Origin of the sequence: Sulfitobacter indolifex (genome assembly GCF_022788655.1) — a bacterium.
GTDB lineage: Bacteria > Pseudomonadota > Alphaproteobacteria > Rhodobacterales > Rhodobacteraceae > Sulfitobacter > Sulfitobacter indolifex.
The window spans coordinates 1,068,855-1,126,047 of record NZ_CP084951.1 but is presented as its reverse complement, the minus strand read 5'-3'; the positions used below and the strand labels follow the sequence as shown (position 1 = coordinate 1,126,047).

At 60.8% G+C, this 57,193-nt stretch carries 51 protein-coding genes (1 of these 51 running past the window's edge); 14 read left to right on the top strand and 37 right to left on the bottom strand.

What is annotated here, in order from left to right:
* Positions 1-78: 78 nt before the first annotated feature.
* The 12 genes from ftsZ to DSM14862_RS05440 form a co-directional block, all read right to left on the bottom strand.
* Positions 79-1,689, bottom strand: coding sequence for a cell division protein FtsZ (ftsZ, locus tag DSM14862_RS05495; protein ID WP_007119433.1), 1,611 nt, complete (start codon positions 1,687-1,689; stop codon positions 79-81).
* Positions 1,690-1,862: 173 nt separating this feature from the next.
* Positions 1,863-3,197 carry a cell division protein FtsA gene (gene ftsA, locus DSM14862_RS05490; RefSeq protein WP_040700995.1) on the bottom strand — a complete coding sequence of 445 codons (1,335 nt, stop codon included), beginning with the start codon at positions 3,195-3,197 and terminating at the stop codon, positions 1,863-1,865.
* A 30-nt stretch (positions 3,198-3,227) separates the two neighbouring features.
* Entirely contained in the window at positions 3,228-4,109 is an 882-nt protein-coding gene (locus DSM14862_RS05485; RefSeq protein WP_007119431.1) for a cell division protein FtsQ/DivIB, read from the bottom strand.
* A complete protein-coding gene (locus DSM14862_RS05480; protein ID WP_083804559.1) occupies positions 4,097-5,020 on the bottom strand; it encodes a D-alanine--D-alanine ligase in 924 nt (307 codons plus the stop codon). Before DSM14862_RS05480 ends, DSM14862_RS05485 begins: the two co-directional genes overlap by 13 nt.
* Before the next feature lie 83 nt (positions 5,021-5,103).
* Positions 5,104-6,051 (bottom strand): UDP-N-acetylmuramate dehydrogenase, encoded by a 948-nt coding sequence (murB, locus tag DSM14862_RS05475; RefSeq protein ID WP_007119429.1) that lies wholly within the window; start codon positions 6,049-6,051, stop codon positions 5,104-5,106.
* A 39-nt stretch (positions 6,052-6,090) separates the two neighbouring features.
* Positions 6,091-6,390 (bottom strand): hypothetical protein, encoded by a 300-nt coding sequence (locus tag DSM14862_RS05470; protein ID WP_007119428.1) that lies wholly within the window; start codon positions 6,388-6,390, stop codon positions 6,091-6,093.
* Positions 6,387-6,653, bottom strand: a complete 267-nt coding sequence (locus tag DSM14862_RS05465; RefSeq protein WP_007119427.1) for a DUF2484 family protein — start codon at positions 6,651-6,653, stop codon at positions 6,387-6,389. Before DSM14862_RS05465 ends, DSM14862_RS05470 begins: the two co-directional genes overlap by 4 nt.
* On the bottom strand, positions 6,650-6,901 hold the full coding sequence (locus DSM14862_RS05460) for a DUF2484 family protein (RefSeq protein WP_007119426.1): 252 nt from the start codon (positions 6,899-6,901) through the stop codon (positions 6,650-6,652). The genes DSM14862_RS05465 and DSM14862_RS05460 overlap by 4 nt, the downstream gene beginning before the upstream one ends.
* Positions 6,898-8,316: a UDP-N-acetylmuramate--L-alanine ligase gene (gene murC, locus DSM14862_RS05455; protein WP_007119425.1), complete on the bottom strand. Its 1,419-nt coding sequence runs from the start codon at positions 8,314-8,316 to the stop codon at positions 6,898-6,900. The genes DSM14862_RS05460 and murC overlap by 4 nt, the downstream gene beginning before the upstream one ends.
* A complete protein-coding gene (locus DSM14862_RS05450) occupies positions 8,313-9,437 on the bottom strand; it encodes a UDP-N-acetylglucosamine--N-acetylmuramyl-(pentapeptide) pyrophosphoryl-undecaprenol N-acetylglucosamine transferase (protein ID WP_007119424.1) in 1,125 nt (374 codons plus the stop codon). Before DSM14862_RS05450 ends, murC begins: the two co-directional genes overlap by 4 nt.
* The gene (ftsW, locus tag DSM14862_RS05445) at positions 9,437-10,603 is read right to left on the bottom strand and encodes a putative lipid II flippase FtsW (protein ID WP_007119423.1); all 1,167 of its coding nucleotides are present in this window, start codon (positions 10,601-10,603) and stop codon (positions 9,437-9,439) included. The genes DSM14862_RS05450 and ftsW overlap by 1 nt, the downstream gene beginning before the upstream one ends.
* Positions 10,604-10,749: 146 nt before the next feature.
* A complete protein-coding gene (locus DSM14862_RS05440; protein ID WP_007119422.1) occupies positions 10,750-11,277 on the bottom strand; it encodes a peroxiredoxin-like family protein in 528 nt (175 codons plus the stop codon).
* Between the two features lie 111 nt (positions 11,278-11,388).
* Between DSM14862_RS05440 and DSM14862_RS05435 the strand changes: the two genes are divergently transcribed.
* A complete protein-coding gene (locus DSM14862_RS05435; RefSeq protein WP_007119421.1) occupies positions 11,389-12,564 on the top strand; it encodes a BaiN/RdsA family NAD(P)/FAD-dependent oxidoreductase in 1,176 nt (391 codons plus the stop codon).
* A gap of 9 nt (positions 12,565-12,573) precedes the next feature.
* Here DSM14862_RS05435 and murD read toward each other — a convergent pair whose 3' ends face one another.
* Positions 12,574-13,974: a UDP-N-acetylmuramoyl-L-alanine--D-glutamate ligase gene (murD, locus tag DSM14862_RS05430; RefSeq protein WP_007119420.1), complete on the bottom strand. Its 1,401-nt coding sequence runs from the start codon at positions 13,972-13,974 to the stop codon at positions 12,574-12,576.
* A gap of 74 nt (positions 13,975-14,048) precedes the next feature.
* Here murD and DSM14862_RS05425 point away from each other — a divergent pair, with 74 nt between their 5' ends.
* Positions 14,049-14,975: a glutaminase gene (locus tag DSM14862_RS05425; protein WP_007119419.1), complete on the top strand. Its 927-nt coding sequence runs from the start codon at positions 14,049-14,051 to the stop codon at positions 14,973-14,975.
* A gap of 1 nt (position 14,976) precedes the next feature.
* On the opposite strand, the gene DSM14862_RS05420 is transcribed toward DSM14862_RS05425, so the two are convergent.
* From DSM14862_RS05420 to mraZ, 8 genes are read right to left on the bottom strand one after another with little or no spacing between them, the layout of a single operon-like run.
* Positions 14,977-15,342 (bottom strand): hypothetical protein, encoded by a 366-nt coding sequence (locus DSM14862_RS05420; protein WP_131541674.1) that lies wholly within the window; start codon positions 15,340-15,342, stop codon positions 14,977-14,979.
* A 1-nt stretch (position 15,343) separates the two neighbouring features.
* Positions 15,344-16,426, bottom strand: coding sequence for a phospho-N-acetylmuramoyl-pentapeptide-transferase (gene mraY, locus DSM14862_RS05415; protein WP_007119418.1), 1,083 nt, complete (start codon positions 16,424-16,426; stop codon positions 15,344-15,346).
* 40 nt (positions 16,427-16,466) lie between these two features.
* Positions 16,467-17,900, bottom strand: a complete 1,434-nt coding sequence (locus DSM14862_RS05410; RefSeq protein ID WP_007119417.1) for a UDP-N-acetylmuramoyl-tripeptide--D-alanyl-D-alanine ligase — start codon at positions 17,898-17,900, stop codon at positions 16,467-16,469.
* Positions 17,897-19,378, bottom strand: a complete 1,482-nt coding sequence (locus DSM14862_RS05405; protein ID WP_007119416.1) for a UDP-N-acetylmuramoyl-L-alanyl-D-glutamate--2,6-diaminopimelate ligase — start codon at positions 19,376-19,378, stop codon at positions 17,897-17,899. Before DSM14862_RS05405 ends, DSM14862_RS05410 begins: the two co-directional genes overlap by 4 nt.
* A 12-nt stretch (positions 19,379-19,390) precedes the next feature.
* Positions 19,391-21,178, bottom strand: a complete 1,788-nt coding sequence (locus tag DSM14862_RS05400; RefSeq protein ID WP_007119415.1) for a peptidoglycan D,D-transpeptidase FtsI family protein — start codon at positions 21,176-21,178, stop codon at positions 19,391-19,393.
* On the bottom strand, positions 21,175-21,555 hold the full coding sequence (gene ftsL, locus DSM14862_RS05395) for a cell division protein FtsL (protein ID WP_007119414.1): 381 nt from the start codon (positions 21,553-21,555) through the stop codon (positions 21,175-21,177). The genes DSM14862_RS05400 and ftsL overlap by 4 nt, the downstream gene beginning before the upstream one ends.
* A 3-nt stretch (positions 21,556-21,558) precedes the next feature.
* Positions 21,559-22,542, bottom strand: a complete 984-nt coding sequence (rsmH, locus tag DSM14862_RS05390; protein WP_007119413.1) for a 16S rRNA (cytosine(1402)-N(4))-methyltransferase RsmH — start codon at positions 22,540-22,542, stop codon at positions 21,559-21,561.
* Positions 22,543-22,546: 4 nt separating this feature from the next.
* On the bottom strand, positions 22,547-23,038 hold the full coding sequence (gene mraZ / locus DSM14862_RS05385; protein ID WP_083804556.1) for a division/cell wall cluster transcriptional repressor MraZ: 492 nt from the start codon (positions 23,036-23,038) through the stop codon (positions 22,547-22,549).
* A gap of 802 nt (positions 23,039-23,840) precedes the next feature.
* On the opposite strand from mraZ, the gene DSM14862_RS05380 reads away from it, so the two are divergent.
* Complete coding sequence (locus tag DSM14862_RS05380) at positions 23,841-24,614, top strand: hypothetical protein (RefSeq protein ID WP_007119411.1); 774 nt, start codon at positions 23,841-23,843, stop codon at positions 24,612-24,614.
* Positions 24,615-24,633: 19 nt separating this feature from the next.
* On the opposite strand, the gene DSM14862_RS05375 is transcribed toward DSM14862_RS05380, so the two are convergent.
* Positions 24,634-25,698 (bottom strand): Mrp/NBP35 family ATP-binding protein, encoded by a 1,065-nt coding sequence (locus DSM14862_RS05375; RefSeq protein WP_007119410.1) that lies wholly within the window; start codon positions 25,696-25,698, stop codon positions 24,634-24,636.
* Between the two features lie 597 nt (positions 25,699-26,295).
* On the opposite strand from DSM14862_RS05375, the gene DSM14862_RS05370 reads away from it, so the two are divergent.
* Positions 26,296-26,508, top strand: coding sequence for a DUF1127 domain-containing protein (locus tag DSM14862_RS05370; RefSeq protein WP_007119409.1), 213 nt, complete (start codon positions 26,296-26,298; stop codon positions 26,506-26,508).
* A gap of 289 nt (positions 26,509-26,797) precedes the next feature.
* Here the strand turns inward: DSM14862_RS05370 and DSM14862_RS05365 are convergent, their stop codons facing one another.
* Entirely contained in the window at positions 26,798-29,215 is a 2,418-nt protein-coding gene (locus DSM14862_RS05365; RefSeq protein WP_007119408.1) for an ATP-dependent helicase, read from the bottom strand.
* A gap of 207 nt (positions 29,216-29,422) precedes the next feature.
* On the opposite strand from DSM14862_RS05365, the gene DSM14862_RS05360 reads away from it, so the two are divergent.
* The 4 genes from DSM14862_RS05360 (at position 29,423) to DSM14862_RS05345 (ending at position 35,690) form a co-directional block, all read left to right on the top strand.
* Positions 29,423-30,196, top strand: a complete 774-nt coding sequence (locus DSM14862_RS05360; RefSeq protein ID WP_131541673.1) for a hypothetical protein — start codon at positions 29,423-29,425, stop codon at positions 30,194-30,196.
* A gap of 151 nt (positions 30,197-30,347) precedes the next feature.
* Complete coding sequence (locus DSM14862_RS05355; protein WP_040701093.1) at positions 30,348-31,496, top strand: alpha-hydroxy acid oxidase; 1,149 nt, start codon at positions 30,348-30,350, stop codon at positions 31,494-31,496.
* A gap of 101 nt (positions 31,497-31,597) precedes the next feature.
* The gene (locus tag DSM14862_RS05350; RefSeq protein WP_007119405.1) at positions 31,598-35,038 is read left to right on the top strand and encodes a pyruvate carboxylase; all 3,441 of its coding nucleotides are present in this window, start codon (positions 31,598-31,600) and stop codon (positions 35,036-35,038) included.
* 169 nt (positions 35,039-35,207) lie between these two features.
* The gene (locus tag DSM14862_RS05345; protein WP_007119404.1) at positions 35,208-35,690 is read left to right on the top strand and encodes a DUF2244 domain-containing protein; all 483 of its coding nucleotides are present in this window, start codon (positions 35,208-35,210) and stop codon (positions 35,688-35,690) included.
* Positions 35,691-35,744: 54 nt separating this feature from the next.
* Here the strand turns inward: DSM14862_RS05345 and DSM14862_RS05340 are convergent, their stop codons facing one another.
* Entirely contained in the window at positions 35,745-36,203 is a 459-nt protein-coding gene (locus DSM14862_RS05340) for a GatB/YqeY domain-containing protein (RefSeq protein WP_007119403.1), read from the bottom strand.
* Between the two features lie 195 nt (positions 36,204-36,398).
* Here DSM14862_RS05340 and carA point away from each other — a divergent pair, with 195 nt between their 5' ends.
* Positions 36,399-37,559, top strand: coding sequence for a glutamine-hydrolyzing carbamoyl-phosphate synthase small subunit (gene carA / locus DSM14862_RS05335; RefSeq protein WP_040700990.1), 1,161 nt, complete (start codon positions 36,399-36,401; stop codon positions 37,557-37,559).
* 93 nt (positions 37,560-37,652) lie between these two features.
* A complete protein-coding gene (locus tag DSM14862_RS05330) occupies positions 37,653-39,599 on the top strand; it encodes a glycosyltransferase (RefSeq protein ID WP_007119401.1) in 1,947 nt (648 codons plus the stop codon).
* On the opposite strand, the gene DSM14862_RS05325 is transcribed toward DSM14862_RS05330, so the two are convergent.
* Positions 39,550-40,203 (bottom strand): GntR family transcriptional regulator, encoded by a 654-nt coding sequence (locus DSM14862_RS05325; RefSeq protein ID WP_007119400.1) that lies wholly within the window; start codon positions 40,201-40,203, stop codon positions 39,550-39,552. The genes DSM14862_RS05330 and DSM14862_RS05325 overlap by 50 nt on opposite strands.
* A 100-nt stretch (positions 40,204-40,303) precedes the next feature.
* On the opposite strand from DSM14862_RS05325, the gene DSM14862_RS05320 reads away from it, so the two are divergent.
* Together DSM14862_RS05320 and DSM14862_RS05315 are read left to right on the top strand one after the other, a co-directional pair.
* The gene (locus DSM14862_RS05320; protein ID WP_040701092.1) at positions 40,304-40,951 is read left to right on the top strand and encodes a pyrimidine 5'-nucleotidase; all 648 of its coding nucleotides are present in this window, start codon (positions 40,304-40,306) and stop codon (positions 40,949-40,951) included.
* Positions 40,951-42,150, top strand: a complete 1,200-nt coding sequence (locus DSM14862_RS05315; RefSeq protein WP_007119398.1) for a UbiH/UbiF family hydroxylase — start codon at positions 40,951-40,953, stop codon at positions 42,148-42,150. The genes DSM14862_RS05320 and DSM14862_RS05315 overlap by 1 nt, the downstream gene beginning before the upstream one ends.
* 18 nt (positions 42,151-42,168) lie before the next feature.
* Here DSM14862_RS05315 and DSM14862_RS05310 read toward each other — a convergent pair whose 3' ends face one another.
* From DSM14862_RS05310 to DSM14862_RS05300, 3 genes are all read right to left on the bottom strand, one after another.
* A complete protein-coding gene (locus tag DSM14862_RS05310; protein ID WP_007119397.1) occupies positions 42,169-43,293 on the bottom strand; it encodes an aminotransferase class V-fold PLP-dependent enzyme in 1,125 nt (374 codons plus the stop codon).
* A gap of 62 nt (positions 43,294-43,355) precedes the next feature.
* Entirely contained in the window at positions 43,356-43,811 is a 456-nt protein-coding gene (locus DSM14862_RS05305; protein WP_007119396.1) for an Lrp/AsnC family transcriptional regulator, read from the bottom strand.
* Entirely contained in the window at positions 43,808-44,263 is a 456-nt protein-coding gene (locus tag DSM14862_RS05300) for an Lrp/AsnC family transcriptional regulator (protein WP_007119395.1), read from the bottom strand. Before DSM14862_RS05300 ends, DSM14862_RS05305 begins: the two co-directional genes overlap by 4 nt.
* A gap of 134 nt (positions 44,264-44,397) precedes the next feature.
* Between DSM14862_RS05300 and ilvC the strand changes: the two genes are divergently transcribed.
* On the top strand, positions 44,398-45,420 hold the full coding sequence (gene ilvC, locus DSM14862_RS05295; RefSeq protein WP_007119394.1) for a ketol-acid reductoisomerase: 1,023 nt from the start codon (positions 44,398-44,400) through the stop codon (positions 45,418-45,420).
* Between the two features lie 76 nt (positions 45,421-45,496).
* The gene (locus DSM14862_RS05290; protein ID WP_007119393.1) at positions 45,497-46,423 is read left to right on the top strand and encodes a DMT family transporter; all 927 of its coding nucleotides are present in this window, start codon (positions 45,497-45,499) and stop codon (positions 46,421-46,423) included.
* Here DSM14862_RS05290 and glmM read toward each other — a convergent pair.
* The 9 genes from glmM to DSM14862_RS05245 all read right to left on the bottom strand — a co-directional run.
* On the bottom strand, positions 46,420-47,766 hold the full coding sequence (gene glmM / locus DSM14862_RS05285) for a phosphoglucosamine mutase (protein ID WP_007119392.1): 1,347 nt from the start codon (positions 47,764-47,766) through the stop codon (positions 46,420-46,422). The genes DSM14862_RS05290 and glmM overlap by 4 nt on opposite strands.
* Positions 47,763-48,776 (bottom strand): dihydropteroate synthase, encoded by a 1,014-nt coding sequence (folP, locus tag DSM14862_RS05280; RefSeq protein WP_007119391.1) that lies wholly within the window; start codon positions 48,774-48,776, stop codon positions 47,763-47,765. Before folP ends, glmM begins: the two co-directional genes overlap by 4 nt.
* Entirely contained in the window at positions 48,776-49,702 is a 927-nt protein-coding gene (locus DSM14862_RS05275) for a dihydroneopterin aldolase (protein WP_007119390.1), read from the bottom strand. Before DSM14862_RS05275 ends, folP begins: the two co-directional genes overlap by 1 nt.
* Before the next feature lie 114 nt (positions 49,703-49,816).
* Positions 49,817-50,461 carry a cell wall hydrolase gene (locus DSM14862_RS05270; protein WP_007119389.1) on the bottom strand — a complete coding sequence of 215 codons (645 nt, stop codon included), beginning with the start codon at positions 50,459-50,461 and terminating at the stop codon, positions 49,817-49,819.
* 126 nt (positions 50,462-50,587) lie between these two features.
* Positions 50,588-53,155, bottom strand: coding sequence for a pyruvate, phosphate dikinase (ppdK, locus tag DSM14862_RS05265; RefSeq protein WP_007119388.1), 2,568 nt, complete (start codon positions 53,153-53,155; stop codon positions 50,588-50,590).
* Between the two features lie 44 nt (positions 53,156-53,199).
* Positions 53,200-55,467 carry a glycine--tRNA ligase subunit beta gene (glyS, locus tag DSM14862_RS05260; RefSeq protein WP_040700987.1) on the bottom strand — a complete coding sequence of 756 codons (2,268 nt, stop codon included), beginning with the start codon at positions 55,465-55,467 and terminating at the stop codon, positions 53,200-53,202.
* 92 nt (positions 55,468-55,559) lie between these two features.
* Complete coding sequence (locus DSM14862_RS05255; protein ID WP_243254329.1) at positions 55,560-56,375, bottom strand: DUF1206 domain-containing protein; 816 nt, start codon at positions 56,373-56,375, stop codon at positions 55,560-55,562.
* Positions 56,376-56,458: 83 nt separating this feature from the next.
* Positions 56,459-56,974 (bottom strand): DUF6446 family protein, encoded by a 516-nt coding sequence (locus DSM14862_RS05250; RefSeq protein WP_007119385.1) that lies wholly within the window; start codon positions 56,972-56,974, stop codon positions 56,459-56,461.
* Positions 56,971-57,193: the end of a glycine--tRNA ligase subunit alpha gene (locus DSM14862_RS05245; RefSeq protein WP_007119384.1), read on the bottom strand. The gene runs 725 nt beyond the window's last position; only the last 223 of its 948 coding nucleotides appear in the window; its start codon lies off the right edge, out of view; the stop codon is at positions 56,971-56,973. The genes DSM14862_RS05250 and DSM14862_RS05245 overlap by 4 nt, the downstream gene beginning before the upstream one ends.

Here is a 57,193-nt window from a genome sequence, read left to right as displayed (position 1 = left end):
ACCCCAATTGTAATAGGCTGATCTATAACGAAAAAGGGCCGCCCTAAGGCGACCCTGTCGTTCACTATCGTGATCGGATCAATTGGCCTGACGGCGCAGGAACGCGGGGATTTCGATGCGCTCTTGATCGGGATCGTTGTTTTCTTGCGGCTGCGGTGCAGCTGCAGAAGCGCGAGTCTGCACCGGAGGCTGCTGACGCGCAGGGCGCGGCTGTGCTTCGCCTTCGGCGTGGCCGGTCATCCGGTTGATCAAAGAGTTGATGCCAAAGCGACCTTTGTCGCCCTGCTCACCCTGCTGCTGCTGGGCCTGACGGTGCTGCTCAGGGGCGGCCTTTTGGGCAGCGGCGCGCAGACGGGCCAGTGCTTCGGGGGATGGCGTGCCGGGTGTCGGCGCGCGCGGTGCAACGAAGGCTTCAGGCTGGGCTTCGATCGTTTCTTCCTGACGCGGCTCGAATGCGGCAACTTCGGGCTGGTAGGCCGGAGCAGGCAGACCGTCATCATCTTCGACAACGCTCTCTTCTTCGTAGCGGTCTTGCTCACGCTGTGTCGGCTGAAGGTCTTGGAACAGAGCGGCTTGCTCAACTTCCTGCTTCATTTCCGCAGCAACCGGAGCGGCGACAGGTGCCTGCGCGGCGGAAACCTGTGCAACATCGTCAACCGACACGTTCTGGCGCAGCGGCTGGCTCATGGAGCGGCGCGGAACTGGCATTTCGGTGTTCACGTCGGTGGCGTCGATGCCGGTGGCGACAACGCTGACGCGCATCAGGCCACCAAGGCTTTCGTCCAGCGTGGAGCCAACGATGATGTTTGCTTCGGGGTCGACTTCTTCACGGATGCGGTTGGCCGCTTCGTCCAGTTCAAACAGCGTGAGGTCGTGGCCACCGGTGATGTTGATGAGAACACCCTTGGCGCCGCGCAGGCTGATTTCGTCCAGCAGCGGGTTGGCGATGGCCTTCTCGGCGGCTTGGATCGCGCGATCTTCGCCCTCAGCCTCGCCTGTGCCCATCATCGCCTTGCCCATCTCGTCCATCACGGCGCGAACGTCAGCAAAGTCGAGGTTGATTAGGCCCGGACGGACCATCAGGTCGGTCACGCCCTTCACACCTTGATACAGCACGTCATCGGCAAGCGAGAAGGCTTCGGTGAAGGTGGTCTTTTCGTTGGCCAGACGGAAGAGGTTCTGGTTGGGGATGATGATCAGCGTGTCGACGACCTTTTGCAGCGTCTCAACGCCTTCTTCGGCCTGACGCATGCGCTTGGCGCCCTCAAACTGGAAAGGCTTGGTCACGACACCAACGGTCAGCACACCAAGCTCACGCGCGGCTTGGGCGATGATCGGAGCCGCACCAGTACCGGTGCCGCCGCCCATGCCAGCAGTGATGAAGCACATATGTGCGCCAGCAAGGTGGTCAACGATTTGCTCAATGCTCTCTTCGGCAGCGGCAGCGCCGACGCTGGCACGGGCGCCCGCGCCCAGACCTTCGGTCACTTTGATGCCCAGCTGGACGCGGTTTTCGGCCTGTGCCTGCTGCAGCGCCTGAGCGTCAGTGTTGGCCACAACAAAATCAACGCCGTCCAGCTGCTTTTCGATCATGTTGTTGACCGCGTTGCCGCCTGCCCCGCCAACACCGAAGACGGTGATACGGGGTTTCAGATCATCTTGTCCTGGCATTGAAAGGTTGAGTGTCATGTGCTGTCCGCCTGTCCAGTTATCCGCGTTCTGCGGGAGTTTTTCGACCAAATTTACCCGACCCTATCGGGCTAGGGCCGGATCGTCACCTAAAAAACATCGTTTTGACGCTAAATATGGGCAAAATCTTGCCAGTTTCCGCCTTATCTCGGGTCAGCCACCCGATATTGCGGTCACCAGTTGTCTCTGAACCATTTGACGGCGCGTTTGAGCGACCGGGACGGGTAGCGGTCGGCGGGGATGTCGAAATCCCACCACTCGTCCTGTGGGTGCGCCGCAAAGAGCGCGAGGCCCACCGAGCTGGCAAAGCCCGGCCCCGTCGCCGCCTGTGGCAGCCCATGCACGCGCAGCGGACGGCCCAGACGGACCTGCTGGCCAAGGATCTTGCTGGCAAGCCCATCAAGCCCCGGTATCTGGCTGCCTGCGCCAGTAAGTACAATCTGTTGGCTTGGCAGGTGGTCGAAACCGGCAGCATCCAGCCGAACGCGGACTTCTTCTAGGATCTCTTCAACGCGCGGGCGCATAATGCCGATCAATTCAGCCCGGCTGGCGGTACGGCGGTCGTGCTCATAGTCGCCCGTCTCGCCGCCAATCTCGATCATGTCGCGGTCGTCCATGCCCGTCGCATGCACGCCGCCGTAGAAGGTCTTGATCCGCTCGGCATTGGCCATCGGCACTTGCAGACCCATGGAGATGTCCGAGGTAACGTGATCGCCGCCCATACGGACGGTATCGGCATAGATCATGTGTTTCTTGATGAAGATCGACACGCCGGTGGTGCCACCGCCAAAGTCGATACAGGCCGCGCCGAGTTCCTGCTCGTCCTCAACCAGTGCCGAGATACCCGAGGCATAGGAGGAAGACGCAATGCCTGCCAATTCAAGATCGCAGCGTTTGATGCAATGCGCCAGATGCTGCACCGTATCAGCATCGACGGTCAGCATATGCATGTCCACCGACAGGCTGTTGCCCAACTGGCCACGCGGATCGGCCAGACCGCTGCGGTGATCCAGCGCAAAGTTCACCGGTTGTGCGTGCAGCACCTCGCGGCCCTCGCCGTACTCAGGCACATCGCAATCCGCAAGGACGCGCGCCACGTCCTGTTCGGAAACCGACTGCCCTTCAAGTTCGACTTGCGCATCCAAGCCATAGCTGCGCGGCTCCCCGCCCGAGAAACAGGCGATGACGTGATCGACGCGGATACCGGCCATTTTCTGTGCGGCCTGAAGCGCGGTACGGATCGCACGCTCGGTCTCGCCCATGGCGCAAATCTCGCCAAATCGAACCCCACGCGAGCGGGTGGTCGCAGCCCCGATGACCCGGAAGCCCGACTGCCCGGCCAGTGAGCCGATGTCACCGTTCTCTCCGTCATGGGTAATGCCGTCAAAACGCAACACCAGACAGGCAATTTTGGAGCTGCCAACATCCAGAATGGCAACCACCCCACGTTGGATCGCCATTTTGCGCATGTGCCGCATCGAACGCTGACTGTCGTATAGGTCCATCATTTCGTTACTGTCCCGATTCCAATGGCCATCTTACTGGCCGGAAAGCTGCCTGATGTGCCACCATTCGCGGGTGGCATCTTCGTTCATTCTTACGGTCGGTCTTGCCGCCAACCTCATGTCCACACGCGCCACATCCCGCGTAAGGACTTCTTGTGCGCCTTCCAGCGCGATCACCCGTTCCAGCGCTTGCAGCGCGTTTTCTTCGGGCAACATGATCGTCTGATCGCGGTCCAGCACCACATCCCAACGGCGGCCACCAACACGGACCAAGCCGCGCAAACGGTCGCCCAGTACATTGGCTGCGGCGATCAGCTTGAGCGCTTCGGGCACCTCTTTGGCGGCCCCCGCCCCGGCGATCAAGGGCAGATCGGCATGGTCGCGGCGCGCGTTAATCCGTGCCACATGCGCGCCGGTATTGTCCACCAGCGCCAGCCCCGTCTCATCGCGCCAGACGGCCACGGGCACACGCGGCGTGACGTCGATTTGCAACACGCCACCAGGGCGGATGCGGACATTGGCCTGTTTGACCCCGTCGAGATCGGTGATTTTTTCGCGGATTTGCGGCAGATCAAGGTCAAAGGACGAGAGCGGGAACTCCAGCGGCACAGCCGTGCGAATTTCCGTCGACAGCATATCGCTGCCGCCATCGATGGCCATCAGCTTGACCATGAACTCGGGCCGCTCTTGGATGCTTGAGCGCACGTCGGCGATGGCCTGCACCACGGTGCCGCGCCGCTCTTCATCCGCCATATAGATCGTGCCGACCAGCAGGCTTAGCGTGAAGGGCAGCCCCACGCGCAAAGCAAAGCGAAAGCCCGGCGTCAGCATCAGCCGCTGCATGCGCCACGACCACCGCGATGGGGCGGGATCGGCCTTGCCTGTTTCAGGGCGGCGGCGGATCAGCGATCGCATGATGCATCCTCCACCATCCAAGCGCATAGCTCAGGGAATGAAATGCCGCAGGCGACGGCCTGTTCAGGCGAAAGCGAGGTGGCCGTCATGCCGGGCTGGGTGTTGGTCTCAAGCAGGATCAACCCCTCGGCACCCCGCGCCGCGTCCCAGCGGAAATCGGTCCGGCTGACGCCCTTGCAGCCAAGCGCCTCATGGGCGCGGCGGGCATAGTCGAAACACAGGTCGGTAATCTCTTGCGGCAAATCGGCGGGCACCACATGGCGCGAGCCGCCGGGCTTATACTTTGCGTCGTAGTCGTACCAACCGGTGGTGATGATATCCGTTACCCCCAGCGCGCGGTCGCCCATAACGGTGGTGGTCAGCTCGCGCCCCGGCGCGAAGGTTTCAACCATCACCTCGGCAGGCATATCTTCCGAGAGTTGCGGCGGGCCGTTGTTTTCCTCGGCCACCAAATAAACGCCGACCGAGGAGCCTTCGTTATTGGGTTTGACCACATAGGGCGGCGCCATCACATGGCTTGCCATGACATCGGCTTTGGGCGCGATGATGCTTTCCAGCACCGGCAGCCCCGCGTGGCGGAACACATCCTTGGAGCGTTGCTTGTCCATTGCCAGCGCCGAAGCCAGCACACCAGAATGCGTGTAAGGGATATGGAGCCACTCAAGCAGCCCCTGCACACTGCCATCTTCGCCCCAACGACCATGCAGACAATTCAAAACGGCATAGGGCTTGAGGTCGGTCAAAACAGCAGCGAGGTCGCGGTCGGCTTCGACCTCGATCACGTTATATCCGCCATGTTCCCGCAAGGCAGCGGCGCATGCACGCCCACTGGACAAGGACACCTCACGCTCAGCCGAGGGGCCGCCCATTAATACCGCCACTGTCGGGGTCTGTCCGCTCGACTTACCCACCAAAGTGCCTCTTCGCCTCGGGCCGTTTGCGGCCCCTATCATTGTTATCTTTGTTTGCCGTCACTTAGCTGCCAGCCAAAGCCTCAGCCCTGCGACACCGGATCACCCAATTTTTCACCGATGCGCATAATTTCCCATTCTAGCCCTATACCGCTTAAAGCGTAAACCTTTTTTCGCACCTCTTCGCCTAAGGTTTCGAGATCATTGGCGGTGGCGTCTCCGGTGTTGATGAGGAAGTTGGAGTGTTTCGGGCTCATCTGTGCGCCGCCAACGGTGGCCCCGCGCATTCCGGCGTCGTCGATCACCTTCCACGCCTTTAGGTCGTGCACATCATCTGCCTTCCCGGTCGAGGAGAACCCCGCCGGATTACGGAAGGTCGATCCGGCGCTACGGTCCTTAGTGGGTTGGGTCTCATCGCGTTTGGCGAGCTGCTCTTCCATCCGCGCATGCAGCGCCTCGGGCTCCCCCTTGGGCGGTGCAAAAGTCGCGCCGATCAGCACCGCGCCGGGCGACAGATCAGACTGCCGATAGCGGAAATTGAGGTCATCGGCGGTGAGGGTTACCACCTCGCCCGCGCGGGTCACGGCCTGAGCCGAGACGAAATGATCCGCCGTGTAGGTGCCATAACAGCCTGCATTCATGCGCAATGCTCCGCCGATGCTGCCGGGGATGGTGCGTAAAAAAGTGAGGTCCAGCCCCGCGTCAGCTGCTTTGCGCGCCACATGGGCATCCAGCGCTGCCGCCCCTGCGGTCACCCGATCATCCTCAATCTCGATCCCGTTGAAGCCACGGCCCAACCGGATCACCACAGCCCGAAGCCCGCCGTCGCGCACGATCAAATTGCTGCCCACCCCCATCGGGAAAACCGACACCGCTTGCGGCAAACGGCGCATGAAGAGGCACAGATCCTCAATATCGGCAGGTTGGAACAGATAATCCGCAGGGCCGCCAACGCGCAGCCATGTCAGGTCGCTCAGATCGCGGTTCGGGGTCAGCCTGCCGCGCAGGTCGGGGATATTCAGCGTATTCATGGCGCGGGACTTAGCTCATTTCCACGACAGAGCAAACCATCAAGAGCGCGGATCATCAACACGGCTTTCGCGCCAGCGTTTGGTCACGCGGCCCGCCAGCCAGCCCAGCCCAAATCCGCCCACGGCGTAGAGCAGGACCGAGACCTGCGCCAAAAGCGCATGCGGCTCAAACACCCGCGCATTCAGCCCAAACACCATCCAAATGGCGTTGAGTGACAGACCAACGGCCAACACGACAAAGAACCACAGCACACGCGCGCGAAAGCCGGTCCAGATACATGCGATCAGCCAAAGTGCGAAAACAGCCAACAGCGCGACAAGCGTGGGCGTGAGGGTCATTCTGCCGGCCCTTTGACCCGCCCTGCGCCACGGCGCAACCAGCGCGCGAAATAGATCACGGGCCAACGCAGCACCGAACAGCCCCCCGCCAGCACCAACAGGCCCAGCCACGGACCATGCTGCGCGGTGACAAAGCCAACGATTGGAATGCCGGCTGCGATCAGCATATAGGCGCTGCGCCAGTGAAAATCCTTGCTCGGCGTCATGGCCAGAACATTCGCAATCACGAACCAAAAACAGGCGAGGATGAGAGAAAGGCTCATTTCGGCAGCTCCGGCTTCCGGCCCCGCAACCGCGCCCAAAGATAGCGCAGCGGATTACGAAACATTGACAGGAACGCCAAAAGCGCCAGCATCGCCAAGGCCCATGAATAGGTCATTCCGATGGCGATGATCAAAGCCGGGGCTGCGATCAGCAACATCACCCCCGGCAGATACTGGGAACGCAGAGGCAGCATGGCCACGGTCACGGCGGCGAAGACCCAGAGGATCGACAGCCAGACCAACGTCACGCGGCGGCCTCTTTGGCGGCGCGCAGCGCCTCCGGCAGATCGTTGGCCCATGCGCTGATCGTACCAGCCCCAAGGCAGACGACCATATCACCCGGTCGCGCCTCGCGTAGGACCAGTTGGGTTAACGCCTCCGCATCCTCGACCGCATAGGCGTGGCGGTGTCCGTGTTGGATGAGGCCCGCAACCAGACCATCGCGGTCGGCACCGGGGATCGGCTCTTCTCCCGCGGCGTAGACATCGGTGATGCCCACGACATCGGCATCGTTAAAACAGGCGCAGAACTCATCAAAGTGATGGCTCAGACGCGAATAGCGGTGCGGCTGGTGAACTGCGATAACACGCCCCTTGCTGGCCTGCCGCGCAGCTTTAAGCACGGCAGAGATTTCGACCGGGTGGTGGCCATAGTCATCAATGACCGTCACCCCATCAACTTCGCCCACGCGGGTAAAGCGACGGTTAACGCCGCCAAAACTGCCCAAGGCGGCACGGATCTGCTCAAGCTTCATGCCGAGGTGCCGCGCCACGGTCACTGCCGCCAGCGCGTTCGAGACGTTGTGATCGCCCGGCATCGGCAGGGCGCAGTTTTCAATGACCATGTCCTCGGACTGCAGATGCACATCGAAATGCGCCACGCCGTCCTTGTAATGTAGCCCCACCGCGCGGACATCGGCCTGCGCATTAAAGCCATAGGTCATGACGCGGCGGTCTGTCAGCTTGCCCACCAAAGACTGCACCTCGGGGTGATCGGTGCAACAGACGGCCAGACCGTAGAAAGGAATGTTCGACACGAAGTTCAGAAAGCCTTGCCGTAGCGTGTCGAAATCACCCCAATGCTCCATATGCTCGGGGTCGATGTTGGTGACGATCGCAATGGTTGCGGGCAGTCGATTAAAGGTGCCGTCGCTCTCATCGGCCTCAACCACCATCCATTCGCCCTGCCCCATCCGCGCGTTGGACCCATAGGCGTGGATGATGCCGCCGTTTACCACAGTGGGGTCAATGCCCCCCGCAACGAGCAGTTCGGCCACCAGCGTGGTGGTCGTCGTTTTGCCATGGGTGCCCGCCACGGCGATGTTGGATTTCAGGCGCATCAACTCGGCCAACATCTCGGCGCGGCGCACCACCGGCAAGCCACGACGGCGGGCCTCGTCCAACTCAGCATTGCCCGGCTTGATCGCCGAAGAGATCACGATCACCGCCGCCCCTTCGATGTTCTCAGCCGCTTGGCCTTCAAAGATGCGCCCGCCCAACTCAGCCAGCCGCACGGTGATTTTGGTGGTTTTCAGGTCTGACCCCTGCACATTGTAGCCGTGGTTCAACAACACCTCGGCGATGCCGGACATGCCGATGCCGCCGATACCGACGAAGTGGATCGGGCCGACATCGGTCGGCAGCTTGGTGGCGGCGGCGTTCATTGGGGGTATTCCTCTTCTGCGGGGGTCAGCGTGCCGTGGGATGCAAGCTGTTCAACCATATCAGCCAGTGTCTCAGCCGCATCCGGTTTGCCGACCGAAAGCGCGGCCCGCGACATCTGCAACGCCCCTTGGGGCATCTCCAACACCGCGAGGATTTGCTCGGTCATGATTTCGGGGTTCGCCTTACGCTCAGGCACCATGATCGCGGCTCCGGCCTCGACCAAGCCACGGGCATTGGCGGTTTGATGGTCCCCTGCTGCGGCGGCAAAGGGGATCAAGATCGAAGGCCGTCCAATGATTGACAGGTCTGCCACACTCGACGCGCCCGAGCGGCTGATCACCAGCTGCGCTTCGGACATGCGGCGCGGCACGTCGTCAAAGAAGGGGCGCACATCGGCGCTGATGCCAGAGTCGGCATAGTAATCTGCCACCCGCTGACCGTCTTCGTCGCGGGCCTGATGGCTGACGCGGATGTTGCGGATCATGTTCATCGGCAAAGCGGCCAGTGCCGGGGGCACCACGTCACTGAGGATGCGCGCGCCTTGGCTGCCGCCCATCACCAGCACCTCCATTGGATAGTCACCGGGCGGGATATAGGCGGCCCCTGCACGGTCCAAGACACTCGCGCGCACTGGGTTGCCAACATGCCAGCCCTGCACGCCCTCGGGCAGCTTGGTGGGCCAGATGCCGCAGGCCACCGCATGCACACGTTTGGCAAAAATCTCGTTCACGCGGCCCAGAACACCGTTCTGTTCATGAATCATCCGCGGCATCCGCAGCGCCCAAGCGGCGCCAAGGGCCGGGATCGACGGATAGCCACCAAAGCCCACAACGACTGAAGGCCGGTCGCGCAGCATGTTCAGCCCTGCGCGCACCACGCCAGAGGCGATACGAAAGGGCACCAGCGCCTTGGCAGCGACCCCGCCACGGGCAAAGGTGGCGCTGCTGATCTGGGTAATTTCGACCGCTTCTGGAAAGCCCCCCGTATAGCGCGCCCCACGCGCGTCGGTGCTGAGTTTCACCCGCCAACCACGCTGCAACATCACCTCAGCCAGCGCCTGTGCCGGAAACATATGCCCACCGGTCCCCCCGGCGGCGATGATCAGCAGTGGCGCGGCCATCAGCGGCGGCCCCGGCCTAGAATGTCGCTGATCTCACCCTGAGGGCGTGAGCGGGTAAAGGCCAAGAGCATGCCCACGGCGATGCCGCTGGCAATCACTGAAGAGCCGCCGTAGCTGACGAAGGGCAAGGTCATGCCTTTTGCCGGCAAAAGCCGCACTGCCACACCCATGTTAATCATCGCCTGTACTCCGAATGTGCAGGCCAGCCCGGTTCCGGCCAGCCGGATGAAAGGGTCACGCTCGCGCACCAACCGCAGCAGCGAACGGACAACCACAACAGTATATAGAGCAATGATACAGACGACCAGAATAAGGCCATATTCCTCGGCGGCGACAGCAATGATAAAATCGGTATGCGCGTCGGGCAGCGACCATTTCACTTCGCCTTCGCCGACGCCGACGCCAAACAGCCCACCCTCGCGGATGGCATTGGTGGCATAGCCAAGCTGGGTGGTCGGGTCGACATCGACGCTGAGAAAGCCGTCAATACGCCGCGCGAAGTGTTCGGAGTTGGAGTAGGCGAATGTGCCTGCCAGAACCACCAGCCCTGCCATGCCGACCAGCAGCACCATCGGCGCGCCAGCAACGAAATACATCACGCCCCAGCCAAAGAGCACAAGGCAAGCTTGGCCAAAGTCAGGCTGCATCGCCAGCATCAGCACGATGGAGATACACAGCGCAAAGGACCAAGTTTTGCCCGGAGGGCCGTTTATCTCGGTCGCGGCGGCCATCATCCATGCGGCGGCGACCATAAAACCGGGCTTGAGAAACTCGGACGGCTGAAGCGAGGCAAAGCCCAGCGAGTACCAGCGCGTCGCGCCTTTGCCAAAGTCGGTGCCAAAGAAGGGCAGCAGGGCCAGCGCCACGAAGGAAAGGACAAACCCCAGCACTGCTAGACGCCGGACCAGTGTCGGCGACATCATCGAGGTCAATAGCATCGCAATCAACGCCAATCCGCCGAAGAACGCTTGCCGTTGCACATAGTGGAAGGGATCAAAGCCGTTTTTCGACGCCAAAGGCGGCGACGCAGCCAGCCCCAGCAAGATGCCAACGGCAAACAAAATCAACACGCCGGACAACGCCCAACGGTCGACTGTACGCCACCATTTTGGAAGAATCGGTTCACCATCCCGTACCGGGACCGCGCCATAGACCATCTCTGTCATGGGTATCTGCCTTAGCTGCCTCAACGGCCCCTTTGCGGGGTCTCATCCGGGCAGAGTAGCCCGAATTGTTATATGAAGCTAGTGCATTTCACCCGTAGGCGGCGCGTAGAGTCGGCGGGGCCATGCAAGGCCCCGCCATTGGGCGATCAAGCCGCCTTGTGGGTACCGCGCACTGGGTAGCCTTTGTCGCGGATGAACTTGAGGCCGTTCAGCAGACCTTCCAAGTCGGGGCGCGCAAAGGGCGCGTTGGAGATGTCGATGATCTGCAGCTTGCCTTCCTCGTTAATTACAAAGGTCGCAGGCTCGGCGAAGGGCCGGTCGGTTTCCTGCGGGCTACGCGGGTCAGAGATATAAAGGCCCAGGTCTGCCATCTGCGCGAGGCTCAGATCATAGCCGATGGGCAGTGTCAGATTGTCTTCCTCGGCCATGGATTTGGCCTTTTCATCTGGATCGCCCGAGACCGCGATCACATCAACGCCGATCTCGTGAAACTGGCTTTGCAGTTTCTCAAGCTGCGCAAGGTATTTTTTGCAGATCGGGCAGTGTAGGCCACGGTAGACCACCACCAGCTGCCAGTCGCGCCCCTCTTGCGGTTGGCCCAAGGTCAGCGTGCCGCCGCCAAGTTTGGCCACGTCCATCTTCGGGAAATCTTGTTCTGCGGTCAATTTGGTCATTCTCTGCTCCTGTCTGAATTGCGTCTGTTTCCCAGCTATGACGCATTAGTGATCCGACAACCGCTGTCACGTCTTCTTGACCGGGCCTGCGCATTCGGGCAGAGCGCGCCCATGCAAGTCGATACAGCCATTATCGGAGCCGGTGCCGCCGGCATGATGTGCGCCGCCCACGCGGGCGGGCGTGTGTTGATCATCGACCATGCGAAAGCGCCGGGCGAAAAGATCCGCATCTCGGGCGGCGGGCGCTGCAACTTCACCAATATGTATTGCGAGCCGCAGGCATTCCTGAGCCAGAACCCGCATTTCGCCAAATCTGCGCTGGCGCGCTATACCCAGTGGGATTTTATCGAGCTTGTCGATCGCCACGGCATCGCGTGGCATGAAAAAACCTTGGGTCAGCTTTTCTGCGATACCAGCGCGAAGGAGATCATCGCCATGCTGCGCGGGCTGATGCAGCAGGCCGGGGTTGATCTGCAGTTGCAAAGCAGCGCCAGCAATTTTGCCGGTGTCGACGGGCACTTCACCTTCGACCTGCAAATGCCTGATAAGAAAGTGGAAGTCACCGCGCGCAACCTCGTGATTGCCACGGGCGGCAAATCGATCCCCAAGATGGGCGCGACCGGGGTCGCCTATGACATCGCGCGCCAGTTCGGCCTGAAAGTAACGGACACGCGCGCGGGGCTGGTGCCCTTCACCTTTGCCGAAGGCCGCTTTGCGCCGCTGGCCGGGGTGGCCACCCCTGCCCGTATCACAGCCGGGACCACGGGATTTGACGAGGCGCTGTTGTTCACCCACCGGGGTCTCTCTGGCCCTGCGGTTTTGCAGGCATCATCTTACTGGCACGAGGGCGAGGCGATCACGGTGAACCTCGCCCCTGAGGGCACCCTTCTGGGCGCATTGCGCGACCAGCGGCAGCAGTCCGGCCGGCGCAACTTTACCACCATCCTCGCGCAGCACTTGCCGTCGCGGTTGGTTGAGTATTTGGGGCAAGAGTTCGATCTATCGGGCAACCTCGCTGATTGGTCGGACGCACGGCTGACCAACTTCGTCGACGCGCTACAGAATTGGCAATTGCACCCCGGCGGAACCGAAGGCTACCGCACGGCGGAGGTGACCCTTGGCGGCGTGGATACCGATGAGCTTTCATCGAAAACCATGGCAGCTAAAGACGTGCCCGGCCTCTATTTCATCGGCGAAGCCGTGGACGTGACCGGCTGGCTGGGCGGGTATAACTTCCAGTGGGCCTGGTCCTCGGGCATGGCTGCAGCGCGGGCGATTGGCGGATAAGGGCGCGCCCTACTCCGCCAGCGCCTTTTGCACCTGCGCAACGAAATCCTCACCGCGCCGTTCGAAATTATCATATTGATCGAAACTCGCCGCTGCCGGGGCAAGCAGGACAACATCGCCCTCTTCCGCCTCTGCCGCCGCGCGCGCCACGGCTTTTTCCATCGTGCCGCAGACTTCGGCTTCGGTCGTCAACTGCATGGCAAAATGCGCGGCCTCGCGGCCAATGACATAGGCCTTGCGTACTGACCCTTGGGCCTCCGCCAGACCTTTCAGCCCGCCTTCCTTCTCCAACCCACCGCAGATCCAGCGGATATTGCGGAAGGCCGCCAGCGCCTTGGCCGCGCTGTCGACATTGGTGGCCTTGCTGTCGTTGACATAGCGCACGCCATTTGCCTCGGCCACGGTCTGGCTGCGGTGGGGCAAGCCGCCGAAACTGTGAAACGCCGCCTCGATCACGCGCGGGGCAAGGCCAAGGGCACGGCAGGCGGCATAGGCCGCGCAGGCGTTCTGGTGGTTATGTGCACCCGGCAGCCCTTGAATGCTGCGCAGATCGATCGAGCCGACCTGCTTGCCACGGCGGTATTCGCTCAAAAACCCTTTGCGGGCAAAGACCTGCCAGCCGGGGCCGGAGAGTTTGGTCTCCGCACTGATGCGGATCACCCGGTCATCGCTTGGCCCCTCGCTCAACTGGCCCGCCAGAAAGCGGCCCTCGGCCTCATCCACACCGATGACGGCGCGGTCTGGCCCGCCTTCGGCAAACAGCCGGCGCTTCGCGGCATAGTAGCCGCCCATGCCTGCGTGACGGTCCAGATGGTCGGGGCTGAGATTGGTGAACACTGCCACATCGGGCGTTAGCGCGCGGGCAAGTTCGGTCTGATAGCTGCTGAGTTCCAGCACAACGACTTCGCCATCCACGGCCGGATCAAGGTCCAGCACGCCGCGCCCGATGTTGCCCGCCAATTGGCAGGGCCGCCCGACATGTTCCAGAATGTGATGGATCAGCGCCGATGTGGTGGATTTGCCGTTCGAGCCGGTCACGGCCACGACGCGCGGTGCCACGTCGTAGTGATCCCACGCCAGTGTCGCAAAACTTTGAAAAAAGAGGCCAATGTCATTATCAACCGGCACCCCCGCGACGAGGGCCGCCGCAACCACAGGGTTCGGCGCAGGATAGAGGTGTGGAATGCCGGGGCTGACGATCAGCCGGGTGATTTTGTCGAGCGCGCCGGGGCTGTTGAGATCAACACAGGCAAACCCCTCCCCCTCGGCCCGCGCCCGTGCGGCTGGGTCATCGTCCCAACAGCTTACCTTAGCCCCGCCCGCCTGCAACGCGCGTGCCGCGCTCAGGCCAGAGCGGCCCAACCCCAGCACCGCCACGCGTGCGCCTTCCAAGCCCTGTACTGGAATCATCTGTAATCCCCTGCTACCCGTTGGCCCCAGAATGGGGGCATGATGCGCTCATCACAAGCCAGAGGCCGTCCAAGATGTCCAGCCCCGCCAAACCTGACCTTAACGATGTGTTGCCGCGCCTCAATGACATGATGCGCGAAGATGACCATTGGGGCGATGTGGCGGCCTATATTCCGCAATTGGCCACGGTTGATCCGGCGCAGTTCGGCATCGCGGTGGTGACGGCAGACGGCCAATGCCATGTGGCGGGCGACACACAGGTGCCGTTTTCAGTGCAGTCGATCACCAAGGTCTTTACGCTGGCCATCGCCTTGGGCCGCTCAGGCGATCAACTATGGCACCGCGTGGGGCGCGAACCTTCCGGGCGGGCGTTCAACTCCATCGTGCAGTTGGAGCAGGAACAGGGCCGCCCGCGCAATCCGTTCATCAATGCAGGCGCGATTGTTACCACCGACGAGGTTCTGGGCAACCGTGAGCCGCGCGAGGCACTGGCCGAGATCATGCGCTTCGTGCGCGAGGCCGCGGGGACCGACGACATCCATATCAACGACACAGTCGCCGCGTCAGAGACCGATTTCGGCCACCGCAACTTTGCTTTGGCCCATTTCCTAAAATCCTATGGCAACCTCATCAACGCGCCTGAGCGAACGCTTGGCACCTATTTCCACCATTGCGCGATGGAGATGACGGTAGAGCAGCTTGCTATGGCGGGCCGTTTCCTCATCGAAGCGCCCGAGGTGCCGCGCTTGGTCGCGCCCAGTCGCATCCGGCGTTTGAACGCGCTGATGCTGACCTGCGGGCATTACGATGGGTCGGGGGATTTCGCCTACCGGGTCGGCCTGCCGGGAAAATCTGGCGTAGGGGGCGGCATTCTGGCGATCGTCCCGGGCCGCGCCAGCATCGCGGTCTGGTCGCCGGGGTTGAACCGCTATGGCAACAGCCAAAAGGGCACCGAAGCATTGGCCCTTTTGGCGCGTCACATGGATTGGTCGATCTTCTGAATTACTTTGCGACCAAACCGTTCAGCACGTTAATTACAGTAAAAGTACTTGCAAGAGATGCGACAATAACTGCGCCCTCCATGGCATATGTAACTATCGCGTTTCTCTGGGTATCTTTTGCGATCCGATGAATGTGATTAAGTGTTGAAGAAACCGTTCCCAAAAAATGCCAGATACTAAAAAAACCAAGTGCGCTGATACCGCACCAGCCCAATGCATAGGAGGTTGGGTCAATCTCCCAACCATTCGTTGTTGTGTGTGCGTGTGCGGCCAAACCTGTAGTTGCAGCGAGCGCGTTCGACTTCAGAATGGAACCAGCAAAAAAATCGATAACTTCAGTCAGACTAGTTTTGTCAGGAACTTCCAATTTAACGCACCTTGAGCGTGGCCAGCCCCAGCAGGGCGAGGATCAGCGAGATGATCCAGAATCGGATCACGATCTGCGGCTCTGCCCAGCCCTTTTTCTCATAGTGGTGGTGGATCGGCGCCATCAGGAAGACGCGCTTGCCGGTGCGCTTGAAATAGAGCACCTGAATGATGACCGAAAGCGCCTCGACCACAAAGAGCCCGCCGACAATCGCCAACACCAGCTCGTGTTTCGTCGCCACAGCAATGGCACCCAAAGCGCCGCCAAGCGCCAGCGAACCTGTGTCGCCCATGAAGACGGCAGCGGGAGGCGCGTTGTACCACAGAAAGCCCAAGCCACCGCCGAAAATCCCAGCGGTAAAGATCAGGATTTCGCCCGTGCCCGGCACATAGTGCACATCAAGGTAGTCGGTGAAATCGACACGTCCCACGGCATAAGCGATAACGCCAAGCGCCCCGGCCGCGATCATCACTGGCATAATCGCCAGACCATCCAGCCCGTCGGTAAGGTTCACCGCATTAGCCGATCCGACAATCACGATAATCGCGAAAGGCACGAACAGAATACCAAGGTTCACCAGCGTATCTTTGAACACCGGCAACGCCAGTTGGTACTGCAGCTCGGCAGGGTGATATTGCGCGGCCCAGTAGCCCGCGATGCCTGCGATCAGAAAACCCAACAAAAGCCGCACTTTGCCCGGCACCCCGTCAGAATTTTGCTTGCTCACTTTGGCATGATCGTCCGCATAGCCGATGGCCGCGAAACTCATGGTTACGAACAGCACCAACCAGATAAAAGGATTGTCCAGCCGCGCCCAAAGCAAGGTCGATGTCAGCAACGCGCCAACGATCAACAGCCCGCCCATCGTTGGCGTGCCGGCCTTGGCGAAATGCCCTTCGGGGCCATCGTCGCGAATGGGCTGACCTTTGCCCTGCCGTTTGCGCAGCACCTCGATCAGCGGCTTGCCGAACAGGAACCCGAAAACAAGCGCCGTGAAAAACGCCCCGCCCGCGCGGAAGGTGATATAGCGAAACAGGTTAAAGAAATCGCCGCCATCAGACAGCAGCGTCAACCAATAGAGCATATATCGCGTCCTAACTCATCATGTTGGGGTTAATCGCCAATCAGGCGGTCGGGACCGGATGACCCATTTTGCGGATGGCGTCAACAATACTGCCCAGCTTCATCGAAAGCGACCCTTTGATCAGCACGACATCGCCGGAATCGAGACGTGCGCGGAGTCCTTGCAACATCTCTTCGGCGGTCTCGGTCCAGTCGCCGCGCTGGTGTTCGGGCAGATTGTCGTAAAAGGCCTTCATCAGCGGGCCGACGCAATGCACCACGTCCAGCGCGCGGGTGGCCTCCAGATCGGCCAGCCCTGCATGCAGGGCCAACGCCTCGGGGCCGAGTTCTTTCATATCACCGACAAAGGCGATCCGCCGCCCCTTGCTGACACGACCGATATCATGGGTCACTTCCGAGGCCGCCAGCACTTCAAGGGCTGCGGCCATGGAGGTCGGGTTGGCGTTGTAGCTATCGTCGATCAGTTCAAGCGTCAGATGGTTGTCTACCGGGTCGAGCAGGATTTGCTCACGCACGCCGCGCCCTACATAGGGCGACCAGCGGCCCAGCGATTGCACCGCCAGCGCCCGGTCTGCGCCAAGCGCCTCGGCCACCGCCAGCGCGCCAAGTGCGTTCATGGCAAAATGCCGCCCCGGCGTGGCGATTTTGTAAAGCAACGGTGCGCCTGAAACCTCAGCTTGGGCCACGGTCGCCTCGCCCTGCACCTTCACGTCGGTCAGCGTATAGTGGTGGCCCTTGCGCCCGAATGTCGTCTCGCGCAGCCCGCGTTCCAGCGCTTTGTCGAGCACGATATCGCTGTGATCGTGGTCGGCATTGATCACCGCCACACCGCCCGGCTCCATGCCGTCAAAGATGCTGGCCTTTTCCACCGCGATGGCGGCGACATCCTTGAAGGCTTCAAGGTGGACGGCGGCGACATTGGTGACCATCGCCGCATGGGGCTGCGCCTGTTTGGCAAGGGGCGCAATCTCTCCGGGGTGGTTCATGCCGATCTCGATCACCGCATAATCCGTGTCACGCGGCATCCGCGCCAGCGTCAGCGGCACGCCCCAATGGTTGTTGTAGCTGTCGACGCTGGCATGGGCTTTGCCCTGATCGCCAAAGATCGCCAGCAGCATTTCTTTCGTCGAGGTCTTGCCGACGCTGCCCGTCACCGCCGCGACCTTGGCCTGCGGCCCAAGACGCGCACGCCCTGCCCGGCCAAGCGCTTCGAGTGCGGTCTGCACATCCTCTACGATCAAGAGCGGCGCATCTTCGCCCACACCCTCTGGGACATGGGTCACCAGCGCCGCGCCGGCGCCGCTATCAAGCGCTTGCGCCACGAACTCATGCCCGTCCCGCGCCGCTTTCAGCGCAACAAACAGATCGCCCGGCTGCAACGTTCGCGTGTCGATAGAGACGCCGTTGCAGGCCCAATCGCCCTGCACACGGCCACCCGTGGCCTCTGCCGCTTCTGTCGCTGTCCAAAGGCTCATGCCAATCTCCCGTCCAGTGCCGCCACGGCCACGCTGGCCTGTTCCACATCATCAAAGGGCAGCACGTCATCACCCACAGTCTGCCCGGTTTCATGACCCTTGCCCGCAATCAGCAGCGCGTCGCCCGGCTCCAGCGCGTCAACGCCGCGCAGGATCGCTTCGGCACGGTCACCGACCTCCCAAGCGTCGGGTGCGCCGCTCAGCACGGCAGCACGGATGCTGGCCGGGTCTTCGCTGCGCGGGTTGTCGTCGGTGACGATCACCATATCCGCATTCTCCGCCGCGGCCTGCCCCATCAGGGGGCGCTTAACGCGGTCACGGTCCCCGCCCGCACCGACAATCGCCACGAGCCGTCCCATCACATGCGGGCGCATCGCGGAAAGTGCCGTGGCGACGGCATCGGGCGTATGGGCGTAATCGACAAAAACCGCCGCGCCGTTGTCGCGGGTGGCGGCAAGCTGCATTCGGCCCCGAACGGTGGTGAGATGCGGCAGCGTGTCGAAAACCTCTTGCGCATCGGCACCACAGGCGATGACCAGCCCCGCCGCCAGCAGCACGTTATCGCCTTGAAAGCCGCCAATTAGGTTGAGCCGTTTCTGATAGGTCTTGCCGCGCCAAGTGAAGCGCAGGTCTTGCCCCGTCGCGTCAAAACGCTGGCCTTGCAGATGCAGGTCGCCCCCGTCGCGGCCCACGGTAATCACCTCACAGCCGCGCGCCCGGGCGATGGCGGCGATGTCGATACCCTTTTCGTCGTCAATATTGACCACCGCCGTTCCGTCCTCGGGCAGGACGCGGGCAAAAAGCGCGGCCTTGGCGGCAAAATAGGCTTCGAATGTCTCGTGATAGTCCAGATGGTCTTGGGTGAAGTTGGTGAACCCTGCCGCCTTGAGCGTTACCCCGTCCAGCCGCCGCTGGTCGAGGCCGTGGCTCGACGCCTCCATCGCCGCATGGGTAATGCCATTTCGGGCAGCCTCAGCCAAAGTGCGGTGGAGGGTGATCGGCTCGGGCGTGGTATGCGCCAAGGGGGCGGCCCAAGCGCCTTCAACCCCGGTGGTGCCAAGGTTCACGGCAGGCAATCCCATCTCTACCCAAATCTGGCGCACGAAGGTCGAGACCGAGGTTTTGCCGTTGGTGCCCGTGACCGCGATCATCGTCGCGGGCTGGCCGCCGAACCACAGCGCCGCCGTGCGTGCCAGTGCTTCGCGCGGGGAGTCGGAGACCACCAGCGCGGCGTTGGAGCCTGCCAACGCCTCGGCGGCGATCTTGGCACCTTCGGCATCGGTCAGCACCGCTGCTGCGCCCATCCGCAGAGCATATTGAATGAATTCCGCCCCATGCACACGGCTGCCGGGCATGGCCGCGAACAACGTGCCTTCACGCACCTCGCGGCTGTCCACGGCGATCCCGGTGATCATAGGATTGGCCCCCGCCCGCGCGGTCAGCCCGAGAGAGGAAAGGGATACGGCCCGATCGGTCATAGCGATGTCTTTTCAGTTGCTGCTGGTCAGCGTTAGCACAGCGTCGTTCATCGGTTCAACAGCCGGGCGCAGGCCCAGCAGAGGTGCGATGCGGCGGACCATCTCGGCGGCGACGGGCACGGCTGTCCAGCCCGCCGTGCGGCGTGGTTTCGGGCCAGAGGTTTCGACCGGTTCGTCCAGCGTGACGATCAGCACATATTTGGGACTATCGATCGGGAAGATGCTGGCGAATGTGTTGATCACCTTGTCCTCGTAATAGCCCCCGGTCGGCTTGGGTTTGTCCGCCGTGCCGGTCTTGCCCGCGATCTGATAGCCCGGCACCTCGGCAAAGCTTGCCGTGCCGTCGGTCACCACCTTGCGCAGCATATTGCGCGCCTGTGCAGCGGTCTCTTCTGACATGACGCGGGGGCCGAGTTGGGGGGCGGTCTGTTTTAGCAACGTCGGCTTCACAACGCGCCCGCCATTGGCGATGGCCGCATAGCCTGCGGCAAGGTGCATCGGCGTGCTCGACAACCCGTGACCATAGGAGATCGTCACGCTCGACAATTCGGTCCATCGGCTTGGGAGCAGTGGCTTCCCGCCCGAGGCTTCGACGATCTCAAAGGGGGTCGGCTCAAAGAAACCAAGGCTTTTTAGGAACTCCTGCTGCCGCTCAATGCCGATCTCGAGCGCCATCCGGCCTGTGCCCCGGTTGGAGGAGTGTACGATAATATCAGCGACGCTCAGCTTGCCGTAGTTCTTGTTGCGGAATTCACCGATGCGGAACCCGCCGACTTTCATCGGGCCGGAGGTGTCGATGATCGTGTCTGCGTTAAACAGCCCCAACTCAATCGCCTGCGCGGCTGCAAAAATCTTGAAGGTTGAGCCCAGCTCATAGACCCCCTGCACCGAGCGGTTGAACAGCGGGCTGTCAGACGCATCCCCTTGGGTCAGCGGACGGGGGCGGTTGTTGGGGTCAAAGTCGGGCAGCGAGGCGACCGAGATCACTTCGCCGGTATGCACATCCATCAGAATGCTGGTGGCGCCCTTGGCGTTCATCAGCTTCATGCCGCCGTAGAGCACCCGCTCCGATGCTGCCTGCACGGTCAGGTCAAGCGACAGCTCCAGCGGTTTCGCGCCATTGGCCGGATCGCGCAGATAGTCATCGAAATACTTCTCGGCCCCCGCGACGCCGATTACCTCGGCGGCGTGGACGCCTTCCTTGCCGTAACTCGCCCCGCCAAGCACATGCGCCGCAAGCGAACCGTTGGGATAAAGGCGCATATCGCGCGGCGCAAAAAGCAGGCCCGGATCGCCGATGTCATGCACAGCCTGCATCTGCTCAGGGCTGATTTTCTTTTTAATCCACAGGAACTTACGCTTTCCAGTGAAGTCCTTGATCAGACGCTCTTCTTTAAGGTCGGGAAAGATTTTGACCAGCTTTTTCGCCGCCGCTTCGGGGTCGATCATATGGCGCGGCTGCGCGTAAAGCGCGTGGGTCTCAAAATTCGTCGCCAGCAGGTTGCCGTTGCGATCTGTGATGTCGGCGCGCGAGGCCGAGATCACCGCGCCGGGCGCATGGCCGCGAGGCTCGGAAGGCTCAGACATCGCCAAAAGCCCCATGCGGCCGCCAATGACGGTGAAAGCACAAAGGAAACAGACGCCCAGCACCAAAAGCCGCCCCTCGGCACGCATCCGGGCCTTGTCGCGCATCTGCTCATGGCGGATGCGCTTGTTCTCGCGCTCAATCGCATCGGGGTTTTCACCCTTTTCGCGGGCGTCGAGGATACGGGCCAGAGGGCGCAGCGGGGTGCGGATCATTCAAAGTCCTCCTCGGACTCATCCGCGCCGGTGAGCGCGTCGTAATTCATGGTCGAGACATCTACGGGATCGGTGATCGGCAGCATCGGCGCGGGTGGGTAGGTCACTTGATCGACCTGACCGAATTGGCCGGGGTGCAGTGGCAAAAGGCCAAGACGGTCAAAGTTCAGATCGGCCAGATCGCGCAGCCGGTCGGGGCGGTTCTGAAATGCCCATTCGGCGCGCAACACGGCAAGCCGGGCATGGGCGGCGCGGATATTGGCGTGCAAGCGGTCGGCGTCACTCAGTGCCTGTTGGGTCGCGTAATTCTCGCGGTACGCCCAGAAGGCCAGCCCGACCACGGCAATGGTGGTGAGGATATACATCACCGTGCGCATCTCTCAGATCCCCCTGACCATCGGCATGCCGATGGATTTCGCATCAATCTCACCACTGGGCGCATCGGTGCGCGTGGCGACCCGCAGTTTGGCCGAACGGCTGCGCGGGTTTTCATCCAGTTCCTGCGCGTCAGGCCCGATAGCCTTGCGCGATTTCAGTGTAAACTGCGGCGCTTCTTGCTCCAGCGCAGGGGCGAAACGGTTGGCGTTGCCCCCAGCCCCGGCCCGCGCGGTGAGGAAGCGTTTGACCATGCGGTCCTCGACCGAGTGGAATGTCACAACCGCGAGTTTTCCGCCCGGCTTCAGCGCGCGCTCAGCGGCCATAAGCCCCTGAAACAACTCGCCGTATTCATTGTTCACCGCGATGCGCAGCGCTTGAAAGCTGCGCGTGGCCGGGTGGCTTTGGCCGGGTTTCGAGCGCGGCAGACAGCCTTCGACCAGCTTGGCCAATTCTAATGTGGTGGTAATCGGCGCGACTTCTCGTGCGCGGACTATCGATTTGGCGATCCGGCGGGAGGCGCGCTCTTCACCATATTGAAAGAGAATGTTGGCGATGATCTCTTCTTCGGCTTCATTCACTAGGTCTGCCGCCGAGGGGCCGTCTTGGCTCATCCGCATGTCGAGCGGGCCGTCCTTCATAAAGGAAAACCCGCGCTCGGCCTGATCAAGCTGCATCGATGAAACGCCGAGATCGAGCACAACGCCATCAAGGTCTTGGGCGTATTCATCCATGCGCGAGAAGACGCCCTGCTGCATGGTGATGCGGTCGCCGAAGTCGCCTGCCCATTCCGCCGCCATCTCAAACGCCAGCGGGTCACGATCCACCGCGATCACACGCGCGGCCCCGGCCTCCAGAAATCCGCGGGTATAACCGCCAGCACCAAAGGTACCATCAAGCCAAACACCTTCGACAGGCGCCACAGCAGTCAGAATGGGGCGCAGCAGAACAGGGGTGTGGGGGGCGGAAGGGGCAGAAGCAGCAGCCATTCCGTCAGACCTCCATATCGCCATCCAGGAACGAGAGCGGATCAACATCATCCGGCAGTTCTTGCTGCCAGGATTCTTCCTCGGTCTCGTAGGTTTCGGGCTTCCAGATTTGGAAGGTGTCACCGGCGGCGATGAAGAACGCCTCGCCGTTGAGATCAATCTTGTTACGAAGCTTGGCGGGCAGCACCAGGCGGCCTGTCTCATCTACCGTGGTCGGGAAAGACTGGCCGTGGAACAGACGCTGAAGCGCCTTACGCTGCATGGAACCACGCGGCATGCGGTCGATCTTGGCGTCGACCTCTTCAATGGCTTCCATTGTATAGCATTCAAGGTAGTCGCGGCGCTGGTCGCCATAGACGATGACCAGCTCAGGGTTGTCGCCGCTTTTCCAGTTCGGATCGCCAGCTTCCAACACACGCCGAAAAGAGGCTGGGATAGACACCCGCCCCTTCGTATCGACCTTGTGTTGGCTCTCGCCTCTGAACCTGCGGCTCACGTGTTGTCCCTGCCTCTTGCGCGTTTGCGCTTAATTCGTTGTCCGCCCTGATCCGAAAATCGCTGCCTGGAAATGGAAACGGCGGGTTGATCTGCTGCCACTGATCAACCCGCCGCCCACGTCCCGCAGCTTGGCGGGGAAGTCCGACTGCGCGCGCCACCTGGGGGGATGTCTGCTCGCTCACGCGCCGGATCTCTTTGGTCTGATGAAAGCGAGGTGCCTGTATGAAACCTGCTAGGTTTTGTTTTATTTTGGGGTCGTTTGCTGCCCCGTGTCCCGTTCTCATCCGATGAACTAGGGATGCCATGGGAATTGATGGGCGTCTACATTTTTTTTGAATCTCAGCGCAATATTTTGTTTTGCACAGGCTGTGGGAACAACATCTGGTATAACTTCTTGAGCGGAAATTAGCTCAATTAGGGACACTTCAACGATAAAACACAATATATTGTTTCGATCAAGGAACCTGCATATTGTCCCACGTATTCCCACTAAAATTTGCACACATAGTTATCCACAGGGCGTGTTCGTTGCCTGTTCTGCAAATTAGCGCATGACGGCCGAACTATTGCAACGCAAGACGCCGAAATACGCGCCATTCCCGTGACTCCGAATCGGCGGACGCACCCAGCGGGCCATGACAGACCCATCATTTCCCAAACTTCCCATGGTTTCCCGCGACTTTTCCCACGCCCTCCCGTCTGCCCATGCTTTCCCAGCCAATCGCCCCGGACAGCCCAGCCGCATCTTGTCCTTTCACCGCACCCACGCCATGTAGTGCCCCGAAACGAGGGAGTGCATCATGATCCAAGCCACAGCTCTATTTACCCACGCGCTGAACATGCTTTTCCACGCGCCCGCGATGACTCTGCGTGTGATCCTGCCAGCGCTGCTTTGGGTGATGGGTGCAGCGGCCGTGGCAGGCGTGCTGGCCAAAGATGCGCTTGGCGCGATGAACCAAAGGCTACAGAACGCTGCCCCGCCGCCCACAGATCAATTGCTAATCCTGATCGCCTGCGGTCTTGCTGGCATCCTTGGCTACGCGCTGATGGCCGTGCTCTGGCACCGCCACGTGCTGCTTGACCGTGATGGCACCGGGGCCGAGGTGCGCCCGGGTGCGCGGCTGTTCTGGGCCTATGTCTGGCGCGCTCTCGTATTGGGATTTGCACAGCTGCTTGCCGCAGCCCCGGTTGGTCTGGCGATGCTGCTGCTGAGCGGGCTTACCGGATCGAGCCCTGCAGCATTGCTGCTGATCGGGTTGGCCGCGGGGGTGGCATTCTTATGGGTGGCGCTGCGGCTTAGCCTTGTGCTGCCCGCAGCGGCCATGGGTCATGTCATGGCCGTCCGCGACAGCTGGCGCGCGACGGAACCGCTCGCCGGTACGCTATGGGCGCTGGCGGTGTTGCTGGCTGTGGTGAATACGCTATTGGGCGTCATCTCGGGCATATTGCCGCCTGTCGACCCCGGCCTGCGCCTGATGCTCGATTCAGCACTCTATCTTATAGAGGGGCTTGTCTTCGTCTCGATGCTAACGACGCTCTATGGTCATCTGATCGAAGGGCGCGAGCTGGGCTAAGCCGCCCGCGCCCCTCTACTCAGGCCATGCCGCCGTCGATCAACCCGCGTGCGATGCGGGCATAGGCGTCGGCCATGGCGCCGTCGCCTGCGGCAATCGGTGTGCCATTGTCGCCCGCAAGACGGGTCTCCAGATCAATCGGCAGGCTGCCCAGCAGCGGCACACCCATCTTATCGGCCTCTGCCGCCACGCCCCCATGGCCGAATATCTCATGCTGCGATCCGCAATCAGGGCAGACGAACATCGACATATTCTCGATCAGACCCAGCACGGGGGTTTTTAAGGTGGCGAACATATCCAGCGCCTTGCGTGCATCGATCAGCGCCACATCTTGCGGTGTGCTGACGACAATAGCGCCGGACAATTCGGATTTGGTGCAAAGCGTCAACTGCACATCCCCCGTGCCCGGCGGCAGATCAACGAGCAGCACATCAAGCTCGCCCCACTCTACCTGCCCCAGCATCTGCTGCAACGCGCCCATCAGCATTGGGCCACGCCAGACCACGGCCTTGCCCTCTTCTAACATAAAGCCAATCGACATCATCGTGACGCCATGCGCTTGAAGGGGGATGATCGTCTTGCCGTCCGGGCTGGCGGGGCGTTTGTTGATCCCCATCATGCGCGGCTGGCTGGGACCATAGATATCAGCGTCCAACAGCCCGACCTTGCGACCTGCGCGCGCCAGCGCCACGGCGAGGTTAGAGCTGACCGTGGATTTACCCACCCCACCCTTGCCTGAGCCAATTGCCAGGATGCGCTTTACACCACTGGGCTTCATCGGCCCCTCTTGCGGCTTTGGGTGGCCGCCGACTTTAAGACTGGGCGCCTTGGGCGCAGGGCCATGGGCGGTAAGGGCCACGGAAACATCGCCAACCCCCGGTAGATCGCGGACCACCTGCTCAGCTGCGTCTCGCAGCGGTGCCATCTGGCGGGCCACATCAGCGTTGGGTGCCTCAATCACGAATCGCACCTTTTCGCCGTCAATCACCAATGCGCGAACCAGATCATGGGACAACAGGCTTTTTCCGTCGGGCAGCTGCACCCGCTCCAGCGCCGCTTCGACTTCTGCTTTGGTCACAGACATGCGCAAATTCTCCTCTATTAGGCCTCCTGAAATGGCAGGTTCTGCGCCAAGCGCAAGGGGACGGCCCGTTTCGCACAAGGATCAGGCGCAACGCCTAAGGATTGCGCAAGGATCCCATGTTTTTGCTGCATAGCAGCATTGCAAAAACAAATATTGTGCACTTGCAGCAATTAGCGCTAACTTGAGTTCATAGGCAGGGCAATGCCCAGCCTTCGGAAAGACCAGACACATTCATCCTCCTCCCGAATGTGTCTGATTTTGACAAGACCCAGAGCATCCATCCTCCTCCCGGATGTATCTGAGTTCGGAAAGACCAGACGTATCCATCCTCCTCCCGGATGTGTCTGCAATTGGCGGCGACATCTACCTCCTCCCAGATGTCGCCGCTCCTTTCCCTCCCCACCCCAAAATGACAGTTTTATGACGGTGCGTCACTTCGTAGCGCGACTAAATCCCTTGCTCATCAATCACTTACAGCTTTCTTCACCTATGCGATTTCTGCATAGCGGCATTGCCTTTATGCCCGTTGTGCAAATGCAGAAAGAGCGTAAATAGCAGGCAACGAGATAATCCACAGATGAAAAAAGAGGCGCCGAAATGGCTTACATGAACACAACCACCGCAAACACAACTTCCGTCTTCGCCCGCGTTGGCGGAACACTCGAAGCACTTGCCACCCGCTACAAACAGCACCGTCTGTACCGTGAAACTTTTGACGGTCTGAGCGCGTTGAGCAACCGCGAACTGGCTGACCTTGGTCTGAGCCGTTCCGAACTGCGCCGCGTCGCATGGGAATCCTCCCGCGGCTAAGCCGATATTGAGATCGGACGTCAGAACCCCTCCCTGTTCTGCCGTCTGAAAGCCGGGGTGCGCGTCACTTTCCTCCTCCCTGATGAGGCGGACCCCGCAAGGAGACCCGAAGCCGACCCTCCCTCGACGCTTCGGGCCGACATAGAAACGGCGGCACCTTCCTCCCAAGGTGCCGTCGTTTTTGTTTGTCTGGGTCCGCGTTTAAGCAGATAAATGTGTGTAAGCGTCTGCTATCTATATTCAGATTGATGCAAAGCGCGCTCCGCACAAATGCGGAACGCATCAGGCTTTAGAATGGCACGTCTTGCCCACCGGTCAAAAACCGCGAGACGACCTTCTTGGTCCCGGCCTTCTCAAAAGCGACTTCCATTTTATCGCCTTCGATGCCGATCACTTCGCCGTAGCCGAATTTATCGTGAAAAACGCGTTCACCCATCTCAAAAGCGGCGACCGCCTGCATGTCGATCGTGACATTGCGGCTTTCTCGGGGCTGACTGGTGCCCCGCGCCCCACTGCGCGATTGCAATCGTTTCCACCCCGGCGAGTTATAGACATTCGCATTGGCCGCGCGGTCATGCAGCTCAGACTGCGGCATCGCCGCGCCAAAGCCCCCACCGTAAAGTCCTGGGGGGGTTAACACCTCAACATGCTCCTCGGGCAGCTCATCGATAAACCGCGATGGCATCGCATTCTGCCACTGTCCAAAGACGCGGCGGTTCGCGGCAAAAGAGATCGTGCAGATTTGCTCGGCCCGGGTAATTCCCACATAAGCAAGCCGCCGTTCCTCCTCGAGCCCCTTGATCCCACTTTCGTCCATCGACCGCTGCGAGGGGAAAAGCCCATCTTCCCAGCCTGGCAAAAACACCATTGGAAATTCAAGCCCTTTGGCCGCGTGAAGGGTCATGATCGACACCTTCTCGCCGTCGCCTTCCTGCTCGTTGTCCATGATCAAGCTGACGTGTTCGAGGAAACCCTGCAAATTCTCGAACCCCTCTAATGCCTTCACCAGTTCCTTGAGATTCTCCAACCGTCCCGGCGCTTCGGGCGTTTTGTCGTTTTGCCACATGCCAGTATAGCCGCTTTCGTCGAGAATCATTTCGGCCAGTTCGACATGAGAAACTTCGGGTGGCCCGTAATCGACCCGCAGCGGCACCGCGCCATCATCAAGCACGCTGTCATCTTCGCTGATCTCGATCCGAGGGCCATGCAACATCGATGACCAGCGGTCAATTCCTTCGACCAGCAGCCGCAACTGGGCCCCTCCTTTGCCACCGATCCCGTCATGCGCCAAAAGGATTCGCGCCCCTTCGACAAGGTTCACCCCATGATCGCGCGCGGTGCGCTGGATTTTTTGCTGGGCCTTGTCGCCAAGACCACGCTTCGGTGTGTTTACGATGCGCTCAAACGCCAAATCATCGTCAGGGCTGGTGACGACGCGGAAATAGGCCATGGCATCGCGAATTTCCAACCGCTCATAGAATCGCGGGCCGCCGATCACCTTATAAGGCAGCCCAATGGTTAAAAAACGATCTTCAAACGCCCGCATCTGATGGCTCGCCCGGACCAGTATCGCCATATCGTCGAGTGAGAATGGATCGAGCCCCCGCGTGCCGCGCTGTGCAGATTCGATCTCATCCCCGATCCAGCGCGCCTCTTCCTCGCCATCCCAATGGCCGATAAGGCGGACCTTTTCGCCCTCAGTCTCTTCGGTCCATAGCGTCTTACCCAAGCGCCCTTCATTTCCGGCGATCACGCCCGAGGCAGCCGCCAAAATATGCGGGGTCGAGCGGTAATTCTGCTCCAACTTGACCACATGTGCACCGGGGAAATCCGTTTCGAACCGGAGGATATTGCCCACTTCGGCCCCGCGCCAACCGTAAATCGACTGGTCGTCATCGCCGACGCAGCAAATGTTCTTATGCCCCTGCGCCAAAAGCCGCAACCACAGGTATTGGGCGACGTTGGTATCTTGATATTCGTCCACCAGAATGTACTTAAACCAGCGCTGATACTGCGCCAGAACATCCGGATGCGCCTGAAAAATCGTTACCATATGCAGCAGCAGATCGCCAAAGTCGGTCGCGTTCAACTCAATCAAACGGCGTTGATATTGCGCGTAAATCTCGGGTCCACGGTGGTTATAAGCCCCAGCATCCGCCGTTGGCACCTTGTCGGGCGTCAGCGCCCTATTCTTCCAGCCATCAATAAGCCCTGCCAACATCCGCGCCGGCCAGCGTTTGTCATCTATCCCCTCAGCCGCCACCAATTGTTTCAGCAGTCGCAACTGATCATCTGTGTCTAGAATGGTAAAATTACTCTTAAGCCCCACCAATTCCGCATGGCGCCGGAGCAGTTTGACGCAGATCGCATGGAAAGTGCCAAGCCATGGCATCCCCTCCACCTGCTGGCCCAGCATCTGACCCACACGGTTTTTCATCTCCCGCGCGGCTTTGTTGGTGAAAGTGACCGCCAAAACCTCATTCGGCCGCGCCCGCCCGGTGTTGAGCAGATGCACGATTCGCGCCGTAAGTGCCCGCGTCTTGCCGGTGCCTGCCCCTGCAAGCATCAGCACCGGTCCGTCCATCGTCTCAACCGCGGCACGCTGGGCGGGGTTCAACCCCTCCAGATAAGGCTGCGGGCGCGCGGCCATGGCGCGGGCGGACAATGATGCGCCTTCAAAGGCATCCATTTCGTCAAAATCACTCATGACCGTAATCTAGCGCGTCCGCGATACGAGATAAAGAGACGTTCCGCAAATGTTCTCACAAAGGATTTACGACCGGTTAATTTCCGCCGTGAAATATCGCTGTAGCGCGTAAAGACTGGCGAATTTGAAGAGTGCTGCAAATCTTTACCCGTTGCTAATGCTTTGGCCCCAATGTGGCAGAACAACGACAAACAAGAGGAGCCGCTCATGTTCAGGAATGATGATACTTCGGTACTACGCCGAGAGATTGACCGGTTCAAATTGCCAATGTTCATTGCGGAATTGAACAACGACAGTGGGCATTTCGAACTTCTCGCGCTTAATACCGCCCATGAGGCCCACAGTGGCATGGTAATGGAGGAGGTGATAAACCGCCCCCTTCATACCTTCATGAACGAAGATGAGGCCGAAGCCGTCAATGAACGCTATGCGCGCTGTGTCTCAAACGCAGGCCAAATCCGGTTCCGCGAAATGCTGCATATGCCGCGCGGTCCGCTTATCTGGGACACCACGCTGCATCATGTGCAGTCGCATCGTGGCCTTGATCGGGTGGTGGGCAGCGCAATTGTCGTTGAACGGGTGCAACGCGATAACCGCGACACCCTAGCATTCGAAGATGTTCGCTATTTTGCGGCGACTTCGTCGTTCAAGCTTGAACAGATTTCGACTGTGCTGGACGCCGCGGAAAAAGGGCTGATTGATCCTTCAAAACTCACAGGTTCTGCTGGGATGCTTGCAGGTCTTTGCCGCGCCATCGACAGCACCATGCAAGAGCTACGCTCGATCGCGCAGGAGCGATTGGAGGCAGAGGCAAGTCCGACAGTGCATTTGATCGACTTAGACAGTGCAGATGCGCATGAGGGAGATGAAATCGAAGCTGCTATCGCAGCGTTGGTGGACATGGCGGACAACCTGCCGACTGCGCCGGGCGACAAACAAAGTGACACCCCTCCGCCCGCTCGGTCGGCTTTGCGCCAGTGACCTTGGCGTAGATGAATTGTGCAATATAGGCCTGAGGTTATCAGTCCAGGATCGGCTCCGCAGGCGGCCCGCTGCGCAAACAAAAACACTGCAAATCTGATTGCGTTTTCACTATCTGGACAATCTGCAGTCCTTTGGCGCAAATGCGGCCATGGACTTACATGCAACCTATCCCGCCCTCTCAGACCTCCGCAGCCGCGCGCAGTCGCGCCTACCTAAGTTTGTGTGGGAATACCTCGATTCCGCGACAGGGACCGAGGCGACCAAACACCGCAACCGTGCGGCTTTGGATCGTGTTGGCCTTATGCCGTCGGTATTGCATGGTGAATTCAGCCCCGATCTCGGCGTTGAGCTTATGGGGCAAAAATTGCCCCTGCCCTTCGGCATGTCGCCCTTGGGTATGTCCGGTCTGATATGGCCGGATGCCGAAGCCCACCTTGCCCGCGCCGCGGATCGCGCTGGCATTCCCTTTGGTCTTTCAACTGTCGCTGCCGCCAGCCCCGAAGACGTAGCACCACATTTAGGCAAACACGGCTGGTTCCAACTTTACCCTCCGCGCGACCCTGAGATCCGCACAGACATGCTGGCCCGTGCCAAGGCTGCGGGTTTCACCACGCTTGTTCTTACAGTCGATGTTCCGGTCGCGTCGCGCCGCGAGCGGCAAACTCGCTCCGGCTTGACCAGCCCACCCAAACTTACACCACGCTTGATGGCACAGGTTGCGATGCGGCCCGCATGGGCGATGGGCATGGCACGCCGTGGCCTGCCGCATATGAAAATGCTCGATAAATATACCGAAGGCACGGCCACCGCGAACTTACCGCCGACGGCCCATGTAGGCTATCTGCTGCGCACCGCGCCGGATTGGGATTATCTACATTGGCTGCGAGACCATTGGGATGGGCCACTGGTGATCAAAGGCGTTCTGCGCCCCGAAGATGCGACTGCATTAGAACAAGCCGGAGCAGATGCAATCTGGGTTTCTAATCATGCGGGCCGACAGTTCGACGCCGCGCCTGCCAGTGCCGAAGCTCTGCCCGCGATCCGCGCCGCCACTAAACTGCCCGTGATTTTCGACAGCGGCGTAGAAACGGGCCTTGATATTCTACGTGCCTTTGCACTTGGCGCGGATTTTGTCATGTTGGGCCGGGCCTTTCATATCGCGCTCGCAGCACTTGGGCCGCGTGGAGTGGATCACCTTATTGATCTGCTCGCCCGCGACCTCACCGCGAATATGGGCCAGTTGGGCGCACACAACTTACGCGAGTTGCCGACCCCCTTTGATCTCTCGCCGCTTTAACGGCAATCCTTGCAGAAATGTGACAAAGACTGCCACAGCCCTCTTGCGCTGCACCGCAGCATCCCTAAGCTGCCTTTAAATCCAGCAGGGGAGACCAACGAGTGACCGATTTCAAAAAGATCCTGATCGCCAACCGCGGAGAGATTGCGATCCGCATCATGCGCGCCGCCAATGAGATGGGCAAGAAAACGGTCGCGGTTTACGCTGAGGAAGACAAGCTTGGCCTGCACCGGTTTAAAGCCGACGAAGCCTACCGCATTGGCGAAGGACTGGGCCCCGTCGCGGCCTACCTCAGCATCGACGAGATGATCCGGGTCGCCAAGGCTGCGGGCGCTGATGCGATCCATCCCGGCTATGGCCTGCTGTCGGAAAACCCTGAATTTGTCGACGCTTGCGTGAACAATGGCATCACTTTTATCGGTCCCCGCGCTGAAACGATGCGCGCTCTGGGGGACAAAGCCTCGGCCCGTCGCGTGGCGATGGACGCGGGCGTGCCGGTCATTCCCGCCACCGAAGTGCTGGGCGACGACATGGATGCGATCCGCGCGGAGGCGGCTGAGGTTGGTTACCCCCTGATGCTCAAAGCGTCATGGGGCGGTGGCGGCCGTGGCATGCGTCCGATTATGTCCGAAAAGGAACTGGCCGAAAAAGTCCGCGAGGGCCGCCGCGAAGCTGAAGCTGCTTTCGGCAATGGCGAGGGATATCTGGAGAAAATGATCCTCCGCGCCCGCCACGTCGAAGTGCAAATCTTGGGCGACAAACAGGGCGACATCTACCACCTCTATGAGCGCGACTGCTCTGTCCAGCGCCGCAACCAAAAAGTAGTTGAACGTGCCCCGGCCCCCTACCTCACCGAAGAACAACGTGCCGAAATCTGCGAGTTGGGCCGCAAAATTTGCGCCCATGTGAACTATGAATGCGCGGGCACCGTCGAATTCCTGATGGATATGGACGACGGCCAATTCTACTTTATCGAAGTGAACCCCCGCGTGCAGGTCGAACATACCGTCACCGAAGAGGTCACCGGCATCGACATCGTGCGCGCGCAGATCCTTATCGCCGAGGGCAAATCGCTCGCCGAGGCCACGGGCAAGACGCGGCAGGAGGACATCACCCTCACCGGGCACGCGCTGCAAACCCGCGTGACCACCGAAGACCCGCAGAACAATTTCATCCCCGACTATGGCCGCATCACCGCCTACCGTTCGGCCACCGGCATGGGAATCCGTCTTGATGGTGGCACGGCATACGCGGGCGGCGTCATCACGCGCTACTACGACAGCCTGCTGACCAAGGTCACGGCCAAAGCCCCAACGCCCGAAATGGCGATCGCCCGGATGGATAGAGCCTTACGCGAGTTCCGCGTGCGCGGGGTGTCGACCAACATCGCCTTTGTGGAAAATCTGCTGAAACACCCGACGTTTCTCAACAACGAATACACCACCAAATTCATCGACGAGACGCCCGAGCTTTTCAACTTCAAGCAGCGTCGCGACCGTGCCACCAAGGTGCTGACCTATATCGCCGATATCACCGTCAACGGCCATCCTGAGACCAAGGGCCACGCCCTGCCAGCCGCCCATGTCCGCGATCCCAAGCCGCCTGCACTGCGCGGCGAGCCGCAGATGGGCACGCGTAACCTATTGGAACAAAAGGGCCCTCAGGCCGTGGCCGATTGGATGGGCCAGCAACGTCAGCTTCTTATCACCGACACCACCATGCGTGATGCACATCAGTCACTGCTGGCCACGCGCATGCGTAGCATTGATATGATCAAGGTGGCCCCGGCTTATGCCGCCAATCTGCCGCAACTTTTCTCGGTCGAATGCTGGGGCGGGGCGACTTTCGATGTGGCCTACCGTTTCTTGCAGGAATGCCCTTGGCAGCGTCTGCGCGATCTGCGCGCGGCCTTGCCCAACGTGATGACGCAAATGCTGCTGCGCGCCTCCAACGGGGTGGGCTATACGAACTACCCTGACAATGTGGTGCAAAAGTTCGTGGCGACAGCCGCCAATACCGGTGTCGACGTGTTCCGCGTTTTCGACAGTCTCAACTGGGTTGAAAACATGCGCGTGGCGATGGATGCGGTGGTCGAAGCGGGCAAGGTTTGCGAAGGTACGATCTGCTACACCGGTGACATTTTTGACCCTGATCGTGCGAAATACGACCTTCAGTATTACGTGAATATGGGCAAAGACCTGAAAGCCGCTGGCGCGCATGTGCTTGGGCTAAAGGACATGGCCGGCCTGCTGAAACCTGCCCAAGCCCGGGTTTTGATCAAGGCGCTGAAATCTGAGGTCGGCCTACCGATCCATTTCCACACCCATGACACCGCCGGCAGTGCCACGGCCACGATCCTTGCGGCATCCGAGGCAGGGGTCGACGCTGTTGATTGCGCGATGGACGCGCTCTCGGGCAACACCTCTCAAGCGACGCTCGGCACCGTGATCTCAGCCTTGCAACACACCGACCGGGAAACCGGAATTGACATCAAGGCCGTGCGCGAAATCTCTGATTACTGGGAAGAAGTGCGTGGCCACTACGCCGCCTTCGAAACCGGGATGCAGGCCCCTTCGTCCGAAGTCTATCTGCACGAAATGCCCGGCGGTCAGTTCACCAATCTCAAAGCGCAGGCAGCCTCCATGGGGCTGGAGGACCGCTGGCCCGAGGTGGCGCGCACCTATGCGGATGTGAACCAGATGTTCGGCGATATCGTCAAAGTGACGCCTTCATCAAAGGTCGTCGGAGATATGGCTTTGATGATGGTATCCCAAGGGCTAACACGCGCGCAGGTCGAAGATCCGAACGTCGATGTGTCCTTCCCTGACAGTGTGATTGACATGATGCGCGGCAATCTCGGCCAGCCGCCAAACGGGTTTCCGGCAGGGATCGTTAAAAAGGTTCTTAAGGGCGAAGCACCTAATACCGAGCGCCCCGGCAAACACTTGGATCCGGTCGATTTTGAAGCTGTACGCAAAGACCTGTCCGAGCAGCTCGACGGGATGCAGATCGACGACGAAGACCTGTGCGGCTACCTCATGTATCCCAAGGTTTTCCTCGACTACATGGGCCGCCATCGCATCTATGGCCCGGTCCGCACCCTGCCCACGCATACCTTCTTTTACGGGATGGAGCCGGGCGCCGAGATCTCGGCCGAGATTGACCCCGGCAAGACCTTGGAGATCCGTCTTCAGGCCGAATCCGAGGCCGGTGAAGACGGCGAAGTGAAGGTGTTTTTTGAGCTGAACGGCCAGCCGCGGGTGATCCGCATGGCGAACCGACTGGTGAAAGATGCCACCGTGCAGCGCCCCAAAGCTGAGGCCGGAAACGCCAATCACATCGGTGCACCGATGCCGGGGGTTGTGGCCTCTGTAGGGGTCAAAGAAGGGCAGAAAATCAAAGCGGGCGACTTGCTCTTGACCATTGAGGCGATGAAAATGGAAACCGGCCTACATGCGGAACGGGATGCCACGGTAAAGGCCGTGCATGTGCAAGCAGGCGGTCAGATCGACGCCAAAGACCTGCTTGTCGAACTGGAATAATTTCGCGCCGGGTTCGTTTAGACGCGCCCGGCGACCGCCCTGTCGACCGGCAAACCCGCCCCAATGGCAACTGCGAGCTCTGATGAGCCAAACCGTCCGCGTCGCCGCGCCGCATTGCCATTGCTTCCGTCTTGGCTATCGTGACAGCTGAGTGAGCCTGAGCGACGTCATGCCCTACGAATGGACAACCCCACCCCGCGCTGATCCGCAAAAGATGCGCCTTTGGCCGCATCAATCTCTGCCCGCGCGCGGCTTTGCTGCCTTTATGTTGGCGACCTTTACACTCGCGATGATTCCGCTGATTGCGATGCTCGGCACCGCATTGCTTTGGGGGTTGCTGCCATTTGTAGTGCTGGCTTTGGGGGCGGTCTATTGGGCCTTGCGGCACAATCACCGTGCCCGCCAGATCGAAGAGACGTTAACCCTCGACGCCTCGACGGTACGGTTGGTCCATACCACTGCCGAAGGCGCGGTGAAGGACTGGACCTGCAACCGATATTGGACCCGCGTGAAGAAATACGACAGCGACGGCCCGGTGCCGCACTACGTCACCCTACGCGGAGGGGGCCGCGAGGTGGAGATCGGCGCATTCCTAAGCGAGGAAGAGCGTATCGCCCTTTTTGAAGACCTATCGCGCCACCTGCAAACCTAAAAAGGGGCCGGGCCCACTGGCCCAACCCCTCAATCTGGCCGCGTATTGAATAGTTTAGCTCAGGCGATCTTTAATGACGGGCCCAACAGCGCCAAAATCCATTTGACCGGTGTAGCGTTCTTTCAGCAGCCCCATGACCTTGCCCATATCGCGGATCGAGGTTGCGCCAATCTCTTTGATGGCGTCATCCACTGCAGCGGCGGTCTCTGGCACAGTCAGTTGCCGTGGCAGAAATTCTTCGATCACCTCGACTTCTTCGCGCTCACGCTCAGCAAGGTCGAGCCGCCCACCCTCTTCATAGGCGCGCGCCGATTCTTGGCGTTGCTTGGCCATCTTGCTTAAGATGCTCAGCACTTCGGCATCGGACACGCCGTCGTCCTTGCCGGTTGCCCGGGCGGCAATGTCCTTATCCTTGATCGCCGCATTGATCAGCCGCAGCGTCGAAAGCCGGTCCGCCGCCTTGTCTTTCATAGCCTGTTTCAAAGCATCTGAGATGCGCATCCGCAATGACATGGTGGTTTCCTGTGTTTCGCTTAATCCAAGGGGCGCAGCTTACCTGCTCTCTTCGCGCGGAGCAATGGGGGGCGACGATGGGTAAGTCGCTGATGTAAAAGGATATCTCATTTCCCTCTGCCTATTGACCCCGCGTACGCGCGGGATTAGGTTGCCACCCGTTTACCCGCCCCCCTTCTGCCCGGAGACTGCCCCATGTCCGCGCCTGCTCGCCCCCGCCCAACCGCCTGCCTTGCCCTCGCGGATGGATCGATTTTCTACGGTATGGGGTTTGGCGCTACTGGCCAAACCGTGGCGGAGTTGTGCTTCAACACCGCGATGACCGGTTACCAAGAAATCATGACCGACCCCTCCTATGCGGGCCAGATCGTGACCTTTACCTTCCCGCATATCGGCAATGTTGGCACCAACCCCGAAGATGACGAGACCGGCGATCCGGTCGCTGCAGGTATGGTCGTCAAATGGATGCCAACCACGCCCAGCAGCTGGCGCAATGTGCAGCCGCTGTCGGATTGGCTGGCCGCACGCGGCCGCATCGCCATCGGCGGCATCGACACCCGTCGCCTGACTCGCGCGATCCGCCAGCAAGGCGCGCCGCACGCCGCCCTTGCGCATGACCCCGACGGCAACTTCGACATCGAAGCGCTGGTCGCCTCGGCCCGCGAATTCGCAGGTCTGGAAGGCATGGACTTGGCCAAAGATGTTACCTGTGCTCAGACCTACCGCTGGAACGAGATGCGGTGGGCATGGCCCGATGGCTACGCGCCGCAGACCGAAGCCAAGCACAAGGTGGTCGCCGTAGACTATGGCGCCAAGCGCAATATCCTGCGCTGCCTTGCCTCTGCTGGCTGCGACGTGACCGTGCTGCCCGCGACTGCCACCTACGACGATATCATGGCCCACGAGCCCGACGGTGTTTTCCTCTCCAACGGTCCGGGCGATCCGGCGGCGACCGGCGTCTATGCTGTGCCGATGATCCGCGACGTGCTCGACAAAACCGATCTGCCGGTCTTTGGCATTTGTCTTGGCCACCAGATGCTGGCGCTGGCCCTTGGCGCCACCACCGTCAAGATGAGCCACGGGCACCATGGCGCGAACCACCCCGTAAAGGACAACGACACCGGCAAGGTTGAGATCACCTCAATGAACCACGGCTTCGCGGTCGACGGCCAGTCCCTGCCCGAAGGCGTGCGCGAGACGCATGTGTCGCTGTTTGACGGGTCGAACTGCGGTATCCGCGTCGATGGCCGCCCGGTTTGGTCGGTGCAGCACCACCCCGAAGCCAGCCCCGGCCCGCAGGACAGCTACTACCTGTTTGAGCGTTTCAGCGAAGCTATGGCCGCGCGAAGTGCTTAAAATTCACTACATGTATTGATTGCATAGGCGACTGTTAACTCTCGATTAACGGTCGCCTGCCAGTCTCACCCCGGAACCTTAGCGAGGCCCGGGATGAGCAACCTTCGCCTGAAACTTTCGGCACCACGCATTGCCGCCGCCCCCGCCCACCGGATGCGGTTGGGCCAGCATTTGGTTGCCGCAGGGATCATTGGACCAGATGATCTGCTCCATGGTCTGGCCCTGCAACGCCGCATTGACGCCCCTTTGGGTGAGATCCTTGCAGCCGAAGGGCTGGTGTCGCCCGATGACGTCGTAAAAGCTCTGGCCCGGCAATATGGTGTACAGCCTGTCGATCTAACCCGCAGCCCGTCCGACCCGCGTCTGTCTCGGCAAATCCCCGTCGCCCTTTGCTTACAATTCGGCGCGGTTCCTTGGCTGGAACTGGGCGACCGACTGTTGGTGGCCACCGGACGACCCGGCGATTTCGCGCAGTTTTGCACGGCCCTGGGTGAAAGAGGAGAAGCCTTGATACTGGTCATTGCCGACCCGCAACAAGTGTTAACCCAGATTGGCCGTCTCTACGTCACAGAGCTTGCGCATCAGGCCGCGACCCGCGTGCCCGCGGCCGAAAGCTGCCGGAACTGGGGTGCGCAGCAGGGAAAACGACGGTATTCAACGATTGGTCTATTGGGGACCATTGTTGCTCTGCTGGTTCTTTTCCCTTCAGCAGTGTTGTCCTTAATGTTGATTTGGGCGACCCTTACACTGTTGATGACCAGCGGCCTAAAGGGGGCGGCGCTTTGGGCATCTCTGGCATTTGCGCGCTCGTCGCCAATCCCTTCAAAGCCCGAAGACCTAGCTGGATTTCGCCTGCCCCGCGTCTCTATACTTGTGCCCTTGCTGCACGAAAAAGAGATCGCGCAGGAGTTGATCGCAAGGCTTTCCCGCCTGACCTATCCAAAATCGCTTTTAGAGGTGGTTCTGGTGCTTGAAGAAAGCGATCATATTACACGCCGTACGATCGCACGCACCCAGCTGCCCGGTTGGATCAACGTGATCGAAGTGCCCAACGCAGGCGCGTTGAAAACCAAGCCCCGCGCCTTGAATTACGCGTTGGACTTTTGCCGGGGCAACATCATCGGCGTGTGGGATGCTGAGGACGCGCCCGAGCCGGACCAGATCGAACAAGTTGTCACCCGCTTTCAGAATGCACCTGAAAACGTCGCATGTTTACAGGGAGTTCTGGACTTCTATAACAGCCGCAGCAATTGGATGGCCCGCTGCTTTGCCATCGAATATGCCACGTGGTGGCGGGTGATCCTTCCCGGTATCGCTCGGCTGGGGCTGGTCGTGCCACTGGGCGGAACAACCCTGTTCTTTCGCCGCGATATTCTCCAAAACCTCGGCGCGTGGGATGCGCATAATGTGACCGAAGATGCCGATCTGGGCCTACGGCTGGCGCGCCATGGCTATGTGACGGAACTTTTACCCACCACCACCTACGAGGAAGCCAACTGCCGTCCGTGGCTATGGGTGCGACAACGGTCACGTTGGCTTAAGGGATATCTCGTCACATGGTCTGTCCACATGCGCAGACCGCGGGCGCTGCTAAAAGATTTAGGATTGCTGCGTTTTTTAGGCGTTCAGGCAATATTCCTTGCCACATTTTCGCAATTCGCTCTCGCCCCGCTGCTCTGGTCGCTCTGGCTTAGTTTCTTTGGGCTGTATCACCCCGTCACAGATTGGCTGGGACCGCCGATGATGACAGCGATTTTTACGCTCTTCATTCTGTCGGAACTGCTGAACCTCGGTGTTTCTTGTCTTGCCGTGTCAAAACGCGGGCATCGGCACCTGCTGCCATGGGTCATCACACTGCCGCTTTATTTTGCGTTGGGGGCCGTCGCCGCCGCGAAAGCGCTCTATGAGCTCCACCGCAGGCCACATTTTTGGGACAAAACCGCCCATGGACAAACCCTGCCCCACACTGATGCGCGCGCGAAAACGCCGCCTAAAACTCTTCCTCGCGCCGGGCCGCTTCCTGCTTCAGCCGGGTCATAAACGCGACAGAGATATGGGTGCGCAGCGCCTCGTCGGCACCGTCCTCGTCACGGGCTTCGATCATTTGCACGATCCGGTCATGTTCCGCCTGAGCAATCTCGCCGCGCCCCTCCACCGCCAGCGAAGATGTCGCCATCAGCGCCATCGAGCGATGCACAAGGTCAAGCTGCTGAACTAAATAGCGATTGTGTGAGGCCAGATGGATCTGCTTATGAAACCGCTTATTCGCCCGTGCCAGCGCATTCGGATTGCCCGCCAACGCATTGTCGGCATCCACCATTTCACGCAATACGCGCACCTCTTCCGCAGTGGCATGGCGGGCCGCAAGCCGCGCGGCCAACCCTTCCAACTCGCCGCGGACCACATAAAGCTCGGCCATCTGGTTGTGATCCAGCGAGGCAACGATCAGGCTGCGCCCATCGCGCACCAACAAAGATTGCGTCTCAAGCCGTTGTAATGCCTCGCGAATCGGCGTGCGTGAGACGCCGAAACGCTCGGCCAGCTCGCTCTCCACCAATCGATCACCGGGGCGATAGGTGCCGATGTCGATGGCCTCGAGTATCATCGAATAGGCGTCGGTCGGGCCGGTTTTGGCGTCGGGCATACGTCTCAGTCCTTGAAAGTTGCGCCACCTTACCCACCGCGACCATATGCGCAACCCGGGAGGGCTTGCACGGCTGCCCGTCTCGGCCTACCTCTGCGCCATGCCGCGCGATGCTTTCTCTCATGTCACTACCTGGGTTTTCGACCTGGATCAGACGCTCTACCCGCCCGAGGCGCGGCTTTTCGATCTGATCGAAGCTCGCATGGTCGATTGGGTGATGAATGCCATCAAGGTGGATAGGGCCGAGGCCAACCACCTGCGCCAGCACTATTGGCAGACCTATGGCACCACGCTCGCGGGCCTGATGCGCGAACATGGCGTCGATCCCGGCCCCTATCTTACCGATGTACATGACATCCCGATGGATCGGCTGACCCCTGATCCGCTGCTTGCCCAAGCAATCCGCGTCTTACCGGGGCGGCGCATCGTCTACACCAACGGCTGCGCTCCTTACGCCGAGCGGGTGCTGGAGGCGCGCGGGCTTACCGGGCTTTTCGACGCAGTCTACGGCGTCGAACACGCCGATTTCCTGCCCAAACCCGAAGCAGCGGCCTATGACAAAGTCTTTGGCATCGACGGGTTCCAGACCAATGCCGCTGCCATGTTCGAGGATGATCCGCGCAACCTTGCCGCCCCCCACGCGTTGGGGATGCGCACAGTGCACGTGGCCCCCGAACGTGGCGAAGGCGATCACATCCACTACCATACGCAAGACCTCTGCGATTTCCTGACACGGGTGGCGGGCTGATGACTTTCGATTGCGATATTCTGATTTCCGGCGGCGGCATCGCCGGGCTGACCGCAGCCGCCTCCTTCGGCGCGGCAGGCTTTGATGTGATCTGCGTCGATCCTACACCGCCCGTCACGGATGCCGCCGCCAAAGGGGCCGACATGCGCTCCACCGCCCTGCTGCAACCGGCCCGCCTGCTGCTGGAAGACGCCGGCCTGTGGGACCGCCTCGCCCCGCATGCCGCCCCTTTGCAGATCATGCGGATCGTCGATGCGGGCGGCGAAGACCCGAGCCCCCGCGTCACCCGCGAGTTCGATGCCGCCGATATCTCCGATGCCCCCTTCGGCTGGAATTTCCCCAACTGGCTGCTGCGGCGCGAGATCCTCGCCCGCCTTAACGAATTGCCCAACGTCAATTTTCGCCCCGGCACCGGCACCACGACGCTCTTCACCCGGCAAAGCGAGGCCCGCGTGGGCCTGAGCGACGGCAGCCGGATCAGAACACGGCTGGTGATCGCCGCCGATGGGCGCAACAGTCCGATGCGCGAAGCCGCTGGGATCGAGGTCACCACCCGCCGCTACGGGCAAAAGGCGCTGGCCTTTTGCGTCACCCACCCGATCCCGCATGAGAATGTCTCGACCGAAGTGCACCGCTCCGGCGGCCCCTTCACACTCGTCCCCCTGCCCGACCGCGACGGCATGCCTTGTTCCGCCGTGGTCTGGATGGACAGCGGCCCCGCGACCCAAGCCCGTGCAACGCTTGACCCAGCCGTTTTTGAGGCCGAAGCGACGGCACGCTCGGCCAACCTCTTCGGGCCGCTCACCCTCGCCAGCCCCCGCGCGCTTTGGCCGATCATCAGCCAAGAGGCCAAGCGCCTCTCTGGTGAGCGGTTGGCGCTGGTGGCTGAGGCGGCGCATGTGCTGCCTCCCATTGGCGCGCAGGGGCTAAACATGTCTCTCACTGATCTGGCGACCCTGCTGGACCTAGCCCACGCCACGCCGGAAACGCTGGGGGATGCCGACATGCTAGAGGCCTACCACAAGGCCCGCCACGCTGACATCGCGCTCAGAGTGCGGGGGATAGATTTGCTGAACCGGGCAAGCCAAGCCAGCAGCCCACTGGCCCGCGACGCGCGTGCGGCGGGGCTCAATGCGCTTTACGCCCTGCCCCAAGTACGCAAGATGTTGATGCAAATGGGGTTGGGCCTGCGCCGCTGATCTGCGGCGCAGTTGATCTTACAAAACCTCGTCGAGCACAGCCGTCAGCCGCGCCACGGTCGCGTCCACATCATAGAGCTTATCCAGACCGAACAGCCCCAGACGGAAGGTGCGGAAATCATCCGGCTCGCCAACCTGCAAGGGCACCCCGGCAGCAATCTGCATGCCCTTGGCGGCAAAAGCCTTGCCGTTTTGGACATCGGGATCCGTAGTATAGCCGACCACCACACCCGGCGCTGCATACCCCTCAGCAGCGACCGAGGTCACGCCCCTTTCGGACAACGCCTCCCGCACCGCTTCGCCCAAACGCCACTGCGCTTCTTTCAACCGGTCAAACCCATAATCGCGGGTCTCACGCACCGTATCCCGGAAAACACGCAGCGCATCCGTCGGCATGGTCGCGTGATAGGCATGGCCGCCCGCTTCATAGGCTTTCATCATGTCGCGCCACTTGCGCAGGTCGATGGCGAAACTATCCGATGTGGTCTCATTAAGCCGCGTCTCGGCCCGTGCGGACATCATCACCAACCCGGCCGAGGGCGAGGCGCTCCACCCCTTTTGCGGTGCCGAGATCAGCACATCGACGCCAAGCGCCTCCATATCAACCCAGACACAGCCCGACGCGATGCAATCCAGCACCATCAACGCGCCCACCTCATGCGCCGCTGCGGCCATTTCTTTGATGTAGTCATCGGGCAAGATCATGCCTGAGCTCGTTTCCACATGCGGTGCGAACACCACCTGCGGCTTGCTTTCGCGGATCGCGGCGGTGACCTCGTTGATTGGTGCGGGCGCAAAGGGCGCGGGGCTGGCGTTGCCTTGCATCCGCGCCTTCATCACCTCGGCGCTGTTGGTCAAATCGGCGCTCTCAATAATCTGGCTCCAGCGATAGGAAAACCACCCGTTGCGCACCACCAACACGTCTTGGCCCCGCGCAAACTGCCGCGCCACGGCCTCCATCGCATAGGTGCCGCCGCCGGGCACCAGCGCCACAGCATCGGCGTTGTACACTTCACCCAACCAGTCCGAGAGGTCGCGCATGACCTGCTGAAACTCTGCTGACATGTGGTTGAGCGAACGGTCGGTAAAGACCACGCTGAATTCATCGAGCCCTGCTGGGTCTACCGTGTCGAGCAATGCCATCGTTCTTCCTCCATCTTTCGATCAAAGGCATATGGCCCGCCGCCGCAAAAGGCAATTCGCGGCTAAAGCGGCCCCGGCAACCGCTCCTCGCTCAAAAGCACATTGGCCTCCACCTCTCCCGCGCCGGGCAGGGTCATGATCCGCCGCCTCAGCACGCGTTCGAAATCAGGCAAATCCCGCGCCACGACCCGCAGCCGGTAGTCGAAAAGCCCCAAGACGTGCTCAACAGTCTGCACCTCGGGAATAGCACTCACCGCCCGCTCAAAATCATCTAAACTTACCCGCCCCCGCGTGGCCAGTTTAATGCCCAGAAAAACGGTCACGCCAAAACCCAAAGCCTCGGCATTCAACCGCAACCGCCGACCCGAAATCGCGCCGCCTTCTTCCAATCGCCTGATGCGCCGCCATGTCGCAGGCTGCGACAGACCAAGCCGCCGGCCCAAGGCGCTCGTACTTTGCGTCGCATCCCGTGCCAATGCGCGCAGCAAGGCGCGGTCGATCTCGTCCAACTCGATCACAGCGGCAGCCCCTCTTGCGTCTTGATCCGCGCCACATGCATCAGCGCCTCAATCTCGGCGATATGCGGCAGGGTCAGGATACGGCTGCGGTAGATTTGCTGATAATGCGCCATGTCCCGCGCAATGATCGACAGCCGCAGATCGACCCGGCCCAGAAACGTCTGAAGCTCGATCACCTCGGGCACCTGCCGTGCCTCTGCCATAAAGATGTCAAACGCATTGGCCTGCGTCTTGTCCAGTGTCACCCGCAAGGACACCTCAAGCGCATAACCAAGCGCCGCCCAATCAATCACCACACCACTGCCCTGAACGATCCCTTGATCCTGCAACCGCGCAATCCGCCGCGCCGCCTTGCCAGCCGTGATGTTACAGCGCTCCGCCAACTCACCGGGGCTTAGGCTCGGCTCTGCCTGCCAGTAGCGCAGAATACGGCGATCCAGATCATCAAGCATGATTTTTCCATTTTTGCGTCGTCAGGCGAATAACTATCTTCATTCTTTCACAAATACCTCTGCGATGACAATGGCTCCTAGACGCGACATCGCTATGGTGAACCCCAGATAGAGATCAACCAAAGGACAAGATCATGCGCGTTTATTATGACCGTGACTGCGATGTGAACCTCATCAAAGACAAGAAAGTAGCGATCCTCGGCTACGGATCCCAGGGCCACGCCCACGCGCTGAACCTGCGCGACTCCGGCGCCAAAAACCTCGTCGTCGCCCTGCGCGAAGGTTCTGCCTCTGCCGCCAAAGCCGAAGGCGAAGGCCTTAAGGTCATGGGCATCGCCGAAGCGGCTGCTTGGGCCGACCTGATCATGTTCACCATGCCCGATGAGCTTCAGGCTGAGACCTACAAAAAATACGTGCATGACAACATCCGTGAGGGTGCTGCTATCGCCTTCGCCCACGGTCTGAACGTCCACTTCGGCCTGATCGAGCCCAAAGAAGGCATCGATGTCATCATGATGGCGCCCAAAGGTCCGGGCCACACGGTGCGTGGCGAATACACCAAAGGCGGCGGCGTGCCTTGCCTTGTGGCCGTGGATCGCGACGCTTCCGGCAAAGCGCTGGAGATCGGCCTGTCCTATTGCTCCGCCATCGGTGGCGGCCGCTCCGGCATCATCGAGACCAACTTCCGCGAAGAATGCGAAACCGACCTCTTCGGTGAGCAGGCCGTGCTTTGCGGTGGTCTGGTTGAACTGATCCGCATGGGTTTCGAGACATTGGTCGAAGCGGGTTATGCCCCCGAGATGGCCTATTTCGAATGCCTGCACGAAGTGAAGCTGATCGTCGACCTGATCTATGAAGGCGGCATCGCCAACATGAACTACTCGATCTCCAACACGGCGGAATACGGCGAATATGTCTCCGGCCCGCGCATTCTGCCTTACGACGAGACCAAGAAGCGCATGAAAGACGTGCTGACAGACATCCAGAACGGTAAATTCGTGCGCGACTTCATGCAAGAAAACGCCGTCGGCCAGCCTTCGTTCAAAGCGACCCGTCGCATCAACGACGAGCACCGCATCGAACAGGTCGGCGCCAAGCTGCGTGAGATGATGCCGTGGATTTCCGCAGGCAAGATGGTGGACAAGGCCAAGAACTGAGCCAGTTTCAATTAAAGATGAGACGACATCGACCCCGGCCTCGCGCCGGGGTCTTTGCCTTTGCCCCGGAGCCTGAATGAACACCACACCGCAAATTACCCTGACCAGCTGGCTGCTGGTGGTCCTTCTGGGTTTTGTCTGGGGCGGCACCTTTCTGGTCACCGAAGTTGCCCTTACTGGCATCACACCCTTTTGGCTTGCCGCCTCGCGTATCGGCCTTGCGTCTGTCGTGATGCTGGCGCTTTGGGCCACGCGTGGCTTTGCGCTTTTCACCGCGCGGCCAACAGCCGGCGATATCACCACCCTGATTACTATTGGCATTATCAGCTCGGCCCTGCCCTTTTCGCTGCTGGCTTGGGGGCAGCAATATGTGACCTCCGGCTTCGCCGGGGTGACCATGGCCTCTGTCGCGCTGATCGTCTTGCCGTTGGCGCATTTTTTGCTGCCGGGCGAAAACATGACCCCGCGCAAAATCGGCGGCTTTTTGATTGGTTTTGTCGGCGTGGTGGTGCTGATTGGTGGACAGGCGTTTGAAAGCACGGGCGCCGCGATGGAGACAGCCGGACGCATGGCCTGCGTCGGCGCGGCGTCTTGTTATGCGTTCAGCTCTATCCTAATGCGCCGCCTGCCTTCGGTGGATCCTATTGGGCTGGGGACAATCCTCATGCTGATCGGTGCAAGCGTCATGCTGCCGGCCGCTTTCCTCAGCGAAGGGCCGCCCCCTTTGCCCAGCCCTAAGATATTGGGCGTATTGGCCTTTCTTGGCCTTATCCCCACCGCAGGTGCCGCTTTTCTGCGGGTCTACGTGGTGCGCACTGCCGGGCCGGTCTTCATGTCCTTGGTGAATTACCAAGTGCCAGTTTGGTCTGTTCTGCTCGGCGCGCTGATCCTGTCAGAGCCGCTGCCGATGTCGCTGCTTTATGCGATGGCGCTGATCCTTGCCGGGGTGGGCCTTAGCCAATATGGCGCGCTGAAACGGTTGTTCCAGCGCGGACGGGCCTAGCTGCCCACTGCCGCGTTCACCGCGTCAACCACACTGTCCACCGCACCCTCCATCAGCGCCGCATCTTCATGCTCTGCCATCACCCGCACCAGTGGCTCGGTGCCGGACTTGCGGATCAACAGCCGCCCACCTTTAGCGAGATCGGCTTCGGCCTGCGCGATGGCGGCCTGCACCTGCGCGTCTTCCAGCGGGGTCTGACCGCTGGAAAAGCGCACGTTTTTCAGCAGTTGCGGCACCGGATCGAATTGATACAGCAGTTCCGAAGCAGGCTTGCCCGAACGCACCATCTCGGCCAGAAACTGCATCCCGGCCATGAGGCCATCGCCCGTGGTGGCGTGATCGGTCATGACGATATGGCCCGACTGCTCCCCGCCGAGGTTGAAGCCCCCCGCGCGCATCCGCTCCACCACATAACGGTCCCCCACGGCGGTCCGCTCCAGCTGAACCCCGCGATCGTTGAGGAAACGCTCTAGCCCCAGATTGCTCATCACCGTGGCAACCAGCGCCTTGTTCGCGAGCCGGTCATCCGCAGCCCAACGCGCCGCCATCAGCGCCATGAATTGATCCCCGTCGCCGATACGGCCATTCTGGTCGATCAAGATTACCCGATCCGCATCACCATCAAGGCAAATGCCAACGTCTGCGCCATTCGCGACCACGGCCTCGGCTGCCGATTGTGGCTCGGTAGACCCACACCCATCGTTGATATTAAGTCCATTGGGGGCCACACCTACGGGGATCACCGTCGCGCCCAATTCCCACAGGGCCATCGGGGCAACGTGATAGGCCGCGCCATGCGCGCAGTCGATCACCACCTTCAGCCCATCCAGACGCATCTGACGCGGGAAAGAGGATTTAACCCGCTCGATATAGCGAAAGCGACTGTCGTCGATCCGCTTTGCGCGACCAATCTGGTCGGGGGCCGTAGGCTCCACCCCTTCGGCGACCAAGGTCTCGATCTCGTGTTCGACCTGATCAGACAATTTGAACCCGTCAGGCCCGAAAAACTTGATGCCATTGTCGCTGGCCGGGTTGTGGCTGGCGGAAATCATCACCCCCAAATCGGCCCGCATTGAGCGTGTCAGAAGCCCGACCGCCGGGGTCGGCACCGGGCCAAGCAGCAGTACATTCATCCCCGTGCTGGTCAGCCCCGCCGTCAATGCGTTCTCAAACATATAGCCCGACAGGCGGGTGTCCTTGCCGATCACCACACGGTGCACACTGTCTTTCTCGCGCCGGAAATAGCGCCCAACAGCCGCGCCGATACGCAGCGCCATTTCGGCGGTCATGGGGTGAAAATTGGCCGTGCCGCGCACGCCATCTGTACCAAAAAGCTTTGTCATATCTGTTTTCCTGTCATGGCTGCACGGTAAAGTGCAATCGCTTGAATGGTTTGCGCCACATCATGAACGCGTAAGAATTGAATGCCGTGGTTCAACGCCGCCAGCGCCACCGCGATGGACCCCGGCGCGCGGTCTTCCCCCGCCTCGCCGCCACCGATCGTGCCAATAAAGCGCTTTCGCGAAGCACCCAGCAAGACCGGCACGCCAAGGCTGTGAAACAGGCTCAAACGGGCAAGTAGCGCGAGATTGTGCTCTAACGTTTTGCCAAATCCTATACCGGGATCAGCGATGATGTTGCGGCGTTCAATCCCAACTGCCTCTAGCGCGGCAATACGCTCGGCCAGATAGTCATAGACGTCCAGCAGCACGTCATCATAGCGCGGATCGCGCTGCATCGTGGCAGGGTCGCCTTTGGCATGCATCACGCAGATAGGTAGGCCACGGGCCGCGCAAAAGGGCGCAAGGGCAGGATCGAAGGTCAGCGCAGCCACGTCATTGACCAGACCCGCCCCTGCCGCCACGGCTGCCTCGGCCACGGCAGCCTTGCGCGTGTCAATGCTGATCGCCCCTGGGCCTGAGGCACGCAGCCCTTCGATCACCGGCACGACGCGGGCGATCTCTACAGCCGCGGGCACCGTCTCAGCCCCCGGACGGGTCGATTCGCCGCCCACATCAAGCATGTCGACCCCGACAGATCGCATCGCCACGCCTGCCGCTACCGCCACCTGCGGATCAGCGTGACGCCCCCCATCTGAGAAACTGTCTGGCGTGGCGTTAAGGATGCCCATGACACGGGGGCGGTCGAAAGACAGTCCGGCAACCGGCGCGCGCGGTGCGGTCAGCGTCTCCAACGCCACTTGGGGCAACTCAGCCGCTGGGATCACACGCGGCGCACTTGCGCGGTTCAGCACCTCAACATGAGTGAACCAACCCCACCCCCCCGCAAGGGTTACGGCGCCCTCAGGCCGCGCGGGACCAATTTGAACTAGCGGGCGATGATAATCAGACATCAGACGATATTTGCCATTTCAGTCGACAGCGCTCGCATCGGCAGTCCCGCACTCTCAGGCAGCTCGGCACCAATCACCAAAAGCTCGGTCGCAGCACAGCTTTCCGCGAACCATGCCGCCAAAGCAGATGCCGCGTTTGGGGCGGCGGTGGGGCCATCGACCGCGTCGAGCACGATGCGCGACGGGGCCCAAATGTTCAACTGACCATTTTTCATGGCCCAGTCTAACTCTGTTCGGCTGCCGACAACGACGCCGCGTGGATCGCAGGCGGCAAGTTTCCACGCGTTCTGCTCAATCGCCAAGAGATCAATATGGCGCTGCGCCCTTGCTTGCCCGGCCTGCGGTGCGGCAGTGTCCGCCGGACCGACGCAAAGGATCACGGGCTGGGAATCGGCTTCCAACTGGTCTAACCAACCGGTCAGATGAGCAGATGCTATCGCCGCGTTCGAAAGATAAACCACACGGGGCTGCGGCGTCTCAATCGCGGGGTCCTGCGTTACAGCACCACTTCCGCGGGCCCGCACGATCTCAACCCCAAGGGCACCGGGGCCGCGGTCCAGCTTCTCAATACGGACAAAAACCCGCATCGCTTGCGGCTCAACCAAGATCCGATCCGCCACCCGTTCGGCCAGTGTTTCCAGCAGATTAAGCCGTTCGGCAGCAAGCTCGGCGGCAATTGCCTCGGTCACGCGATCATAAGAAAGGATGCGATCTACATCATCCTCGACGTCGCCTGTAAGCGGAGCAACCTCGACGACAACATTAAAGCAGACCCGCTGCGTCACATCCCGCTCGGCCTGAAACGCGCCGATTTCAACCTCAACGATATGATCGCGCAGGGAAATGCGGTCGCGTGGCTCAGGACCGGCCATCGCCGCGGCCCGCTCTGACGGGTGGGCAAAAGCAAGTCGAATTTCGTCGGACATCGGCAGCGCCTATCGGATCAGGGTAACATGCCCCTTTGGGGGGCGCCTCAGGGCACCTCTAGCAGGCCCACCGTCGGCAGGCCAGCACCCGAAAACAAATCTGCGTCCTACCCTTTAGTTCGACGCAGTTTTCCACGTGTGGCGGTAGAAGAGATGCTGCCCGATCCGTGCTGTCTTGGTATAGACCCGCGCCCAGTTGGGGTTCACGGCGGTCGTGTGGTAGTGGGTTGCACCGTTGGTCAGCTTCGGCGCAGTGCCGTCGATGATCGCGCGGGCCACTTTCGAGACACGGGCAAAGGCGCGCGGCTCGTTGATGACTTCTTTGTTGCCATCGCAGGTGTAGGTGAATTGGCACTGGTACTTGCGGCCAGTCCCTTGATTGATCACGCCGCAAAGCGTGCCGGGGAAGCGGGCCGATTTCACGCGGTTCATGATCACTTCGGCAACGGCGAACTGACCTTTGACGGTCTCACCACGGGCCTCAAAGTAGAGCGCTTCGGCAAGGCACTGCAACTCGGCGCTGCCTTCGGCCTTGGGCTGGCTATCAACCCATGCCTTAGAGAATTTCACATCGGTCTCGCTGGCCGAAGCTGGTTGCGCGACCATTTCCCGAAGTCGGGCAGCGCCCGCGGATTTCAGACCTTGAAGTTCGATCTGCGCCAGATCGCTGGCGCTCTCGGAACTGGCCGCAGCGGCCAATGGAGCGCTGCAAAGAGCGACGGAAAGTGCAAAAGAGATCGACCGGATAAAACGCATCATGCGCCTCGCATCATTGTTAGGGCTGCGGGGCGGATAGCCAAAAGGTTCCTCGCGGTAAACCCAACCGGGCATTATGTGCAGAAACCCGCCGAATTATGGTATAAGTTGGGCCGTTGCCCGCCGCCCCTACCCGATCTTGTGGGCGATTGCGAGTTGGGCCGCGGCCAAACGTGCAACCGGAACGCGAAATGGCGAGCAAGAAACGTAATCGAAGCCCGATTCGCGGCAAAATGCGATCGATTCTGGGTTCCCGCCATGCTCTCCACAGATCGAAAGCGTGATCCCAGGTTGCGCTTTTCGGCCCCGTTCGGCACCCAATTGCAGCAATTCGCCCACCCCATCGGTGTCGAGCACGTGAAACGGATCTTCGGGATAGACCCCCTGTTGGACGTAATTCGACATGAACCGCCCTGCATCATCGCGCGACAATCCATAGGTCATCTGCGTCAGGTCATTGGTGCCAAAGCTGAGAAAAGCACAATGCGGCGCGATCTCTTCGGCACGCAAACAGGCGCGCGGGGTCTCGACCATGACACCAAGGCGATAGGTAAAGCTCGCATCACGCTCGCTGCGCACGGCGGCGGCCACGGCATCGACCGACGCCTTGACCAGTTCCACCTCGCGCCGGGCGCTGACCAGTGGGATCATGATCTCGGGCACCACCGGCTCGCCATCCCGGCTGGCCTCAATGGTCGCTTCAAAGATCGCGCGTGCCTGCATCTCATAGATCTCAGGCACCGTGACCCCCAGACGCACGCCCCGTAGGCCCAGCATCGGGTTATATTCCGTCATCGCAGCCACGCGCCGCGTCACGTCAGACATCTGCAGCCCAAGCGCCTCGGCGAGTTCGCGTTGTCCGGCTTTGTCCGATGGCAGGAATTCATGCAGGGGCGGATCGAACAGGCGGATGCAGACGGGCTGGCCCTGCATAATGCGGAATAGCTGAGTGAAATCATCGCGCTGCATGGGCAACAGGCGTTCCAACACGGCGCGGCGATCCTCACCGCTTTCGGCAAAGATCATCTCGCGCATCACGGTCAGGCGGCCGGGCTCGAAAAACATATGCTCGGTCCGACACAGCCCGATGCCATGGGCGTTGAAGTTCCGCGCGGTCTGCGCATCGGCAGGCGTATCGGCATTGGCGCGAATGCCAATGTCGGCCACATCTTCGGCCCAGCCCATCAGCCGGGTGAAGGTATCATCAAGTGCGGCCTCCTGCATCTGGGGTGCCCCGGCTAGCACCTGCCCGGTAGAACCGTCCACGGTGATCTGGTCGCCTTCAACAAAGACCCGCCCATCGGGGGCAATGATCTGCCGTTGGGTCACGATAAAGCGCATGTTCGTCGCGCCCACTACACAAGGCAGCCCCATGCCGCGCCCGATCACCGCCGCATGGCTGGTGATGCCACCGCGCTCGGTCAGCACCGCGCGGGCCGCGTGCATGCCGCGGATGTCTTCGGGCGATGTTTCGCGCCGTACAAGGATACAAGGCTCGCCGCGCGCGGCGCTGGCCTGCGCGTCACTGGCGGAAAAGACGATCCGCCCGGTGGCGGCGCCGGGGCTTGCGGCGATGCCGCGCCCGATCACATCGCGCTTGGCGCTTGGATCGACTTGGCGGTGGAGCAATTCTGACAGCGTGCGCGGCTGCACCCGCATGAGCGCCTCTTCGCGGCTGATGATCCCCTCATCCGCCAGCGCCACCGCGATCCGCACCGCCGCGCGGGAAGACCGCGCCACTTTTACGCCATCCAGAATATGCAGCTTGCCTTGGTCGATCACAAACTCGACCTGCATCTCGGCGCGCAGGCGTTTGCGCATCAGAGCCGCGTGTTCTTTCAACTCGGCAAAAGCTTCGGGCACCAGTTCTTCCAGCGACGGTCCGCGCGGATCGCGGGTAAGATACATCGCCGCCGCATCGCCTTCGAGCGCATCGCGGCCTTGGCTTTGGCTGAGGTAGCGCCCGGTGATCTGCGGCAGGCCGGTGTCACTGTCGACCAGTTGCAATACGCCCGAACCGCACTGCCCTTGCCCCACACCAAATGCCATCTCTTGCACGATCAGCCCCAGCCCGGCATCCGCAGGCGCGCCTTTGGCCTGTCGCAACAGCCGCGCTGAAGTGCCATTCCACGCCCGCGCCATAGAGCGCAGCACGGCGGCCAATTGCGTCGCTGGGTCTTGGGGGAAACGCTCTTCTGTTTCGGCCTCATAGGCGCGCAGCGACTCCATCAGCGCCGCGCGGCCATCGCCGTTCACATCGTCGAACATATCGGGGTCAAGGCGGGCAACATTGACCGCATAGGACTGCACGAAGCGCGAATAAAGCGCCGCCGCCGGACCTTCGCCAATGGTCTTGGCGTAATTTTCAAACAGCGCGTCATTGATGCCAATGTTCAGAACCGCCCCCGGCCCGCCCCAATCGGGGTCTTGGCTGGAGGGACGCACACAAAGCAACGCCCCCTTGGGGAATTGATCGACCACCGCCTGCACATCGGGCAACTGCCCGCGGGCAATTTGTTGCACCGCATTAAAGGAAACCGCCACGGTGGACGGCACCGGCAATTCAAGCCGCACCAACCGCTGCAAGCATTTCGCCCGCCCGCCGTGGGTGTCATTTGCGATCGGCGCGGTGGGGGTCACCAGCGTGGTATTCGGGTCATTCTGCACTGCGGCACCTTCAACATTCAGATGCAGCATAGGGGTTAAGGCAAAAGGGGCAAGTGATCTTGCCCCTGCCCCGCTTACCCGTCGAGCTTGGTCAGATCGGCCACGGCGCTACAGATGGTGCGAATGCGGCTTAGCAGATTAAGCCGATTGCGTCGCACGGTCGGGTTGTTGGCATTGACCTGCACCGCCTCGAAAAACGCATCAATCGGCCCGCGCAATTCGGCCATGGCCGCCATTGCTGTCGAGAAATCCTGCGCTGCCATCGCCGGGGTGATCTTGGCCTCGGCCTTATCCAGCGCCGCGAAGAGGTCTTTCTCGGCCTCCGTCTCGGCAAACTTCGGATCAGCGCCGAAGGAGTATTCCACGCCATCGGCCTCTTCAGCTTGGCTGAGGATGTTGTTGGCGCGTTTGAAGCCTTGGATCAGGTTCTCGCCGTCGTCGGTTTTCAGCGTTTCCGAAAGGGCGCGGGCGCGTTTGACCAAGAGGGTCAGATCGTCGCTGCCGTCCATGGCGATGCAGGCATCGATGATGTCGTGGCGGATGCCTTGATCGCGGAGGTAGACTTTCAGGCGGTCGTGGATGAAGGAGAGGAGGTCACTAGACTTGAAATGAAGATTTCCTAGGATACTGAACAACTTTGCACGAGTAGCCTCTTGTTCAGCGATTGCTAGATCAGAGATTTTTTGAACCAGTTCTCCGTCGCGATCCATTTCAATCGGTCCGATAGGCAGTTTGCCTCCACGCAGAGTTGCCAACAAGCCTTCATGGTCTTCAATCTTTCGCAGAACATCAGCGAAAGGGAACGGGTGCGATTGTATCGCAGGCCAAATACCGCTTTCCAATACCGCAAGGCTCACATCATTCTCCACCAAAATCCGAATGACCCCCAAAGCCGCACGCCGCAGCGCGAAGGGATCCTTGCTTCCGGTCGGCTTCTCATCAATCGCCCAGAACCCGGTCAGTTTGTCGATCTTCTCGGCCAAAGCCACAGCAATCGACACCGGCGCGGTCGGCACATCGTCGGACGGCCCGAGCGGCGCGTAGTGGTCCTTTGCCGCGTCTGCCACAGCATCCGACAGCCCGGCCTTGCGCGCATAGTAGCTGCCCATCAAACCCTGCAATTCGGGGAACTCATAGACCATCTCGGAACTGAGATCGGCCTTGGCCACCCGCGCCGCCTGTTCGGCCTCATCTGCATCAGCCCCGACCAGCGGGGCAAGCTCACGCGACAAGGTCGCCATACGGTCGATCAACTCGGCTTGGGTGCCCAGCTTGTTGTGGAAGGTGACGTTTTCCAGCGCCTTGACCCAAGTCGCCATGCCGCCCTCGGCGGTGACGGTGCGCAGGTCGTTGTCCCAAAAGAACTTCGCATCCGACAGACGCGCGCCGAGCACCTTTTCATTGCCCGCAAGGATCGTGGCGCCATCGTCGGCGGTGGTGCGGTTGGCGACGGTGACAAAGCGTTCGATCTGGCCCGACTTCGGGTTGCGGACCGAGAAGAATTTTTGGTGTTCTTTCATCGAGGTCTGCAAAACCTCCGGCGGCAGGCCGAGGAAATCTTCGCCAATCCGGCCCATCAGCACGACCGGGTATTCCACAAGGCCTGCGACTTCAGCCAACAGGCCCGCGTCTTCGACAACCTCTAGCCCGGCGGCAAAGGCCATATTGGTCGCGTCGTTCCAGATCGTATCGGCACGTGCGGCGGGGTCGAGTACGACGGAGGCGCGTGCGAGTTTGGTTTGATAGTCCTCGAAACCTGCGACCTCGATCTCACCCGGCGCAAGGAACCGGTGGCCGCGCGTGGTGTTGCCCGCGGTGATGCCGTCAACCGTCAGCGGCACAACTTCGGCGCCGGCCTCGTCGTTGATGATGCAAAGGATCGAATGCAGCGGACGCACCCATTTGAGGCTGCCGGTGCCCCACCGCATCGACTTGGGCCATGGGAAATTGCGGATCGTCTGTTCCAGCACCTCGGCCACTATCTCGGCCGCCGGACGGCCCGGCTTTTCGATCTTGGCGAAAAAGACTTTGCCTTTGGGGGTATCGCGTTCCTCAAGCTGATCACGGGTGAGACCTGCCCCGCGCAAGAACCCTTCGATGGCCTTTTCCGGCGCGTCAGCTTTGGGACCTTTGCGTTCCTCGACCTGTCGCGGGCTGGCGGCGAGCATGTCGCCAAGCGCCAGCGTCAGGCGGCGCGGTGTGGTGAAGACGGCAGCGGAGCCGTAGGTCAGGCCAGCTTCGACCAAGCCATTGGTCACCAGCTTTTGCAGGTCTTCACCCGCACGTTTCTGCATCCGCGCAGGGATTTCTTCGGAGAAAAGTTCAATCAGCAGATCTGGCACGGGCGGCCCCCAATTCTTGCCGCGGTGGCGGCGTCTCATCGGGGGCTTGGATAACGAGTGCTAGGCGGAGGGTCTAGCCCCCCGCCCTGCGTTTAATCCAACAAGGTGCGGATATCGGGATCGGAGAATTTCGGGATCACGCGATAGCCCGCTTCGACGAAGTTATAGATCGCAAAGCCAATCAGCCCCAGACCTGCGCCCCCCAAAAGGAACTGCCCAAAGGCCATGCCGCGCAGACTTTGCAAAGCTTCGCCCAGACCACCGGCCTGTTCTGGATTGGCCGTCAGCGCCGCATAGCCCAGCGAAAAGGCGACCAGCCCCAAGATTGCGCCGTAGATGACAAGGCCGATTTTCACGACCGGGTCGATGCTTTCGGTGAAATGCGTGCGCGCCAGATGGCCCTTATATTTCCCGCTCCACCCCTTGTAGGCGTAATAGACCCCTGCGCCCAATAGGATCAGCGCGCCAGCGGCCACGATATAGCGCCCACCAGGCATCGCCATAAGCTTTTGCGTCCAGTCCTGCGCCGAACTGCCGCCGGAATTTTTGCCGCTCATGGCCAAGGCCAGAACCGAGATACCAATACCGCCGTGGATCAGCCCGGTAACGATTTGCCCCAGTCGTGCAAACAGACCCTCAGCATCGGTGCCGTGGTCTTCTACGTCTTTCACGCCAGCCGTCACGCGCCAAACCAAATAGGCCAACAGGCCAAGGCCGATGGCAAACAACGCCGGCACGCCGTAGGGTTCATCGCGAAGTGCGGCCAACGCATCTTTCGTGCCCGAGGCTTGGGTGGATTTGAACGCTGCCAGCAAGGCCAGCCCGCCAACGATCATATAGATTACGCCCCGCGCGCCGTAGCCCGCCCGCATAACCCATTTTAGTCCTTCATGTGATTTGTCTGACACGTGCGCCCCCATTCTATTGGAGGACAAGCGTTCGGCGCAGGGAAAAGGTTCCGCGCTATTTTCAGCGCGGTGCCTTATCTATTTTAGTTCTCAGGCCGCTCCGGGCAGGTCTCGCCGATCACGGTGCCGTCATAAGACTTTTCACCGCAGTCGTTAAGCTCGTGCCAGATATAGCCGCGCCCGTCATCGGTCAGCGCCACGATCCGGTCGACCCCATAGTGCACGTTCTTGGCCCCAAGGAAGGTCAGCGCTGTGCCTGCCTCAATCTCAGCCCCAATGGCTGCGGCATCAAAGCAATCGAACCAGCCCGGCGCGTTACGCGGATCGGTGTGGTCGGTCATCTCATAGGTCTCGGTCGCCATGGCGAGGCTTAAGTCATGCGTAAAACAGGCGCGAAACCGGATGGGAGAGCTATCAGCGTCAATGGCTTGTAGATTGTCTGCGGCGATCTCTTCCGGTTCTTGGGTGGTAAGCGAAACCAGTTCGACCTGCGCGTCAGGCACGTCATCGTAAAAGCCATAGATCTGCAGGTAATAAAGGGCAGCGCCGGCGATCAGCGCAGATACAAGGATCACAATACCAACAATCTTGCCGCTCATGCCGCGTTGTCCGCCTCGGGCGTCCACCCGCCCGCGCGGGTCTGCACGAAGGCATCGGCGCATTGTTTGGCCAGCGCCCGCACGCGCCCGATGTAAGCCTGCCGCTCGGTGACTGAGATCACGCCGCGCGCGTCGAGCAGGTTGAAGATATGGCTGGCCTTGATGCACTGGTCATAGGCCGGATGCGCCATGACGATGCGTTTGCCGGTCTTGGGGTCT

What these genes read in the sequence shown, in the direction of transcription:
- ftsZ (WP_007119433.1), bottom strand. Translation starts at nt 1,689, where the DNA reads ATGACACTCAACCTTTCAATGCCAGGACAAGATGATCTGAAACCCCGT.
- ftsA (WP_040700995.1), bottom strand. Translation starts at nt 3,197, where the DNA reads ATGATGGACCTATACGACAGTCAGCGTTCGATGCGGCACATGCGCAAA.
- DSM14862_RS05485 (WP_007119431.1), bottom strand. Translation starts at nt 4,109, where the DNA reads ATGCGATCGCTGATCCGCCGCCGCCCTGAAACAGGCAAGGCCGATCCC.
- murB (WP_007119429.1), bottom strand. Translation starts at nt 6,051, where the DNA reads ATGAATACGCTGAATATCCCCGACCTGCGCGGCAGGCTGACCCCGAAC.
- DSM14862_RS05470 (WP_007119428.1), bottom strand. Translation starts at nt 6,390, where the DNA reads ATGACCCTCACGCCCACGCTTGTCGCGCTGTTGGCTGTTTTCGCACTT.
- DSM14862_RS05465 (WP_007119427.1), bottom strand. Translation starts at nt 6,653, where the DNA reads ATGAGCCTTTCTCTCATCCTCGCCTGTTTTTGGTTCGTGATTGCGAAT.
- murC (WP_007119425.1), bottom strand. Translation starts at nt 8,316, where the DNA reads ATGAACGCCGCCGCCACCAAGCTGCCGACCGATGTCGGCCCGATCCAC.
- DSM14862_RS05450 (WP_007119424.1), bottom strand. Translation starts at nt 9,437, where the DNA reads ATGGCCGCGCCACTGCTGATCATCGCCGCCGGGGGGACCGGTGGGCAT.
- ftsW (WP_007119423.1), bottom strand. Translation starts at nt 10,603, where the DNA reads ATGACAGAGATGGTCTATGGCGCGGTCCCGGTACGGGATGGTGAACCG.
- DSM14862_RS05440 (WP_007119422.1), bottom strand. Translation starts at nt 11,277, where the DNA reads ATGACCAAATTGACCGCAGAACAAGATTTCCCGAAGATGGACGTGGCC.
- DSM14862_RS05435 (WP_007119421.1), top strand. Translation starts at nt 11,389, where the DNA reads ATGCAAGTCGATACAGCCATTATCGGAGCCGGTGCCGCCGGCATGATG.
- murD (WP_007119420.1), bottom strand. Translation starts at nt 13,974, where the DNA reads ATGATTCCAGTACAGGGCTTGGAAGGCGCACGCGTGGCGGTGCTGGGG.
- DSM14862_RS05425 (WP_007119419.1), top strand. Translation starts at nt 14,049, where the DNA reads ATGTCCAGCCCCGCCAAACCTGACCTTAACGATGTGTTGCCGCGCCTC.
- mraY (WP_007119418.1), bottom strand. Translation starts at nt 16,426, where the DNA reads ATGCTCTATTGGTTGACGCTGCTGTCTGATGGCGGCGATTTCTTTAAC.
- DSM14862_RS05410 (WP_007119417.1), bottom strand. Translation starts at nt 17,900, where the DNA reads ATGAGCCTTTGGACAGCGACAGAAGCGGCAGAGGCCACGGGTGGCCGT.
- DSM14862_RS05405 (WP_007119416.1), bottom strand. Translation starts at nt 19,378, where the DNA reads ATGACCGATCGGGCCGTATCCCTTTCCTCTCTCGGGCTGACCGCGCGG.
- DSM14862_RS05400 (WP_007119415.1), bottom strand. Translation starts at nt 21,178, where the DNA reads ATGATCCGCACCCCGCTGCGCCCTCTGGCCCGTATCCTCGACGCCCGC.
- ftsL (WP_007119414.1), bottom strand. Translation starts at nt 21,555, where the DNA reads ATGCGCACGGTGATGTATATCCTCACCACCATTGCCGTGGTCGGGCTG.
- rsmH (WP_007119413.1), bottom strand. Translation starts at nt 22,542, where the DNA reads ATGGCTGCTGCTTCTGCCCCTTCCGCCCCCCACACCCCTGTTCTGCTG.
- DSM14862_RS05380 (WP_007119411.1), top strand. Translation starts at nt 23,841, where the DNA reads ATGATCCAAGCCACAGCTCTATTTACCCACGCGCTGAACATGCTTTTC.
- DSM14862_RS05375 (WP_007119410.1), bottom strand. Translation starts at nt 25,698, where the DNA reads ATGTCTGTGACCAAAGCAGAAGTCGAAGCGGCGCTGGAGCGGGTGCAG.
- DSM14862_RS05370 (WP_007119409.1), top strand. Translation starts at nt 26,296, where the DNA reads ATGGCTTACATGAACACAACCACCGCAAACACAACTTCCGTCTTCGCC.
- DSM14862_RS05365 (WP_007119408.1), bottom strand. Translation starts at nt 29,215, where the DNA reads ATGAGTGATTTTGACGAAATGGATGCCTTTGAAGGCGCATCATTGTCC.
- DSM14862_RS05360 (WP_131541673.1), top strand. Translation starts at nt 29,423, where the DNA reads ATGTTCAGGAATGATGATACTTCGGTACTACGCCGAGAGATTGACCGG.
- DSM14862_RS05355 (WP_040701093.1), top strand. Translation starts at nt 30,348, where the DNA reads ATGGACTTACATGCAACCTATCCCGCCCTCTCAGACCTCCGCAGCCGC.
- DSM14862_RS05345 (WP_007119404.1), top strand. Translation starts at nt 35,208, where the DNA reads ATGCCCTACGAATGGACAACCCCACCCCGCGCTGATCCGCAAAAGATG.
- DSM14862_RS05340 (WP_007119403.1), bottom strand. Translation starts at nt 36,203, where the DNA reads ATGTCATTGCGGATGCGCATCTCAGATGCTTTGAAACAGGCTATGAAA.
- carA (WP_040700990.1), top strand. Translation starts at nt 36,399, where the DNA reads ATGTCCGCGCCTGCTCGCCCCCGCCCAACCGCCTGCCTTGCCCTCGCG.
- DSM14862_RS05330 (WP_007119401.1), top strand. Translation starts at nt 37,653, where the DNA reads ATGAGCAACCTTCGCCTGAAACTTTCGGCACCACGCATTGCCGCCGCC.
- DSM14862_RS05325 (WP_007119400.1), bottom strand. Translation starts at nt 40,203, where the DNA reads ATGCCCGACGCCAAAACCGGCCCGACCGACGCCTATTCGATGATACTC.
- DSM14862_RS05320 (WP_040701092.1), top strand. Translation starts at nt 40,304, where the DNA reads ATGCCGCGCGATGCTTTCTCTCATGTCACTACCTGGGTTTTCGACCTG.
- DSM14862_RS05315 (WP_007119398.1), top strand. Translation starts at nt 40,951, where the DNA reads ATGACTTTCGATTGCGATATTCTGATTTCCGGCGGCGGCATCGCCGGG.
- DSM14862_RS05310 (WP_007119397.1), bottom strand. Translation starts at nt 43,293, where the DNA reads ATGGCATTGCTCGACACGGTAGACCCAGCAGGGCTCGATGAATTCAGC.
- DSM14862_RS05300 (WP_007119395.1), bottom strand. Translation starts at nt 44,263, where the DNA reads ATGCTTGATGATCTGGATCGCCGTATTCTGCGCTACTGGCAGGCAGAG.
- ilvC (WP_007119394.1), top strand. Translation starts at nt 44,398, where the DNA reads ATGCGCGTTTATTATGACCGTGACTGCGATGTGAACCTCATCAAAGAC.
- DSM14862_RS05290 (WP_007119393.1), top strand. Translation starts at nt 45,497, where the DNA reads ATGAACACCACACCGCAAATTACCCTGACCAGCTGGCTGCTGGTGGTC.
- glmM (WP_007119392.1), bottom strand. Translation starts at nt 47,766, where the DNA reads ATGACAAAGCTTTTTGGTACAGATGGCGTGCGCGGCACGGCCAATTTT.
- folP (WP_007119391.1), bottom strand. Translation starts at nt 48,776, where the DNA reads ATGTCTGATTATCATCGCCCGCTAGTTCAAATTGGTCCCGCGCGGCCT.
- DSM14862_RS05275 (WP_007119390.1), bottom strand. Translation starts at nt 49,702, where the DNA reads ATGTCCGACGAAATTCGACTTGCTTTTGCCCACCCGTCAGAGCGGGCC.
- DSM14862_RS05270 (WP_007119389.1), bottom strand. Translation starts at nt 50,461, where the DNA reads ATGATGCGTTTTATCCGGTCGATCTCTTTTGCACTTTCCGTCGCTCTT.
- ppdK (WP_007119388.1), bottom strand. Translation starts at nt 53,155, where the DNA reads ATGCTGCATCTGAATGTTGAAGGTGCCGCAGTGCAGAATGACCCGAAT.
- DSM14862_RS05250 (WP_007119385.1), bottom strand. Translation starts at nt 56,974, where the DNA reads ATGAGCGGCAAGATTGTTGGTATTGTGATCCTTGTATCTGCGCTGATC.